This is a genomic window from Hydrogenophaga sp. 70-12, from assembly GCF_001897365.1.
GTDB classification, from domain to species: domain Bacteria; phylum Pseudomonadota; class Gammaproteobacteria; order Burkholderiales; family Burkholderiaceae_C; genus Hydrogenophaga; species Hydrogenophaga borbori.
Map to the genome: position 1 here is coordinate 1 of NZ_MKSS01000399.1, position 41,415 is coordinate 41,415.

Annotated in this window: 39 protein-coding genes; 37 read left to right on the forward strand and 2 right to left on the reverse strand. The window is 66.5% G+C overall.

What is annotated here, in order from left to right:
* From BGO22_RS20310 to BGO22_RS20485, 36 genes are all read left to right on the forward strand, one after another.
* A partial coding sequence (locus BGO22_RS20310) for a zinc-finger domain-containing protein (RefSeq protein ID WP_286852325.1) occupies positions 1-170 on the forward strand: 170 nt, incomplete at its 5' end.
* Between the two features lie 54 nt (positions 171-224).
* Positions 225-1,289 carry a dTDP-glucose 4,6-dehydratase gene (gene rfbB, locus BGO22_RS20315; protein ID WP_286852296.1) on the forward strand — a complete coding sequence of 355 codons (1,065 nt, stop codon included), beginning with the start codon at positions 225-227 and terminating at the stop codon, positions 1,287-1,289.
* Positions 1,286-2,188 (forward strand): dTDP-4-dehydrorhamnose reductase, encoded by a 903-nt coding sequence (gene rfbD, locus BGO22_RS20320; protein ID WP_204743882.1) that lies wholly within the window; start codon positions 1,286-1,288, stop codon positions 2,186-2,188. The genes rfbB and rfbD overlap by 4 nt, the downstream gene beginning before the upstream one ends.
* Entirely contained in the window at positions 2,185-3,090 is a 906-nt protein-coding gene (rfbA, locus tag BGO22_RS20325) for a glucose-1-phosphate thymidylyltransferase RfbA (RefSeq protein WP_286852297.1), read from the forward strand. Before rfbD ends, rfbA begins: the two co-directional genes overlap by 4 nt.
* Positions 3,087-3,659, forward strand: a complete 573-nt coding sequence (gene rfbC / locus BGO22_RS20330; protein WP_286852298.1) for a dTDP-4-dehydrorhamnose 3,5-epimerase — start codon at positions 3,087-3,089, stop codon at positions 3,657-3,659. Before rfbA ends, rfbC begins: the two co-directional genes overlap by 4 nt.
* Positions 3,656-4,954 carry a nucleotide sugar dehydrogenase gene (locus BGO22_RS20335; protein WP_204743879.1) on the forward strand — a complete coding sequence of 433 codons (1,299 nt, stop codon included), beginning with the start codon at positions 3,656-3,658 and terminating at the stop codon, positions 4,952-4,954. The genes rfbC and BGO22_RS20335 overlap by 4 nt, the downstream gene beginning before the upstream one ends.
* Positions 4,955-4,982: 28 nt before the next feature.
* Positions 4,983-5,933 carry a Gfo/Idh/MocA family oxidoreductase gene (locus BGO22_RS20340; RefSeq protein WP_204743878.1) on the forward strand — a complete coding sequence of 317 codons (951 nt, stop codon included), beginning with the start codon at positions 4,983-4,985 and terminating at the stop codon, positions 5,931-5,933.
* Between the two features lie 5 nt (positions 5,934-5,938).
* Positions 5,939-6,517, forward strand: a complete 579-nt coding sequence (locus tag BGO22_RS20345) for an acyltransferase (protein ID WP_204744976.1) — start codon at positions 5,939-5,941, stop codon at positions 6,515-6,517.
* A gap of 2 nt (positions 6,518-6,519) precedes the next feature.
* A complete protein-coding gene (locus BGO22_RS20350) occupies positions 6,520-7,632 on the forward strand; it encodes a DegT/DnrJ/EryC1/StrS family aminotransferase (protein WP_286852326.1) in 1,113 nt (370 codons plus the stop codon).
* 17 nt (positions 7,633-7,649) lie between these two features.
* Positions 7,650-8,651, forward strand: a complete 1,002-nt coding sequence (locus tag BGO22_RS20355; RefSeq protein ID WP_070400238.1) for an NAD-dependent epimerase/dehydratase family protein — start codon at positions 7,650-7,652, stop codon at positions 8,649-8,651.
* 16 nt (positions 8,652-8,667) lie between these two features.
* On the forward strand, positions 8,668-9,855 hold the full coding sequence (locus BGO22_RS20360; RefSeq protein WP_286852299.1) for a DegT/DnrJ/EryC1/StrS family aminotransferase: 1,188 nt from the start codon (positions 8,668-8,670) through the stop codon (positions 9,853-9,855).
* A complete protein-coding gene (asnB, locus tag BGO22_RS20365; RefSeq protein WP_286852300.1) occupies positions 9,855-11,735 on the forward strand; it encodes an asparagine synthase (glutamine-hydrolyzing) in 1,881 nt (626 codons plus the stop codon). The genes BGO22_RS20360 and asnB overlap by 1 nt, the downstream gene beginning before the upstream one ends.
* Complete coding sequence (locus BGO22_RS20370) at positions 11,732-12,799, forward strand: GNAT family N-acetyltransferase (protein WP_286852301.1); 1,068 nt, start codon at positions 11,732-11,734, stop codon at positions 12,797-12,799. Before asnB ends, BGO22_RS20370 begins: the two co-directional genes overlap by 4 nt.
* Positions 12,796-13,455, forward strand: a complete 660-nt coding sequence (locus BGO22_RS20375) for an acetyltransferase (protein WP_070400234.1) — start codon at positions 12,796-12,798, stop codon at positions 13,453-13,455. Before BGO22_RS20370 ends, BGO22_RS20375 begins: the two co-directional genes overlap by 4 nt.
* On the forward strand, positions 13,456-14,082 hold the full coding sequence (locus BGO22_RS20380; RefSeq protein WP_286852303.1) for a class I SAM-dependent methyltransferase: 627 nt from the start codon (positions 13,456-13,458) through the stop codon (positions 14,080-14,082).
* A 4-nt stretch (positions 14,083-14,086) separates the two neighbouring features.
* Positions 14,087-15,007: a glycoside hydrolase family protein gene (locus BGO22_RS20385; protein ID WP_286852304.1), complete on the forward strand. Its 921-nt coding sequence runs from the start codon at positions 14,087-14,089 to the stop codon at positions 15,005-15,007.
* The gene (locus BGO22_RS20390) at positions 15,004-16,341 is read left to right on the forward strand and encodes a glycosyltransferase (RefSeq protein WP_286852305.1); all 1,338 of its coding nucleotides are present in this window, start codon (positions 15,004-15,006) and stop codon (positions 16,339-16,341) included. The genes BGO22_RS20385 and BGO22_RS20390 overlap by 4 nt, the downstream gene beginning before the upstream one ends.
* Before the next feature lie 10 nt (positions 16,342-16,351).
* Positions 16,352-17,812, forward strand: a complete 1,461-nt coding sequence (locus tag BGO22_RS20395) for an oligosaccharide flippase family protein (RefSeq protein WP_286852307.1) — start codon at positions 16,352-16,354, stop codon at positions 17,810-17,812.
* 10 nt (positions 17,813-17,822) lie between these two features.
* Positions 17,823-18,782: an NAD-dependent epimerase/dehydratase family protein gene (locus tag BGO22_RS20400; protein WP_070400225.1), complete on the forward strand. Its 960-nt coding sequence runs from the start codon at positions 17,823-17,825 to the stop codon at positions 18,780-18,782.
* A complete protein-coding gene (locus tag BGO22_RS20405) occupies positions 18,772-19,434 on the forward strand; it encodes an LbetaH domain-containing protein (protein ID WP_204743868.1) in 663 nt (220 codons plus the stop codon). Before BGO22_RS20400 ends, BGO22_RS20405 begins: the two co-directional genes overlap by 11 nt.
* The gene (locus BGO22_RS20410) at positions 19,431-20,609 is read left to right on the forward strand and encodes a glycosyltransferase family 4 protein (protein WP_286852308.1); all 1,179 of its coding nucleotides are present in this window, start codon (positions 19,431-19,433) and stop codon (positions 20,607-20,609) included. Before BGO22_RS20405 ends, BGO22_RS20410 begins: the two co-directional genes overlap by 4 nt.
* 26 nt (positions 20,610-20,635) lie before the next feature.
* The gene (locus BGO22_RS20415) at positions 20,636-21,634 is read left to right on the forward strand and encodes a lysylphosphatidylglycerol synthase transmembrane domain-containing protein (RefSeq protein WP_070400223.1); all 999 of its coding nucleotides are present in this window, start codon (positions 20,636-20,638) and stop codon (positions 21,632-21,634) included.
* Positions 21,631-23,586: a hypothetical protein gene (locus tag BGO22_RS20420; protein WP_286852310.1), complete on the forward strand. Its 1,956-nt coding sequence runs from the start codon at positions 21,631-21,633 to the stop codon at positions 23,584-23,586. The genes BGO22_RS20415 and BGO22_RS20420 overlap by 4 nt, the downstream gene beginning before the upstream one ends.
* Positions 23,583-24,527 (forward strand): glycosyltransferase, encoded by a 945-nt coding sequence (locus BGO22_RS20425; RefSeq protein ID WP_286852312.1) that lies wholly within the window; start codon positions 23,583-23,585, stop codon positions 24,525-24,527. Before BGO22_RS20420 ends, BGO22_RS20425 begins: the two co-directional genes overlap by 4 nt.
* Positions 24,524-25,246: a class I SAM-dependent methyltransferase gene (locus tag BGO22_RS20430; RefSeq protein ID WP_286852314.1), complete on the forward strand. Its 723-nt coding sequence runs from the start codon at positions 24,524-24,526 to the stop codon at positions 25,244-25,246. Before BGO22_RS20425 ends, BGO22_RS20430 begins: the two co-directional genes overlap by 4 nt.
* Complete coding sequence (locus BGO22_RS20435) at positions 25,243-26,292, forward strand: glycosyltransferase (protein ID WP_286852316.1); 1,050 nt, start codon at positions 25,243-25,245, stop codon at positions 26,290-26,292. Before BGO22_RS20430 ends, BGO22_RS20435 begins: the two co-directional genes overlap by 4 nt.
* An 88-nt stretch (positions 26,293-26,380) precedes the next feature.
* Positions 26,381-27,835 carry a hypothetical protein gene (locus BGO22_RS20440; RefSeq protein ID WP_286852317.1) on the forward strand — a complete coding sequence of 485 codons (1,455 nt, stop codon included), beginning with the start codon at positions 26,381-26,383 and terminating at the stop codon, positions 27,833-27,835.
* Between the two features lie 12 nt (positions 27,836-27,847).
* Complete coding sequence (locus BGO22_RS20445) at positions 27,848-30,319, forward strand: hypothetical protein (protein WP_286852318.1); 2,472 nt, start codon at positions 27,848-27,850, stop codon at positions 30,317-30,319.
* Complete coding sequence (locus BGO22_RS20450; protein WP_239478228.1) at positions 30,247-31,572, forward strand: glycosyltransferase family 4 protein; 1,326 nt, start codon at positions 30,247-30,249, stop codon at positions 31,570-31,572. The genes BGO22_RS20445 and BGO22_RS20450 overlap by 73 nt, the downstream gene beginning before the upstream one ends.
* Entirely contained in the window at positions 31,569-32,435 is an 867-nt protein-coding gene (locus BGO22_RS20455) for a dTDP-4-dehydrorhamnose reductase family protein (RefSeq protein ID WP_286852319.1), read from the forward strand. Before BGO22_RS20450 ends, BGO22_RS20455 begins: the two co-directional genes overlap by 4 nt.
* Positions 32,436-32,441: 6 nt before the next feature.
* Complete coding sequence (locus BGO22_RS20460) at positions 32,442-33,452, forward strand: polysaccharide biosynthesis protein (RefSeq protein ID WP_070400214.1); 1,011 nt, start codon at positions 32,442-32,444, stop codon at positions 33,450-33,452.
* On the forward strand, positions 33,445-34,572 hold the full coding sequence (wecB, locus tag BGO22_RS20465; RefSeq protein WP_070400213.1) for a non-hydrolyzing UDP-N-acetylglucosamine 2-epimerase: 1,128 nt from the start codon (positions 33,445-33,447) through the stop codon (positions 34,570-34,572). The genes BGO22_RS20460 and wecB overlap by 8 nt, the downstream gene beginning before the upstream one ends.
* Entirely contained in the window at positions 34,569-35,528 is a 960-nt protein-coding gene (locus BGO22_RS20470) for a UDP-glucose 4-epimerase family protein (RefSeq protein ID WP_286852320.1), read from the forward strand. The genes wecB and BGO22_RS20470 overlap by 4 nt, the downstream gene beginning before the upstream one ends.
* Positions 35,525-36,088 (forward strand): sugar transferase, encoded by a 564-nt coding sequence (locus BGO22_RS20475; protein ID WP_204743861.1) that lies wholly within the window; start codon positions 35,525-35,527, stop codon positions 36,086-36,088. The genes BGO22_RS20470 and BGO22_RS20475 overlap by 4 nt, the downstream gene beginning before the upstream one ends.
* A 30-nt stretch (positions 36,089-36,118) precedes the next feature.
* On the forward strand, positions 36,119-36,700 hold the full coding sequence (locus tag BGO22_RS20480) for a PglD-related sugar-binding protein (protein ID WP_286852322.1): 582 nt from the start codon (positions 36,119-36,121) through the stop codon (positions 36,698-36,700).
* A complete protein-coding gene (locus BGO22_RS20485; protein ID WP_204743859.1) occupies positions 36,697-38,667 on the forward strand; it encodes a polysaccharide biosynthesis protein in 1,971 nt (656 codons plus the stop codon). Before BGO22_RS20480 ends, BGO22_RS20485 begins: the two co-directional genes overlap by 4 nt.
* Positions 38,668-38,894: 227 nt before the next feature.
* Here BGO22_RS20485 and BGO22_RS20490 read toward each other — a convergent pair whose 3' ends face one another.
* The gene (locus BGO22_RS20490; RefSeq protein ID WP_070400208.1) at positions 38,895-40,139 is read right to left on the reverse strand and encodes an ATP-binding protein; all 1,245 of its coding nucleotides are present in this window, start codon (positions 40,137-40,139) and stop codon (positions 38,895-38,897) included.
* A gap of 5 nt (positions 40,140-40,144) precedes the next feature.
* Complete coding sequence (locus tag BGO22_RS20495) at positions 40,145-40,864, reverse strand: response regulator (RefSeq protein WP_070400207.1); 720 nt, start codon at positions 40,862-40,864, stop codon at positions 40,145-40,147.
* A 137-nt stretch (positions 40,865-41,001) separates the two neighbouring features.
* Between BGO22_RS20495 and BGO22_RS20500 the strand changes: the two genes are divergently transcribed.
* The coding region (locus BGO22_RS20500) for an AMP-binding protein (RefSeq protein WP_286852324.1) at positions 41,002-41,415 on the forward strand (414 nt) is incomplete at its 3' end.

A 41,415-nucleotide genomic window follows, 5' to 3' on the forward strand; every position in this document is an offset into this window, starting at 1 on the left:
TCAACGCGCACGGTGGGGTGTTCTGCCCCAGCCCGCTGGCCGACATGAAGCTGTGGAACAGCCACCCCAAGGTCTACCTGGACGTGGCCACCACCGGCGAGGCCATGTGCCCTTACTGCGGCACGGTCTACAGGCTCGCCGCGGGCGAGCATGTGGCGCACGGCCACTGAACACGCGGCAGGGCGGGCGGTGATGACCCGGCACCGCACAGGGAGGCGATTCGAATGATCCTGGTCACCGGCGGCGCCGGTTTCATCGGCAGCAACTTCGTCCTGGACTGGCTCGCACGCAGCGACGAGCCGGTGCTCAACCTCGACAAGCTCACCTACGCCGGCAACCGGCACAACCTCGCCAGCCTCGATGGCGATGCGCGCCACGTGTTCGTGCGCGGCGACATCGGCGATGCGGCCCTGGTGGCGCGCCTGCTGGACGAGCACCGGCCGCGCGCGGTCATCAACTTCGCGGCCGAAAGCCACGTGGACCGCTCCATCCACGGCGCCGAGGACTTCGTCCAGACCAACGTGGTGGGCACCTTCCGGCTGCTGGAGGCCGTGCGCGCGCACTGGCTCGCGCGGCCCGAGGCCGAGCGCGGGGCCTTCCGCTTCCTGCACGTGAGCACCGACGAGGTCTACGGCAGCCTGGCGCCCGACGCGCCCGCCTTCACCGAGCGGCACCCCTACGAACCCAACAGCCCCTACAGCGCCAGCAAGGCCGCCAGCGACCACCTGGTGCGCGCCTGGCACCACACGCACGGCCTGCCGGTGCTCACCACCAACTGCAGCAACAACTACGGCCCGTTCCACTTCCCCGAGAAGCTGATCCCCCTGATGATCGTCAATGCCTTGGCGGGCAAGCCGCTGCCCGTGTACGGCGACGGCCTGCAGGTGCGCGACTGGCTCTACGTCGGCGACCACTGCAGCGCCATCCGCCGCGTGCTCGAGGCCGGCCGCGTGGGCGAGACCTACAACGTGGGCGGTTGGAACGAGCAGCCCAACATCGCCATCGTGAAGACCATCTGCGCCCTGCTCGACCAGCTGCGCCCACGGGCCGACGGGCAGTCCTACGGCACGCAGATCACCCACGTGAAAGACCGCCCCGGCCACGACCGGCGCTACGCCATCGACGCGCGCAAGATCGAGTCCGAACTGGGCTGGCGCCCGGCCGAAACCTTCGACAGCGGCATCCGCAAGACCGTGCGCTGGTTCCTGGACCACCCCGAATGGGTGGCCGAGGTGCAGAGCGGCGCCTACCGCGACTGGGTGCAGGCGCAGTACCAGGGGGCCGCGTGAGGATCCTGCTGCTGGGCGCCAACGGCCAGGTGGGCTGGGAGCTGCGCCGCAGCCTCGCGCCGCTGGGCGAGGTGTTCGCTTTCGACCGCGACCCGAGCGATGCCGGCGCGGTGGACCTGGCCCGCCCCGACAGCCTGGGCGCCCTGGTCGAACGCGTGGCGCCCGACGCGATCGTGAACGCGGCCGCCCACACGGCGGTGGACAAGGCCGAGGCCGAGCCCGCGCTGGCGCACACCATCAACGCCGAGGCGCCCGCCGCCCTGGCGCGCGCCGCCGCCGCGCGCGGCGCCTGGCTGCTGCACTACTCCACCGACTACGTTTTCGACGGCAGCGGCGATGCGCCGCGCGACGAGGGCGCCGCCACCGCGCCGCTGAGCGTCTATGGCCGCACCAAGCTCGCGGGCGAAGAAGCCGTGCGCGCGAGCGGCGCGCGCCACCTGATCCTGCGCACCAGCTGGGTCTACGCGGCGCGCGGCGCCAACTTCCCGCGCACCATGCTGCGGCTCGCGCAGGAGCGCGAGCAACTGCGCGTGGTGGCCGACCAGGTGGGCGCGCCCACCGGCGCCGAACTGCTGGCCGACGTGAGCGCGCACGCCCTGCGCTCGCTGCTCGCGAAGCCTACCCTGGCGGGCACCTACCACGTGGCCGCGGCCGGCGAGACGAGCTGGCACGGGCTGGCGCGCTACGCCATCGAACAAGGCCGTGCGCTGCGGCCCGAGCTGCCGTGGAAGGTCCGCGACATCGAGGCCATCGCCACCGCCGACTACCCGACGCCCGCCCGACGCCCGCTCAACTCGCGCCTGGACACGCGCCGCCTGCGCGAGGCCTTCGGGCTGAGCCTGCCCGCCTGGGAGGCGGGCGTGCGGCGTATGCTCGTGGAGCACCTGGGGACGGCATGAACCACACGCGACGCAAGGGCATCATCCTCGCCGGCGGCTCGGGCACCCGCCTGCACCCGGCCACGTTGGCCATCAGCAAGCAACTGCTGCCGGTGTACGACAAGCCCATGGTCTATTACCCGCTGAGCACGCTCATGCTGGCCGGCATTCGCGAGGTGCTGATCATCAGCACGCCGCAGGACACGCCGCGCTTCCAGCAGCTGCTGGGCGACGGCAGCGCCTGGGGCATGAGCCTGCAGTACGCGGTGCAACCCAGCCCCGACGGCCTGGCCCAGGCCTTCATCATCGGCGCCGACTTCGTGGGCGATGGCCCGAGCGCGCTGGTGCTGGGCGACAACATCTACTACGGACACGACCTGGCGAACCTGCTGCGCGGCGCGGACGCCCAGGCCAGCGGCGCCACCGTGTTCGCGTACCACGTCACCGACCCCGAGCGCTACGGGGTGGTGGCCTTCGACGAACAGGGCAAGGCCCTGAGCATCGAAGAAAAGCCCGCCAAACCCAAGAGCAGCTATGCCGTCACCGGGCTGTACTTCTACGACGCCCAGGTGGTCGACATCGCACGCTCGGTGAAGCCCAGCGCGCGCGGCGAGCTGGAAATCACCGCCGTGAACCAGGCCTACCTGGAGCGCGGCCAACTCAACGTGCGCATCCTGCAGCGCGGCTACGCCTGGCTGGACACCGGCACTCACGACAGCCTGCTCGACGCGGGGCAGTTCATCGCCACGCTGGAGCACCGTCAGGGCTTGAAGATCGCCTGCCCGGAAGAAATCGCCTGGCGCCACGGGTGGATCGATGCGGCGCAGCTGCGGCGGCTGGCGGAGCCTTTGAGCAAGAACGGCTATGGGCAGTACCTGATGCGGTTGCTGGAGGATCGCGTGTACGGAGGTTCGCCGGCATGAGCGCCTCGCTCAAGGTCACCCCCACCGCCATCCCCGGCGTGCTCATTCTGGAGCCCCGGGTGTTCGGCGATTCGCGCGGCTTCTTTCTGGAGAGCTTCAACCAGGAGGCCTTCAACGAGGCCACGGGCCTGGACGTGCGCTTCGTTCAGGACAACCATTCGCGCTCGGCCCAGGGCGTGCTGCGCGGCCTGCACTACCAGGTGGCCCCGCATGCGCAAGGCAAGCTGGTGCGCGTGGTGCGCGGCAGCGTGTTCGATGTGGCGGTGGATACCCGGCTGGAATCACCGACCTATGGTCAGTGGGTGGGACTCGAGCTCAGCGAGGACAATCACCGGCAGCTGTGGATCCCCCCGGGACTCGCGCACGGCTTTCTCGTGACCAGCGAGAGCGCGGACTTCCTCTACAAGACCAGCGACTACTACACACCCGAGGCGGAGCGCAGCATCCGTTGGAATGACCCGACCCTCGGCATCGCGTGGCCACTGGATGGCCCGCCGATCCTGTCGGCCAAGGACGCCGCAGCCCCCGGCCTGGATCAGGCAGAACACCCTCTCGCCCCATCAGCATGAATCTGGACAACAAGCTCATCGCCGTCATCGGACTGGGATACGTCGGCCTGCCCCTCGCGGTGGAATTTGGTCGCTCGCGTCCGGTGCTCGGCTTCGACATCAACGAGCACCGCGTCGCCGAGTTGCGAGCCGGTCGCGACCACACACGCGAGTGCAGCGAGGAACAGCTGCGCGACGCCCACCAGCTGCGCTACAGCTGTGACCCTGCGGAACTGGAACAGGCCGGCGTGTTCATCGTCACCGTGCCCACGCCGGTGGACAAAGCCAACCGTCCCGACATGACGCCGCTGATCAAGGCCAGCGAAACCGTGGGCAAGGCCTTGCGGCCTGGTGCCCTGGTCATCTACGAATCCACGGTCTACCCGGGTTGCACCGAAGAGGTCTGCGTGCCCGTGCTCGAACGCCTGTCGGGCCTGCGCTTCAACCAGGATTTCTTTTGCGGCTACAGCCCGGAGCGCATCAACCCGGGCGACAAGGTCAACACCTTGACCAGGATCCGCAAGATCACCAGCGGCTCCACGCCTGCCGCCGCCGCCGCGGTCGATGCGCTCTACCGCTCCATCATCACGGCCGGCACCTTCCCCGCCACCAGCCTCAAGGTTGCCGAGGCGGCCAAGGTAATTGAGAACACCCAGCGCGACCTCAACATCGCCCTGGTCAACGAACTCTCCGTCATCTTCGAGCGCTTGGGCATCGACACCCTGGAGGTGCTCGAGGCTGCCGGCAGCAAGTGGAACTTCCTGCCTTTTCGACCGGGCATGGTCGGCGGCCACTGCATCGGTGTCGATCCCTACTACCTGACGCACAAGGCCGAAGAGGTGGGCTACAACCCGCAGGTCATCCTGGCCGGGCGTCGCATCAACGACAACATGGCGCGCTACGCCGCGCGCAACGTCATCAAGCGCATGCTGCGCAACGGCATCGACGTGCCGCGCAGCACCGTGGGCGTGATGGGTATCACTTTCAAGGAAAACTGTCCCGACATCCGCAATAGCAAGGTCGCCGACCTGGTGCGCGAACTGCAGGGCTGGAACGTCAAGGTGGTCGTCACCGACCCGTGGGCCGACGCGCGGGAGGTGCGCGACGAGTACGGTATCGAGCTCGGCGAACTGCGGGCGCAGGAACCCGTGGACAGCCTTATCGTGGCCGTGGGTCATCGCGAGTTCCGTGAGATGACCCCGACGCAGCTGGCCCACCTGTGTCGCCCGGACGCGCAGCCCGTGCTGGGCGACCTCAAGAGTCTGTACGACCGGCACGAAGCGGCGCGAGCCGGCTTCAGTGTCTTCCGACTGTGAGCCCCGCGCCAACCACAGCCCCCACTCCATGAAAAACTTTGCCCTCATCGGTGCCGCCGGCTACATCGCCCCGCGGCACATGCGCGCCATCAAGGACCTTGGTCACCGCCTGTCTGTCGCGTACGACATCAACGATTCGGTCGGCATCATCGACAGCATTTCGCCCCAGAGCGAGTTCTTCACCGACTTCGAGCGCTTCCTGGAGCACGCCTACCGCCTGCGGCGCGACCCGGCCACCGCCCTGCACTATGTGAGCGTCTGTTCGCCCAATCACCTGCACCACGCCCACATCGCGGCTGGACTGCGGCTGGGTTGTGACGTGATCTGCGAGAAGCCCCTGGTGCCGACGCCGGCCCTGATCGACGAGCTGGCCGAGGTTGAGCGGGAGACCGGCCGTCGTGTCTACAACATCCTGCAGTTGCGCCACCACGACGCCATCCTGAAGCTGCGCGAAAAAGTGGCGGCTGCGCCCCGCGACAACAAGTTCGACGTCGAGCTGACCTACATCACCTCGCGCGGCAAGTGGTACATGGAAAGTTGGAAAGGCGACCCGCGCAAGTCCTTCGGCGTGGCCACCAACATTGGTGTGCATTTCTACGACATGCTGCAGTTCGTCTTCGGTCCTGCGCTGCGCAACGAGGTGCATCTCAACGCCGAGGCCAAGGCCGCGGGCTACCTGGAGTACGAGCGCGCTCGGGTGCGCTGGTTCCTGTCCATCGACGCCGATGACCTCCCGGCCGAGGTGAAAGGCAAGAAGACCACCTTCCGCAACATCGACATCAGCGGTGAGCAGCTCGAGTTTTCCGAGGGCTTCACCGACCTGCACACCACCAGCTACCGCGAGGTGCTGGCGGGCCGGGGCTACGGCCTGGCCGACGCCCGTCCCTGCATCGAAGTGGTGGACACCATCCGCAACAGCCCCCCCACGGCAGCGCGCGCCGGTGAAGGCCACCCCTTCCTGAAAGGGCGGTCCGCTTGAACGGCGTGAGCGTCCACCCGAGCGCGGTCGTCGACGAAGGCGCGACGATCGGCGACGGCTCGCGCGTGTGGCACTTCGTGCACGTGTGCGCGGGCGCGCGCATCGGCCGCGGCGTCTCGCTCGGCCAGAACGTCTTCGTGGGCAACCGGGTCGAGATCGGCGACCGCTGCAAGATCCAGAACAACGTGAGCGTGTACGACAACGTCACCCTGGAAGAAGGGGTGTTCTGCGGACCCAGCATGGTGTTCACCAATGTGCACAACCCGCGCGCGCTGGTCGAGCGCAAGCACGAGTACCGCCCCACCCTTGTGCGCCGCGGCGCCACGCTCGGCGCCAACTGCACCGTGGTGTGCGGAACCACGATCGGCGAGTTCGCCTTCGTGGGTGCGGGCGCGGTCGTCACGCGCGACGTTCCCGCCTACGCCCTCATGGTAGGCGTGCCGGCCCGCCAGGTGGGCTGGATGAGCGAGCACGGCGAACCGATTCCGCTGCCCCTGCAGGGCAGCGGCCACCACACCTGCCCGCACACGGGCACGCAATACCGCCTCAGCGGGCGGCAACTCAGCCGGGAACCCTCGCCATGAGCATTCCTTTCATTGACCTCAAGACCCAGTACCGCGCGCTGCAGCCGCAGATCCAGGCGCGCATCAACGCCGTGCTGGAACACGGCCAGTACATCATGGGGCCGGAGGTTCGCGAGCTGGAGGAAAAACTGGCCGAGCGCACGGGCGCGCGGCACTGCATCACCGTCTCCAGCGGCACCGAGGCCTTGCTGATGGGCCTGATGGCCCTGGGCATCGGGCGCGGCGACGAGGTGATCACCACGCCTTTCACCTTCGCCGCCACGGCCGAGATGATCGTCCTGGCGGGCGCCACCCCCGTGTTCGTGGACATCGAGCCGGATACCTGCAACCTCGACGCCACCCAGATCGAGGCCCGCATCACCAGCCGCACCAAAGCCATCATGCCCGTGAGCCTGTATGGACAGACCGCGGACATGGACGCCATCAACGCCGTGGCGGCCCGCCACGGCAACATCGCCGTGATCGAGGACGCCGCGCAAAGCTTTGGCGCCACCTACCGTGGCCGCCCCAGCGGCAACCTCTCCACTCTGGGCTGCACCAGTTTTTTCCCCAGCAAACCCCTCGGCTGCTACGGTGATGGCGGGGCGATCTTCACCAACGACGACGGCCTGGCCCAGGCCCTGCGCGAGATCCGCGTGCACGGCCAATCGCGCCGCTACGTGCACACGCGCATCGGCGTGGGCGGGCGCATGGACACGCTGCAGTGCGCCATCGTGCTGGCCAAGCTCGAGCGATTCGACTGGGAGATCGAACGGCGCCTCGCCCTTGGCGAGCGCTGGGGCCAGGTGCTGCGCGCCAGCGGCCTGCCCATCGGTCTGCTCGGCCGCCCCGCCGACCGAAGCTGCGTCTGGGCGCAGTACACCGTGTTCGTGGAGCAGCGCGCTGCGCTTCAAAAAGAACTGGAACAGCGTGGCGTGCCCACGGCGGTGCACTACCCGATGCCATTGAACCGCCAGCCGGCCTATGCCGGCCTGTGCCCGCCCCACCCCACACCGGCCAGCGACTTCGCGGCGGATCGCGTCATGAGCCTGCCCATGTCCGCCGATCTGAGCGAAGCCGTGCAGGACCGCGTGATCGAAGCCCTTCAGGACGCCTGCGCGTCCACCCAACCCTGAACTTCAAGAAACCCATCATGGACATCCAAGGCAAGAAACTCGTGGTGGTCGGCGGTGCCGGCCTGATCGGCTCCCACACGGTCGACCACCTACTGCGCGAAGACGTCAAGGAAATCGTGATCTACGACAACTTCGTGCGTGGTCGCGCCGAGAACCTGGCAGAGGCACTCAAGGACCCGCGCGTGCGCATCTACGAGGCCGGTGGCGACATCATGCAAACGGACATCCTGCAGTCGGCGTTCGACGGCGCCGACGGCGTGTTCCACTTGGCCGCGCTGTGGCTGCTGCAGTGCCACGAGTACCCGCGCACCGCCTTCGACGTGAACGTGCGCGGCACCTTCAATGTGATGGAAGCCTGCGTGGCCAAGGGCATCAAGCGCCTGGTGTGGTCCTCGTCGGCATCGGTCTACGGCGACGCCATCGAAGAGCCCATGACCGAAGACCATCCGTTCAACAACCAGAACTTCTACGGCGCCACCAAAATCGCGGGCGAGGCCATGATGCGCTCGTTCCACCACCGCTACGGCCTGAACTTCGTGGGCCTGCGCTACATGAACGTCTATGGTCCGCGCCAGGATTACCACGGCGCCTACATCGCCGTGATCATGAAGATGCTGGACGCCATCGACAAAGGCGAAAGCCCCACCATCATGGGCGACGGCTCCGAGGCCTTCGATTTCGTGGCGGTCGAGGACTGTGGTCTGGCCAACCTTTGCGCCATGAAGGCCGAGGCGGTCGACAGCTTCTACAACGTTGGCACGGGGCAGCGCACCTCGCTCAAAGAGCTCGCCGAGATGCTGATCGAGCTCACCGGCTGCAAGCAGCCCATCCGCTATGCGCCCCGCAGTCAGGCCACGCTGGTGCGCAACCGCATCGGCTCGCCCGTGAAGGCCACGCGCGAAATCGGCTTCACTGCGCGCATCGAGCTGCGCGAAGGCCTGCGCAAACTCATCGAATGGCGCGCCGCCCACAAGGCAGAAGTCGCCGCCCGGCGCGCCGCCGTCGGACTGCCCGCCTGACCCACAAGAGGACCCCATGAACACCACCACCGCCGCCATGCAGGTGCCCATCGCGCGCACCCAACTCACCGAGGAAGAAATCCAGAGCGTGCTCGGGCCGCTGCGCAGCGGCTGGCTCGTGCAGGGTCCCAAGGTGCGGGAATTCGAGGAGAAATGGAGCGCCTTTACTGGCGCCAAGCACTCCATCGCCGTGACCTCCTGCACCACAGGCTTGCACCTGGCGCTGGCGGCCCTGGGCTTCGGCCCGGGTGACGAGGCCATTGTCCCGGCGTTCACCTGGATCGCCACGGCCAACGTGGTCGAGCACCTGGGCGGCAAAGTGGTGTTCTGCGACATCGACCTGGAGACCTTCAACCTGGACCTGGCCGACCTCGAGGCCAAGATCACGCCACGCACCCGGGCCATCCTGCCAGTGCACCTGTTCGGGCTGCCGGCCGACATGGACGGGGTGAACCGCCTGGCGCGCGCGCACCAGCTGTGGGTGGTGGAAGACGCGGCCTGCGGCTTCGGCAGCCGCATCGGCGAGCGCCACGTCGGCACTTTCGGCCACGCCGCAGCCTTCAGCTTCCACCCTCGCAAGGCCATCACCACCGGTGAAGGCGGCATGGTCACCACCGACGACGACGAGCTGGCCGTGACACTGCGCCGTCTGCGCGACCATGGTGCGGCCATGAGCGACCTGCAGCGCCACCTGGGCCCACGCCCCTACCTGCTGGCCGATCACCCGGACGCCGGCTACAACCAGCGCATGACCGATATCCAGGCCGCTCTTGGCTCGGCCCAGATGGACCGCGCCGCGGCCATCGTGGCCGAGCGCCAACGGCTGGCGCGGGTCTACGACGAGGCCTTTGCGGACCTGTCCTGGCTGCGCACGCCGGCCCATGTGCAGAACATGACGCACGGCTACCAAAGCTACCCCTGCCTGTTTCAGCCGGAGCCGGTCACGCGCGAGTCCATCCCCCGGGTCAACGCACGCCGCAACGACTGGATGGACCGGTTGCTCAAGGCGGGCATCTCCACCCGCCCGGCCACCCATGCGGTGCACATGCTGCAGTTCTACCGCGAGAAGTACCAGCTCTCGCCGGCGGACTTTCCCCAGGCCTGGGCCGCCAACGACTGCAGCATCTCCTTGCCCCTGTTCCACGGCATGAGCGAAGCCGAGCAGGCTTACGTGATCGACCAGGTCCGGAGCTCGAATCCCTGATGTGTGGCATTGCGGGTCTCATCGAACTTTCCGGTGACGCGGTGTCTCCGGTCATCCTGCAACGGATGACGGATGCCATTGCCCATCGCGGACCTGATGGTGAAGGCCATTGGATAGAAGGACCGGTAGGCTTCGGGCATCGGCGCCTGGCCATCATCGACCTGTCGCCCGGCGGGCACCAGCCGATGATCAGCGCCGACCACCGCTACGTCATCACCTACAACGGCGAGATCTACAACTTCCGCGAGCTGCGCGCCGAGCTTCAGGCGGCGGGCTACTGGTTTCGCTCGCAGTCCGACACCGAGGTACTGCTGCACGCCCTGGCCCATTGGGGGCCCGAGGGCCTGGTCCGGCTCAACGGCATGTTCGCGCTCGCCCTGTGGGACCGCAAGGAACGCCGGCTGCTGCTGGCGCGCGATCGCTACGGCATCAAGCCGCTGTATGTGGCGCAGCAGAATGGACGGCTGCTGTTTGCCTCGGAGCAGAAGGCGATCCTGGCCCATCCCGCCTTCCAGCGCCAACTGGACAAGCCAGCGCTGCTGGAATACCTGACCTTCCAGAACATCTTCACCGACCGCACCCTGCTGCAGGACGTACAGCTGCTGCCCGCGGGCCACTATGCCACGCTGGACCTGCGCCAGCCGAACGCGTCGCTGGAGCGCACGCGCTACTGGGACTACCGCTTTCGCGAGCCCGACCGTCCGGGCCGGCGCGAGGAATACCTGGAAGAACTCGATCGCCTGTTCCGTCAGGCCGTCAACCGCCAGCTCGTGAGCGACGTCGAACTGGGCGCCTACCTGTCGGGCGGCATGGACAGCGGCTCGATCACCGCGGTCGCCGCCCAGTCCTTCGCCAACCTCAAGACCTTCACCTGCGGCTTCGACCTCAGTTCGGCCTCGGGCATCGAGCTGGCCTTCGACGAGCGCGTCAAGGCCGAGGCCATGTCGGCGCGCTTCAAGACCGAGCACTACGAGATGGTGCTCAAGGCTGGCGACATGGAGCGGTGCCTGCCACGGCTGGCCTGGCACCTGGAAGAGCCCCGCGTGGGGCAGAGCTACCCCAACTTCTATGCCGCCCAACTGGCCAGCAAATTCGTGAAGGTGGTGCTGTCTGGTGGCGGTGGCGACGAGCTCTTCGGCGGCTATCCATGGCGCTACTACCGCGCGGTGGTCAACCAGGACTTCGAGCACTACATCGACCAGTACTACGTGTTCTGGCACCGGCTCATTCCCAATACGGTCCTCTCCAAGGTGTTCGCGCCGATCTGGAGCGACGTGAAGCACGTCTGGACGCGCGACATCTTCCGCGACGTCTTCCTCACACACGACAACGAACTCGACCGGCCCGAGGACTACATCAACCACTCGCTGTACTTCGAGGCCAAGACCTTCCTGCACGGTCTTTTCGTTGTGGAAGACAAGCTGAGCATGGCGCATGGGCTCGAGGCGCGCGTGCCCTTCATGGACAACGATCTGGTCGATTTCGCCATGCAATGCCCGGTCAACCTCAAGCTCAACAACCTGGCGGAGGTGGTGCGCATCAATGAGAACGAGCCGGGCGGCAAGGCGGTCAAGTACTTCGAGAAGACCCGCGACGGCAAGCAGATCCTGCGCGACGTGATGGCGCGCCACATTCCACCCAGCGTCACACAAGCCGAGAAGCAGGGGTTTTCTTCTCCCGATGCCAGCTGGTTCAAAGGCGAAAGCATCGACTTCGTGCGCCGCAAGCTGCTGGGAGGGCACTCCCGCCTGTACGACCTGCTCGATCGCGAGACGGTGGCGAGTCTCGTGAACGAGCACCTCGAAGGACGACAGAATCGGCGCCTGCTGATCTGGTCGCTGCTCAACGTCGAGCAGTGGCTCGCCACGACCCTGCCATGAGCGCCCTTCACACCCAGCTGATCGAAGGCCCGGGCAACGACGCCATCGAGTCCTTCGTCTACCGCGATCCGCGCACGCTGATCTACGCCAGCCCAGGCTACATCGGCCTGGTAGCGGCAGAAACACAATCCATCCCCTACTGGCTGACCGCGCAGGATGCCTCGGGCCTGCGCGCGGCTTTGCCTTTGCTGGTCAAGCACGGCGCCTTGGGCCCTGTGGTCAACTCGCTTGCCTTTTACGGCAGCAACGGCGGCGCCATCGTCCCCGATGGCGATCAGCAGGCCTGGCTGGCCGTGGTGCGCGCCTTCGACGCCTTCGGTGAGAACATGGGCGCCGTGGCTTCCACCCTGATCACCAACCCACTGGTCGCCGACCATGCGCTCTATGAGGCCCATCTGCCGCACGAACTGCGAGACGAACGCATCGGGCAGTTCACGGTCTTCCCCGAGGACCGGCAGCCGGCAAGCCTGATGGCCTTGTTCGACGACCCGCGCCCGCGCAACATCCGCAAGGCCCAGCGCAGCGGTTTGACGGTCTCGAAGTCCCATTCGGACGAAGCCATTGCGTTCCTGCACGCCACCCATGACCAGAACATCCGCTCGATCGGCGGACTGCCCAAGCGACTCGGCTTCTTCCAGCAGATTCCCCAGTGGCTGCCACGCGACGCGTGGACCATTTACCTGGCCGAACTCGATGGCGAGCGCGTGGCCGCGTTGCTGCTGCTCTACGGCAATCAGACGGTGGAGTACTTCACGCCCTGCGTGGTTGAGCAACACCGGTCCTCCCAAGCCCTGCCCCTTCTGATCCACGACGCCATGGTGGACGCCATGGCGGCAGGCTATCGCCAGTGGAACTGGGGCGGCACCTGGTTGACGCAGGACGGCGTGTATGCCTTCAAGAAGAAGTGGGGCACCCAGGACATCCGCTACCACTACTTCACCCGGCTGCGCTCGGCCGGGCTACGAAACGCCACGCGCGAGACCTTGTTGCGCGAGTACCCCGGCTTCTACGTTTTGCCGTTTTCCGCCCTGGCGTCTGCCGGAGCGAACCAGGAGACAACATGAAAGACATGGTCGTCGTGGGCACCGCGCTGTTCGCCGAGGTGGTGCGCGACTATTTCCACGAGTACACCGACTACCGCGTGCGCGCTTTCGCCTGCCACGCGCAATACAAGAACCAAGACACGTTCGGCGGACTGCCCATCGTGACGGTCGAGGAGCTCGATCGTCACCACCCACCGGGTGCGGTCGACGTCTTCGTGGCCATCGGCTACCGCAAGATGAACAAGCTCAGGCAGGCGACCTATGAGGAACTGAAGGCCCGGGGCTATTCCTTCGCCTCCTTCATCGCCCCCAACGTCAAAACCTGGAGCAGCAACCGCTTCGGCGAGAACGTGTTCATCTTCGAGAACAACGTCATTCAGCCCCACGTGCAGATCGGCAACAACACCATTCTCTGGAGCGGCAACCACATCGGTCACCACTCGAGCATCGGCAACCACTGCTTTATCTCGTCGCATGTGGTGGTGTCTGGCTCCTGCAAGATCGGTGACAACAGCTTTCTCGGCGTCAACTCGACGCTGCATGACAGCCTGAGCATCGGCGCCGAAAACCTCATCGGCGCGGGTGCCGTTATTGCTCGCGATACCCGCGAACGCGAGGTGTTCGTGCCCAGTGCCACCAAGGCCTTCCCCAAGACGAGCGACCAACTGGAGTTCTGAGTGGATCTGTCCAAGCCCCTGTCTCGCATCAGCGAGCTCTACAGCGACAACCTCGAGCGCAACGGCCCCGTCTCCACGGCCGTGGGCTGGAACACGCCCGAGTCGCAGCGCCTGCGGTTTGAAAAACTGACTTCGGTCGTCGACGCCAGCGCCCAGCCTTTCAGCGTGAACGACTATGGCTGCGGCTATGGCGCGCACCTCGACCATCTGCTGGAGCGGGGCATGAAGGTCAGCGCCTACCACGGCTACGACCTCAGCGAGAAGATGCTCGACACCGCTCGCGCCCGTCTCGGCGGGTTCCAGGGCGAACTGGACCTGCGCCAGAGCACCACCCTCGAGACCGAGGCCGACTACACATTTGTCTCGGGCACCTTCAACGTGCGCTTCGAAGCCAGCGAAGACGAGTGGAAGCGGTTCGTCCTGGGCAAGCTCGACGAAATGCACCGCCATTCGCGCAAGGGCTTCGCCTTCAATCTGCTGTCGACCTACGTGGACTGGCAAGAGCCCCACCTGTTCTACGGCGACCCCTTGTTCTGGTTCGACCACTGCAAGCGCAACTACTCGCGCCAGGTGGCGCTGCTGCACGACTATCCGCTGTATGAGTGGACGATCGTCGTGAGGGCCTAGCGCCATGTGGGAATTCAAGCGCTTCGTCGCACTTGACTCGTTTCGCCGGGCTTGGATGCATAGCCACGCGCAATTGCCGACGCCCATGGTGATCGACGGCCAGACGGTGCGGGTGTTCTTTGCCTCACGAGACAAGCGCCAGTATTCGAGCATCGGATTCGTTGACCTCCGGCTCGAAGGCGACTCCGTAGCTGTTGCTCGCACAAGCGAACACCCAGTCATGTCACCGGGCCCCCTGGGCTACTTCGACGAACATGGTGTCTTCCCTTCTTGCATCGTCCGGAATGGGGATCGATGGCTGATGTACTTTATTGGCTGGAACAAGGGATTCGAGTCACCGATGTTCTACGCGTCCATCGGTGTCGCCAGCAGCCAAGACGGAGAGGTGTTTCAGCGGCTGAGCGACGCCCCGCTGCTGAGCCGCAGCAGTTGCGACCCCTGCTTGGTTACCTCGCCCAATGTCATTCAACACAACGGACGTTGGTTGATGACCTACGTCTCAGGCATCGGGTGGTTCCGAGATGGTGACGGCCGTCTTCTATCGCGCTACCACATCAAGTTGGCAGAAGGATCCAGTCCGCTCGACTGGGAGCGAAAGGGACATATCGCGATAGACCTGCGGGATGGCGAAACGAACACGGCCCGGTCTTCCGTAATGGAGGTTCGAAAAGGGGTCTTGGGCATGTGGTTTTCCTATGTTCACACCACCATCGGTCGCTACCGGATCGGTTACGCGGAATCCAAGGATGGGCTGCATTGGCATCGAGAGGATGCTGCCAGCGGCATCAACGGCTTGCCAGACTTCGGGAATGAAATGCTCTGCTACCCGGCGGTCTTCGAACTCGGCGGGCAGCGCTGGATGCTTGTCAACGGCAATGGATTCGGCGCTCACGGGTTCGGCGTCGCTCGCTGGAAGAATGATTGAGCGGCCTGCAAATGCGAATTTTTATCGGGCTAACAGAGGTCTCCGGCTACTACGCCCGCTTGCATCGGGGGCTCTTGGAATTGGGCGCGGAGGCGGAGTTTTTCCCACTTCAGGACCATAGATTCGGCTATGGGCCCTCCACCCGCCACTGGATTCCAAGATTCGCGCAATGGTGCGTCGCAAGGCGCGTTGGAGCACTGGAAACATCGTCTCTGCGCCGACTCTTCTGGCTCTCGATGGTGACTCTGAGTCGGGCTGTGTTTCTGGCCTGGGCCCTGATTCGTTTCGATGTATTCCTGATGGGTGGTGGATCGTCGTTTTTCCGGTTCCGGGAGTTGCGTCTCATGCGACTGTTAGGACGGCGCATCGTTTACACGTTTCATGGCACCGATTCGCGTCCGGCATGGATGGACGGCTTTTGCCAGGGGACCTCGCGCATGTCCGGGCAGCCCTCATCGGGGGCTTTCCCCACCGACAGCGATATGGCCACCTACCATCGCGTCAATGAGGAGCGCAGGGAAACGGTGCGCCGCATCGAACGCCACGCCAATGTGGTAATCAATGCGCCACCACAGGCACAACTGCAGACCAAGCCATACGTCATCGGCTTAGCGGTCGGCATCCCTGTTGACGCCGTCGCGCTGAACGATCCCGGCGAACCCCGAGCACGAGCCACAGTGGTTCGCGTGTTGCACAGTCCTTCTTTCCATATCGGTAAGGGCACGACCGAGATACGCGCTGCGATGCGACGGCTTCAGCAGTCAGGCATCGATTTGGAGTACACCGAGATCTCTAATCGCCCGCACATGGAGGTAAGACAGGCAATCGCAGCATGCGACTTTGTCGTGGATCAGGTTTACTCAGACTCGCCAATGGCCGGATTCGCCGCAGAAGCAGCCCTTGCCGGAAAACCTGCCGTGGTGTGCGGCTACTACAGCGCCCACCATGAAGCGGACCTCGCGCCCTACATGAGGCCGCCCAGCCTGTATTGCCATCCAGAACGACTAGAGGAAGCGATTCGCTCGCTGGCCGTGGACAGCACTCGCCGAGAACAACTGGGCGCCCAAGCGAAGGAATTTGTGGAAAAGAACTGGTCTCCGCGAGCGGTTGCAGGTCGCTATCTCATGCTTGCGGCAGGAGAACCGATCCCGCCGGAATGGATGTACTACCCCGAGCAGAACCGGTACTTTTTAGGCATGGGAATTGACGATCGCAGTTTGCAAAAGGTACTGCGGCAATACCTGGACCGGTTTGGTGATTCGGCCCTGGGCATCGACGCCGCCCCCGAGCTCAAGCGCCGCGTTCTTGCGTTCGCATCGCAAGGCACTCTCTGAACGGACCACGATGGGCCTGCAGCGACTCGGCCGGGACACCCTCCTCTACGGCCTCTCGACCCTGCTTGTCCGGGGGCTCCAGATCTTTCTGATCCCTGTGTACTCGCGGGCGCTGGGCTCGGGCGAGTACGGGGTCGTGGAAACCGTCGCCATCGCGGGCGCGCTGGTGAACCTGACGATCGCGCTCGAGATATCGCAAGGCATGGCGCGCTACATCGCCGACGCGCCCGATGAGTCCGCCCGGCGCGCACTGGCCAGCACGGCGGTCGCTTTTGCCGCGTTGGCCTATGCCGTTTTCGCGCTGGCTGTCACCGCCTTCGCCGACGGACTGGCCCAGTGGCTGCTCGCGGGGCAGGCTCCGCCTCAGACCCTTGTACTGGCCGCCTGCGCGATCGCCGTCAACGGCGTGTTCGTGATCGTGCAGGACCTGTTGCGTTGGCAGTTTCGGCCCGGCTCCTATGTCGCCGCCGCCATGGCCTATGCGCTGGGCAGCGCGCTGGTGGGCATCTGGCTGGTGACGGTGCAGGACCTGGGCGTTGCCGGCGTGTTCTGGGGACAGTTGGCCGGCGCACTGCTGGGGGCGGGGGTGTCGCTATCGCGCGCAGGCGGCCTGCTGTCACGCGTGTTCGACGTGCATCGGCTGCGCACCATGCTGCGCTACTCGCTGCCCCTGGTGTTGTCGGGCGCGGCGGTGTTCGGCAATCTGTTCATCGATCGCATCGTGGTGCGCGAACTGCTGGGGCTGGAGGCCCTGGGCGTCTACGGGGTCACGGCGCGCTTCGCCTCGGTCGTGTCGATCCTGGCCGTGGGCCTGCAGGCCGCTCTGTCGCCATTGGTGTTTCGCCACTGGCGCGAACCCGGCACGGCGGTCACGCTCGGACGCATCTGCCGCTGGTATCTGGTGGCCATGGTGGCACTTGTGGGCGGCATCGCCCTGCTGTCAGGGCCGATCATGGGCACGCTGACCGGTCCAGCCTTTCATGGAGGCAGCGCGGTGCTGCCTCTGTTGACGCTGGGCGCCATGTTCTCGACGCTCTACGTCTTCGCACCCGGCCTGTTCCTGGGAGAGCGCACCGGCCGCGTGGCCTTCTTGAACGTGGCAGGCGCGCTGGTCAACCTGGCCGCCGCGCTGCTGCTCACGCACTGGTTCGGGCTGCTCGGCGCAGCCCTCGCTGCTACGATCGCGCCCGCTTTCGTTTTTGCAGGTTACCTGGTCTTGGGTCGTCCCTGGTTCACCGTGCCTTACCGGACGCCCAGAATCGCCTTCTCGCTGGCACTGGTTGTGGCACTGGTGCTCATGGGCATGGCCTGGCCGGCCACCCCCACGCTGTGGGACCCGGTCGCACTGGCCAGCAAGGGCGCCCTGTGGTGCCTGTGTCTGGGCCTGGCCGTGGCGCTGGGCACGGACGCTGCCGATCGCCACCAAGTTTCACAAATCATGCGGGCCCTGGCCCGCCAACGCTCGCTTTAGAAAGACCAGCATGGCCATCGAGGGAAAACACATCGTCATCACCGGCGGCGCCGGCTTCATCGGCTCCACCCTGGCCGGCCGCCTGGCCGACCGCAACCGCGTGACGCTGTTCGACAACCTGGCGCGCAACACGATCCAGCACACCGGTGGCGCACAGCACCCCAACGTGTCGCTGGTGCAGGGCGACATCCTCGACCCCGCGTCGGTGAAGCGGGTGGTCACGGGTGCCGACATCGTGGTGCACGCGGCCGCCATCGCCGGCATCGACACCGTGATCAAGTCGCCCGTGAAGACCATGGAAGTGAACATGATCGGCACCGCCAACGTGCTGCGCGCGGCGCAGGAAGCGGGCGTGAAGGACCGTGTGATCGAGTTTTCGACCTCCGAGGTCTTCGGCAGCATGGCCTACCGCGTGACGGAAGAGAACCACGCCGTCGCCGGCTCGGCCGGCGAGGCGCGCTGGGTGTATGCGGTCAGCAAGCTCGCCGGCGAGCACCTGGCGCACGCCTACTTCCGCGAGCACGGCATGCCCGTGGTCACGCTGCGGCCCTTCAACATCTATGGCCCGGGCCAGACCGGGGAGGGCGCGATCCAGATCTTCATTCGCAAGGCGCTGCGCAACGAGCCTATCTCCATCTACGGTGACGGCTCTCAGATCCGCGCCTGGTGTTTCGTCGACGACATGGTCGATGCCCTGATGCTCGCGCTGGAGCGGCCCGAGGCCATCGGTGAATCCTTCAACGTCGGCAATGCGCGCGCCGTGACCACCATCTTCGGCCTCGCGGAGGCCGTCTGCCGCGTGCTCGGCTCGCGGTCCGAGATCGTGTTCAAGCCCCCGCTGTCGGCCGACATCGAACTGCGCATCCCCGAGACCCGCAAGGCCGCGGAGCTGCTGGGCTTCAAGGCCAAGGTCGACCTGGAGGAAGGCATTCGCCGGACGGCCGACTGGTACCGCAGCAATGCCATCTGATGACCTGATCGACCTCGTGCTGGTGGGCGGCGGCGGCACCAGTGCCGACGTGCTCGCCATCGTCGACGACATCAACCGCGAAGCCCCGCGCTACCGCGTGCGCGGCCTGCTCGACGACGCCCTGGCGCGCGGCTCGTCGCGCTTCGGCGTACCAGTGCTCGGCGGCCTGGGCGACGCACCGCAGTTGCTGGGCAACGGTCGCCTGGTCGATTGCCTGGGTAGCCCGCGCAGCAACACGCGTCGCGAGGCACTGCTGCAAGCCAAGGGACTGGCGGACCTGCCCTTTGCCAGCCTGGTGCACCCACGCGCTGTCGTGGCCGGCAGCGCCGAGATCGGAGAAGCTTGCATCGTCTACCCGAACGTGGTGCTCCTGGCTCACGTACGACTTGGCCGCCACGTGACGGTGTTGGCCAACTGCGTGCTCAACCACGGCGTGTGCGTCGAAGACTTCGGCATCCTGGCCAGCGGCGTCAACCTCTCCGGCCGTGTGCACGTGGGACGGGCCGCCTACCTGGGCTGCGGCTGCAATGTGCGCGAAGACATCCGCATCGGCGAAGCTGCGCTCGTGGGATTGGGCAGCGCGGTGGTGCGCGACGTGCCAGCCGGGGCCGTGGTCGCCGGCGTGCCCGCGCGGGAAAGACCCGCGGCATGAGGATCCTCGTGGTGGGCGGCATGTATCCGCCGATGCGCACCGGCACCGCTTTCTACACGCAGAACCTGGCCACCGAACTGCAGCGCCAGGGGCATGCGGTGGAGATCGTCACGCTGGGCGCCTCGCCGTCGCACGCCGTCGAGGACGGGCTGTCCGTGCATCGCCTGCCGGCCTGGCGCCTGCCGCTGGCCGGCTTCTTCAAGCACTACCAGCTGTGTGCCCCCAACCCGCTCAACTGGTGGCGGCTGGCGCGCATCGCCCGCCGCTTCCAGGCCGATGCGGTGCTGCTGGTGAACCACTACCTGGACATCGCATTTCCCGCCGCATTCGCCGCCTGGCGTGTGCGCGCACCACTGGTTTGCTCGGTCGGCACGCAGCTGCAGTCGCTCAACCCGCGCCGCGACCGCCTGCTCAACCGCCTCGACCGGCTCATCTGCGGGCGGGGCGTGTTTCCGTTCTGCGACGCGGTGGTGGCCTGGGACACGCAGATCCGCCAGTACCTGTCGGACGTGCAGGGCGAGCGCGTGCTGCGCAAGACGCACATCGTCAACTACGGCGTGGCGGGCGACAGCGCGGCGCTGGCGCGGTATTCCAATGACCACGCGTACCGAGGCCTCATACTCGGTGTGGGCGCGGTCAGCGAACAGCGCAGCTTCGTGCCCCTGGTCAAGGCCTTCGCCGAACTGGCGCCCGAGTTCCCCACGCTGAAGCTGCGCATCGTGGGCCACGTCTACTACGACGAGGCGCCGCGCCTGGCGGACAGCCTGGGATTGGGCGAGCGCGTCGAGTTCCTGGGCGAGCGATCACACGACGAGGTGCTCACGCACATGCAGGCCGCCGACCTGCTGTTCTCCTCGCTCACCGGGCGCTACGTGGGCATGGGCACGGCCACCATCGAGGCCATGCTGCTGGCCGTGCCGACGGTGGTCAATACGCCGCTCGATCTGCTGGGTACCGCCACCCTGGTCGACGGCGAGCACCTGGTGCAATGCACCGACCCCGCCCCATCCGCCATCGCTCAGCGTCTGCGCGCCTTGCTGGGCGACGAGTCCCTGCGCCGCCGCGTGGGCACCGGCGGACGCCGCTTCGTGCAGGAGCAGATGAACTGGCCCAAGGTCGCCCGCGACATGGCGTCCTTGCTCAAGGGACTGGTCCAGCGGCAAGGCAGGTCATGAGAGGCTGGAGACAACATGCCCTGACCATGGCCGGCCTGGCGGTGAGCCTGGTCGCGATCATCTGGTTGATGCGCAACTTCGACCTGGGGGCGGTGGTCCGCACGCTCGCGCACGCGAACGCCTGGGTGCTCGCGCCCCTGCCACTGCTGCTGATCGCGTCTTTCGCGCTGCGCGCCCAGCGCTGGCGGCTGGTGGTCGAGCATGATCCGCCGGTGCGCTGGTGGCCAGGGTTTCGCGCCTTGATGATCGGTTACTTGCTCAACAACGTGCTGCCGGCGCGCGCTGGCGACCTGGCCCGCGCGCTGGAGCTCGGCCGCACCGAGCGGATGTCGCGAACCAAGGTGTTTGCCACCCTGGTCGTTGAACGCACCGTCGACCTGGCGTTCATGCTGGCGCTGCTGTCGCTGGTTTTGCTGTCCTACCCCGCGATCCCGGCCTGGCTCAAGCAGGCCGGCGTGGTGGTGGCCGCGATCACCGCCACGGCCATCGCCGCACTCACGGCCGCTCACACCATGGGCGAACGCTTCCTGCCTTGGTTGCACGCGCGGCTGCTGCGGCGCCTGCCCGACCGCGCCGCGGGGCGCGCCCGCGAGATCCTGCAATCCGCGCTGGCGGGCATCGCGGGCGGCTTTCGCCCAGGGCGCTTCGTTGGCTTCCTGCTGCTCACACTGGCCATCTGGACCCTGGAGGTCTCCCTGGTGTGGCTTACCGCGCGCGCGCTGGGTCTCGACCTGGCACCCGGCAACGCCTTGTTCGTGCTGCTGCTGATCGCCATTGGCACCATGGTGCCGGCGTCCCCCGGCTTCGTGGGCACCTACGAGTTCTTTGGCGTGGCGGCCTTGGGGATGCTGCAGGTGCACGGCCCCCAGGCTTTGGCTTTCGTCGTGCTGCTGCACCTGGTGACCTTGCTCGGGTCTTCGCTGATCGGCGCGCTGTGCTTCCTGGCGCGACCGGCCGTGGCGTCGCCGCGCGACGTCGAAGCGCCGGACCTTGCGTCCGAGCGCCTCCCCGAGGACAAACCATGAGCGCCCACCCCACCGTCACCCTGGCCACGCTGCTGCTGGCGGTGCCGGTCACCACCGCGCACGCCCTGGCCTGCGTAGGGGCGGGTCGGGCCGTGCAATGGGCCTTGGGCCGGCTTGGTCCCGCACGGCCAGCGACCCAAACCTCGGACGCGTGGGTGGACCTGGCCACGCAGTTCCTGGCGGGTTTGATGGCCTTCAATGCGGTGTTCACCGTGCTGGGTCTCATGGGCCAGTTGCGACCCGTGCCGGTCGGTGTCGCGCTGGCCCTGGGCTGGCTGGCCTTGTTCCTCAGCCGCCCGCGCCTCGCACCAGCCCAAGCGATGCTGCGCGAGGCCTGGGACAGCGTCTGGCGCCTCAACTGGCCGATGCGCGGCCTGGCCGCGGTGGTGGTGCTGTTCTTCTTGTGCCTGGCACTGGCGGCACTCACCATGCCGCCCACGGGCGACGCCGAGGCCTTCTACCTCGCCTACGCGCAGATCATGGCCAGCAGCGGCGTGCTCGAACCCATGCGCGGCACCTACGAGCCCTTCTCCAGCATCGGCCTGCCAGCAGAGTTGCACTATGCCGTGCTGATGCGTTGGCAAGGCACGGCCGCCGCCAAGTTCTTCGTCTGGCCGGTGGCGCTGGCCTGCGGGGTGTTCCTCTCGGGCATCGTGCGCCGCTGCGGCGGTGGCCTGGTGGCGCGCTGGATGGCCTGGACCATCCTGATTTCCTCGTCAAGCTTCACGCTGTACGTGTTCGACGGCAAGGTGGATCTGTTCGGTGCTGCCTTCGGCCTGGCTGCCCTGTACTGGCTGCTGAGCGACACACCGGCGAATGGGCGCACAGGCGCCCTGGCCTGGGCCGGTTTGATGGCCGGCAGCGCGACCGTCGCCAAGTTCTCGTACGTGCTGAGCTTGGGTGTGGCCATGCTGGTGCTGCTGATGTGGCAGCACCGCGGGCAGGAACGGGCCTATGACACCCGCGGCCTCTTGCGCACCGACCTCGTGCTGGGTGCCTGGGCGGCGCTGGCCTGGCTGCCCCAATGCCTCAAGAACGGGGTGTTGTACGGCGCACCCCTGGCGCCCTTCCTGGGCATGGGCGAAGCAGGCGCTTGGTTGAATCAGGTGTGGCATAGCCCCGAGGTCACTCGAGAAATCCTGCTGACCTATCCCTACGCGCTGGTGTTCGGCGACTACCCCATGCAGGGCGGAGGCGTCTCCCTGCTGTTGTTGGGCCTGCCCGCACTGACCTGGTTCGTGCGCCGGCGCCGCGCCAGCGATGAGCCATTGCTCGACAGCCCCGTGATCGCCGTGACCCTGGCCGCCCTGCTGTCCACCCTGGCCTGGGCGCTCATACGGCCCTCGGTGCTCGCGCCGCGCTACATACTCGCCACGCTCCTGTTGTTCGCGCCCCTGGCGTCGCTGACTGCGGAGGCGGCGCTGGCCGATCGGCGTTGGTGGCTGCGCCTGGGCGCCTTGGGCCTGCTGGCGTTGGCACTCTATTTCACCGTCAGCAAGGTCCGCTCGGGCCCGCACAATCTTTACCTGCTGCTGACCCACCGAGCCGAGCGCTGCCTCAAAGCCAGCGAGTCCTGCAAACCCTTATCCGCCCTGGCCACCGAGGGCCAGCCCGGCGAGCGTGTGTTCTTGGCCGCCTACTACGGCTACTGGCTGCGTCCAGACCAGCTGCAATGCCAGGCCAGCCGGGCCGAAAAGGAGGGCGTGCGCAAGGCCAACGACGTGCTGGCGGCCCTGCAGGCGGGCGGCTTTCGATACATCGTGGTGGAGCGCGACTCCCACGGCGAGTTGCTCGGCCGCCTGCTGCAAGCGCAGGCCCCCGTGCACCACGTCGTCGAATACGGCAATGTCGTGGTGTATCGCTTGCCGCCGGCCGTGACGGCACAGCCGCCACAATGCGTCGAAACCCGTCCTGGCGAATGGAAGGTCTTGCCACACGGAGCCCCGAAGTGAGTCAGTCCGCCCCATTGGTATCCATCGTCATCCCTGCCTACAACCACGGCAACTACCTGGCCGAGGCGATCCGCAGCGTGCTGGCGCAGGATCACGCGCCGCTGGAGTTGATCGTGCTGGATGACGGATCGACCGACCATACGCCAGAGGTGCTGGCGCGCATGGACGGCGACTTCGTGCGCGAACGGCACGCCAACATGGGGCAGGCGCGCACGCTGGAAAAGGGCTGGGCCATGGCCAAAGGCTCCATCCTCGGCTACCTGAGCGCCGACGACACGCTGGCCCCGGGCGCGGTGAGCGCCGCGGTGGCCGCCTTGCAGGCCGACCCGCAGGCCGTGGCGACCTACTGCGACTACCACCTGCTCGACCCGCAGTCGCGCCCCGTGCGGCAGGTGAAGGCACCTCCCTACGACTACCGTGCCATGTTCGTCGACGTGGTATGCCCGCCCGGACCGGGCGCCTTCTTCCGCCGGGATGCCTATGAGGCGACCGGCCCGTGGAATCCCGCCCTGCGGCAGATGCCCGACTACGATTTCTGGCTGCGCCTGGGGCTGCGGGGGCGCTTCGTTCACGTCGAGCGGCCGCTGGCTGGCTTCCGGGTGCATGACCATTCCCAGTCGTTCGCGCCCACCACGCCACAACGCGCCGCCGAGCCCGTCGCCATCATCGAGAGCCTGCTGCGCACGCCGGGCGTAGCGCCAGACATCGTGGCCCAGGGAGCGCAAGCGCTGGCCCATGCGCACCTCATCAGCGCGCAACTGCATTTGCGAGCGGGCCGCTGGGGCGCGGCGGCCCGCTCCGTGCGTGCGGCATGGTCCCAGTCCTGGTCGCGCGTGCTGTCCGTGCGGGCGCTGCGCCTGCTAAGCAATGCCTTGTTCAATCGCGCAGGTCACCGATTGTTGTGGGTCCTGCGCTCCGGCCTCTCCGCCCGAAACCCATGAGCCACGACCCCGTCACCCGCCGCTACACCGAAGGCGACTACGCGCAGCAGAACCCCGACTGGGACAGCGCCGATTCGCCCTGGAAGGCCCAGCAGGTCCTCGCCTTGCTGGCGCGCCACGGCCTGGCGCCGGCCAGCGTGGTCGAGGTGGGCTGCGGCGCGGGCGGCGTGCTGTCTGCGCTGCGCGCCCAACTGCCGCAGGCCGATCTGCAGGGTTTCGACATCGCCCCCGGTTTGCCCGCGCTGTGGGAGCAGCGCCGAGCCGATGGCATCCGCTTCACCCTGGGTGACTACCTGTCCAGCGACGGCCCTACGCCCGAACTGACGTTGATGCTCGACGTGCTCGAGCACCTGGGAGATCCCTTCGCCTTTCTCGCGGGCCTGCGCGAGCGAACTGCGTGGACCGTGTTCCACATCCCGCTTGACCTCTCGGCCATCAGCGTGCTGCGCGAGCGCCCCCTGTTGCACGTGCGCCGCAAAGTCGGTCACCTGCACTACTTCACGCGCGGGCTGGCCCTGGCCATGCTCGAGGAATGCGGCTACGAAGTCGTGGAGGCCCGCTACACCGGCGCTTCGCTCAATGCCCCCCGCCGATCGTTCAAAACCCGGCTCGCGGGCCTGCTGCGTCGGGCGGTCTACGCCATCAATCACGACCTGGGCGCGCGCCTGATGGGGGGGGAAACCCTGCTGGTCCTTGCCAGGCCCAAGGAGACCGCGTGACGCTGATCGTTCACGCGCCCAACGTTCATCATGGCGGCGGACGCACCTTGCTGCTGTCCGTGCTGAACGCCGCCGCCGCGCAGGACAGCATTGCGTTGCTTGATGCGCGGCTAGACACCTCGAGCCTGCCGCCGAATCTCGTCCTCGAGCGCTTTCGGCCCACTTTGCTGGGGCGATGGAACGCCGAAAGGCGCGTCCGGCGGCTCAGTCAGCCCGGCGACACGGTGCTGTGTTTTGGCAACCTGCCCCCCTTGTTTTGCAATAAGGGGCGGGTGGTCGTGTTTCTGCAGAACCGCTACCTCTTTGGACAACGGGACTTGCGCGCATTTGCTTGGCGGGATCGCTGGCGCATCAGGCTGGAGAGATACTGGTTTTCTCAGCGCCTGGACACAGCAGCGATGCAGGTCTACGTACAGACCGCGTCCATGGCGGATGAACTCCAGCGTGAAACCGGCGTTGTGGCTCGCGTGTTCCCGTTCATCCCGACCGAAACCCCATCGACGCCCGACCCCGGCCGGGTCGAGCCGCCTGAATTTGACTTCATCTATGTGGCCTCTGGCGAGCCTCACAAGAACCACCGTCAGTTAATTGATGCGTGGACCTTGCTTGGAACACAGGGCGCGTTCCCCTCTCTGTGCCTGACGCTGGACCCCAAAAAACACACGGCGCTGCTCCACCATCTGCAACAAGCGCAAGAGCGCCATGGCCTGAGGATCACCAACCTCGGCACAGTGGCCCCCGCCGACATGGCGCGTTGTTACCAGCGATCGCGCGCATTGATCTACCCATCGACGCTGGAATCGTTCGGGCTTCCGCTCATTGAAGCGGCGCAACGGGGTCTGCCCATCCTCGCATCCGAGAAAGACTACGTGCGCGACGTAGTCACACCCGCCGAGTCGTTCGACCCCAACTCACCTTTGTCCATCGCGCGCGCCGTGAGCCGCTTTTTGCGGCAGAACCAGGCGCCGCGGCCCGTGTTGTCCGGCGCGGCCTTCTTGAGCGAGGTCATAGGCGCAACCACGCCGCCGCAGTCCGCCAGCAAGTGACCCCCCACGTAAAATCCGTCCTCATCTCGGCCGAAGACAGCGCCAGGGAGCGCATTTGCGCTGCACCGTGTCGGGAGCCTGAATACCCATGATCCGAATTTTTGCCTCGTTGTTCGCCCTGGCCTGCCTGGGGCTGGCTCTTGTGGCAGGTACCCACTACGAGGGCCACTGGATCGTCTACGCGGTGTTCACGCTGACAGCAAACGCGCTGCTATTCATCGGGTTTCGTCGCCAGGCCATCTATTTCGACACCTTCATCGGCATCTTCCTGTGGCTGGGCTTTTGGCTGAAGCTGTCGCTGCGCGTGGCTTTCACCGCGGGTCAGTTTCATGAATCGGTCGGCGCCTTTGACGGTTCGGGCGCCGCATTTGATCATGCCCTGACGGTGGCCTCGTGGGGTTTTGGTGGTCTGCTGTTGGCCAGCTTCGTCAGGCAGCGGTTCTTTCATTACCCCGCGACACCACTTTCATGCACTGGTCAGGGGCTGTTCGAACTCTACCGGACCTACCGAAAGACTTGCATTGCGCTGTTCGTGGTACTGGTGCTCGGCGTTGGTGTCAGCAACATCGTGCTGGGCATCTACCAGAGGGGTATGGTGACGCAAACGGTGCTGCCGTTTGGTTTAAACGGCATCTACAAGTGGTTGCTGCAATTCGGCTTGTCCTCGATGGCGGCGCTGATCATCCGGTTTGAGATTGAACTTCAGCGAAACGTGTCCATGGTGGCGATCTTCCCGCCTTTGATGGAGTGCTTTACGTCCAATGTCTCTCTGCTCAGCCGCGGCATGGTCCTCAATTCCGCCGCCCTAGGGCTCGGCGGCCTGCGCACCGTGCTGGGCATGAACCTGCGCCTGCCGCTGCGCACCGTGGCCGTGGCGTCGATCACATTCGCGGCCTTGTTTGCGGCGTCCGTGCTCAGCGTCAACTACCTGCGCGCCAGCAGCGTGTTGGGGGAAATTTACGAGCTTCCCACGGCGAAGTCCTCAACGCCCACGCTCGCCTACGACGCCAAGGACTTTGCCGAAAGCGCGAAGAAGATGACAGGGCCTCTGTTCATTGATCGGTGGGTTGGCATTGAGGGCGTGATGGCCGTGTCCTCTTCCCAGCGACTGGGCTGGTCCCTATGGAAGGAAGCATGGCAAGAAAAATTTCAAGAGGGCCAGCTCAGTCTCTTCGACCGCTACTTCATCGATTCACCCTATAACGAGCCGGCGATCGACAAGACCAAGCACCATTTCGTATCCCTTCCCGGCGTCATCGCGTTCTTTTACTACCCCGGCTCGATGGCCTTCTTGTTCGCCGGGCTTTTTCTGCTCGGACTGGTGGCTGCGCTGTTCGAGTTCCTGTCGTATCGGTTGGCTGGTCAAAACTGGGTGCTGTGCTCCTTGCTGGCCCAGGTCGTGGCCTTTCGGTACGCGAGTTTTGGCTATGTTCCAAGTCAATCCCACCTGCTCTTTGGCACGGTATTGCTGAACGTGCTGCTTATTGCCGTGGCGGACTGGATGGCGCGGCGTTGGATGCAACCGCCTCACGTCTCTCGCTAACCAATCAACACGATGGAGTCTGCTGGTAAACCCACCGCTGGCAACGCACCGCGACGTGCGCTGCTCATCTTTCCGATGGCCGCCTTGCTGAATTCGTTTTCGATGACGGCACTGCTCCTGGTGTTCGGCGTCGCCGGCCACTCGGAGATCGCTGCCAACATCGGCCTTGTCCAAGGCGCCACGCTTGCGCTCTTCTATGCGTTTTCCGCCAACGCGCGCAACCTGATTCTTGCCGATGGTTCCGGGTCGGCAGCGGCGCGCTTGCTAAGAACGCGTCTGTGGCTGCTTGTGCCTCTGTCCGCCACAGCCTATGTGCTCAGCGTTGGGGTCGGCGATGCAAGCGCTGCACTGGCCGTCGTGCTCATCCTTCGGCGGGCATCGGAGTGGTTCGGCGAGATCGGCCTGGCACGCCACGAGCAGAAGCATCGGTTCGCCATCCCCGGCCAAACCATCATGGCGGAGTCCGGCGCGTTCATGCTGTGCCTGCTGCCACTCGTTCTTGACTGGAGCCTCGCGCTCTGCGCATTGCCTTGGGCCCTTGCTCCGCTCCTCGCGACACGCCAGGCGCAGCTGTCCCTCAGCAAAGACGGGGAGCGCTTCTCGCTGAAGACTCTGCTGCCCCACTTTGGCTCCACGGCCATCATCGGCACCAGCGTCTATGTCTTTCGTATCTCGATCGTGTTGCTCGCCGGCAAGGCGGCGGCGGGCGACCTCTTCACCGCCTTCGCCATCGGTGGCCTGATTCCGACCATCTACGGGCAGGCCTTGGCACCCACCCTGGCCCATCGCTATGGCAGCAACAAGCTGCCCAAGTGGCTGCTGCTGGTTCCGACCACCATGCTGCTGGCGGGCCTGGGTTTGAGCACAGTCGCGTGGATGCAACCTGCGTGGTTGAACGCCATGGGCCGTGCGCCCCTGTTCTGGATCACCGTGGGCCTATCGATCGCGGGTGGGGCACTCATGAGCGTGGCAGCGGCCATTCGGACCCGCCTCATCCAGCAAGCTGGCGGCGATGACGTCTTCGGCCCCGACCTGCTGGCCAATGTGCTGATCGCCACTTGCGTCCCGTTCCTCTTCTACGTCCTGGGACCCGGTGCGCTCGCGGGCTTGTATGGATTGAGCGGATGCCTCAGCCTGGCGTTCCTTGCTGGCGTGGGCTTGCGGCAGCGAAGCGCCTCCTTGACGCAATCGCGCATCGTCCCATGGTGTATTGCGTTCCTGCTGCTCGTCCCCGTCTTCGTTCAGATCAAAGGCGGCTTGTTCCGGGACCCGGCGTTCGTGTTCGATGCCGGCGGAAGCATCCTCAAACTGCCGCTGCCCTTGTCAATCCTGGCCCTGTTTTCGGGCATCGCGCTGCTGGGCAAGTACACCGCCGCACGCACCAGCATGGCCGTGCTGTTCTTTACGGCACTGCTTTTCGTGACCACCTCCCTCACGGTCGCGCAAGGCAATCCCGCGCAACAGGGGGCCAAGCTGATTCTGCTGGCCCAGTTTCTCCTGCCGATGTTTGGCCTGGTCCTCGGTCAGATGTTTGGCGCCTGTACACCGGCCACCGTGTTTGAACGCACCGCGCTGTGGGTGTTGCTGCTGATCCTGCCCGCCCAACTGCTTGCCACCTGGCTTCAGGGCTACACGCTGCTGCACCCGAAGGTGTTTTTCTTCAGCATTTACCAGCACCTTCAGTACGTCCCCATGGTCATCATCGCGCTGTTGATGATGACAAGCCAATCTTTGTGGGGTGCCAGCCTCAAGTACCGTGTCGGGTTGGCGATCTTGCTGCCCGTAGCGATGGTCTATGTCGTGGCTTCGCTTTCCTGGGGCGCGGTGCTAGGCACCGCGGTTTGCCTGTTGTGTTTTGCGCTAACGCACCTACGGCGGGTTCGCATCGGCCGCCGCGCTGGCGTAGCCATGGGCCTTGCCGCAGTGGTCGCAGTGGCTTACATCGCTTTGTCCGAAACGGGCGTGCTGTCGCGGTCGTTGAGCGACGAAAACGGGCCTCGGGATACCCTGCAATGGCACAACAAGTTGGCGCCGTACCTTGAAAGAGCGGAGACGACATCGCCCGCGGCTGGCGCAACCCGCATGACGCACTGGCGTTTCTATGCGGCGGGCATCGTTGAAACACCGAGGGCGTTTCTGCTGGGGCATGCGACGCCGCCCGACCGTGTGCTACACCCGAGCGCGCACAACTACTGGCTCGACGCGTTGTACAACTTCGGCTTCATCGCCATGCTGCCCTTGATTGTGCTGCTGCTCGGGACACTCGGCTGGTTATGGCGACAACGGAGCGCGGTGTGGGACTCCCCCGTGCTGCTGGGCACCGCGATGGCGGCTCTTTACCTTTTGCTTTTCGAGAACATGCTAAAGGTTGGCATGCGCCAGCCGTATCCCGGCATCATCACGTTCTTTATTTGGGGCTTGCTGATCTCGCGCCTGAAACACCCTGTTGTGGACCCAAAGAAGCCAATGGCGACACAGGCATGAGGTTGCTTATCTTCAGCCAGTACGCTTGGCCCGAGGTGTTTGGCATCAATGCGCTGGCGCAGTCGCTGGCCCAACGGGGTGTGAAGGTGACCGTCTTGACGGGCCAGCCCAACTACCCCGAGGGCCGCGTCTTCGCGGGCTATCGGGCCACCCGGCTGACACGCGAAAAGTGGGGTGATGTCGAGATACTGCGCGTGCCGCTGGCGCCACGCGGAAGAGGCGCCGCGCGTCTGGCCCTGAACTACCTGTCATTCATTCTCTCGGCCGGCCTGTTGGGCCCCTGGGCCTTGCGTGGCCGGTCGTTCGACGCGGTGCTGGTGTATGCGCCCTCGCCGCTGCTGCAGGCCCTGCCGGCCATAGCCATCGCCTGGCTGAAGCGGGCGCCACTGGCGGTGTGGGTGCAGGATCTCTGGCCCGAAAGCCTGTCCGCCACGGGCTTCATTCGCAATCAGCGCGTGCTGTCGGCCATACGCCAGGTCGTGCGCTTCATTTACCGGCACACCGACAGCATCCTCATCCCCTCGGAAGCATTCCGCGAACCGATCGCTGCCATCGCGCCAGAGCCTGCACGCATCCACTACTACCCGAACGCCTGGACCGGGGAAGGCCTCGAGGCCCAGGCCAGCGAAGCGGCGCGCCAGCTGGCCAGCGAGATGGCCCAGGGCTTCTCCATCGCCTTCGCCGGCAACCTGGGCACCGCGCAGGCGCTGGATACCGTCGTGGACGCGGCACGCCGGCTGCAGGCCGCCGGCTCCCCGGTGCGCCTCTACCTGATCGGCAGCGGCAGCCTGTCCGATTGGCTGGCGCAACAGATGCATGAACACGGCCTGCGCAACCTGGTGCTGCCGGGGCGCTTCGCGCCAGCCGACATGCCCATCCTGTTGGCGGCCGCCTCGGCGGTGCTGCTGACCCTGCGCGACGAACCCATCTTCGCCTACACCGTGCCGAGCAAGCTGCAGGCCTACCTGGCCGCTGGCCGCCCCATCATCGCGGCCATCAACGGCGAAGGTGCGCGTCTGGTGCGCGAGGCCGATGCCGGTCTTGACTGCCCGGCCGGCGACGCCGCGGCACTGGCCGAGGCCGTGCAGACCATGCACGCGCTGGATGACAGGCGCCGTGCGGCAATGGGAGACAATGCCAGCCGTTACGCGGCCGCGCATTTCAGCCTGCCGACACTCACGGACAAGCTGATCGAGCACCTGAAACAACTGACCATGCAACACACCGCCCCCCCGCAGGAGACCTCCCGGTGAACGTACTGATCCTGGGCGGCACGGGCATGCTCGGCCATGCCATGTTCCACCTGCTGTCACAGACCGCCGGCCTGCAAACCTGGGCCACCGTGCGCTCGAGCGGGGCTCGGCGGCACTTTCCGCCCGCGCTGGCCGATCGCCTGGTCAGTGGAGTGGACGTGGAGAACGCCGACACGCTGAGCCAGATTTTCGCGCGCGTGCGTCCGGACGTGGTCATCAATTGCATCGGCCTCATCAAGCAATTGGCGGCGGCCAATGATCCGCTGGCCGCGCTGCCCATCAACGCTCTGCTGCCGCACCGGCTCGCCCGCCTGTGCGACGTCGCCAAGGCTCGGCTGATCCACGTCAGCACCGACTGCGTCTTCTCCGGCCAGCGCGGCCACTATGTGGAGACCGACACGGCCGACGCTACCGATCTGTACGGGCGCTCGAAGCATCTGGGCGAGGTCGACTACCCCCACACCATCACTTTGCGCACCTCCATCATTGGCGAGGAGCTGGAGGGTGGCGCCAACGGGCTGGTCGGCTGGTTCCTGTCCCAGTCGGGCAGCGTCAAGGGCTTCACCCGTGCCATCTTCTCGGGCCTGCCCACCGTGGAGCTGGCGCGCGTCGTGCGCGACCACGTGCTGCCGCGCCCCGACCTGCACGGGCTCTACCACGTGGCCACGCGGGCCATCGCCAAGGCCGACCTTCTGGCGCTCGTAGCGTCCGCCTATGGCCGCCAGATCGAGATCGTGCCCGACGCCTCGCTGGTGATCGACCGCTCACTCGACGCGTCGAAGTTCCAGATGGCCACCGGCTACGTTGCACCCGACTGGCCGGCGTTGATCGCCGGCATGCGCCAATTCCACTCTCATACCTGATTCGACATGTTCTCCAATGGCGTCCTGATGATCACCGGTGGCACCGGTTCCTTTGGCAACGCGGTGCTGCAACGATTCCTCGACACCGATGTGCGCGAGATCCGCATCTTCAGCCGCGATGAGAAGAAGCAGGAAGACATGCGCATCGCGCTGTCGCACCCCAAGCTGAAGTTCTATATCGGCGACGTGCGCGACTACGACAGCGTGCACCAGGCCATGCATGGCGTGGACTTCGTCTTCCACGCGGCCGCGCTGAAGCAGGTGCCGTCCTGCGAGTTCTATCCCATGGAAGCGGTGCGCACCAACGTGCTGGGTGCCGAGAACGTCATGAACGCCGCCATCGCGGCCGGGGTACGCCGCGTCGTCGTGCTGAGCACCGACAAGGCCGTGTACCCCATCAACGCCATGGGCATCTCCAAGGCCATGATGGAAAAACTGATGGTGGCCAAGTCGCGCATGCGCGGCCCCGACGAAACCGTGCTCTGCGCCACGCGCTACGGCAACGTCATGGCCTCGCGCGGGTCGGTGATTCCCCTGTTCATCGACCAAATCAAGGCCGGCCAAGACCTCACCGTCACCGATCCCGCCATGACGCGCTTCCTGATGTCGCTGGAGGATTCTGTCGACCTGGTGCTGCACGCGTTCCAGCACGGCAGCCAAGGCGACATCTTTGTTCAGAAGGCCCCAGCGTCCACGGTGGGCGACCTGGCCCAGGCGCTGCTCGAACTGTTCAAGAGCCCGGCGGCTGTGCGAATCATCGGCACCCGTCACGGCGAAAAACTCTATGAGTCGCTGCTGTCGCGCGAGGAAATGGGCAAGGCGCAAGACATGGGTCGCTACTACCGCGTTCCCTCGGACGACCGCGATCTCAACTACAACAAGTACTTCGTCGAGGGCGAAACCCGTGTGTCCGCACTGGAAGACTACACCTCGCACAACGCGGAGCGGCTCGATATCCCCGGCGTCAAACAACTGCTGATGAAGCTGAACTACATCCAGGAGCGGCTGCGTGCTTAAGGTCATGACCATCGTGGGCACGCGCCCCGAGCTGATCAAGATGTCGCGCGTCATCGCCGCTTTTGACGCGCACACCCGGCATGTGCTGGTGCACACCGGACAGAACTTCGACTACGAGCTCAACCAGGTCTTCTTCGACGACCTCGGCATTCGCAAGCCGGACCACTTCCTCGACGCCGCTGGCGAGAACGCCGCCCAGACCATCGCCCGAGTGATCGAGCGCGCAGATGCCGTCATGGCGCAGGAACAGCCCGATGCCGTGCTGCTGTATGGCGACACCAATTCCTGCCTCTCGGTGATCTCGGCCAAGCGGCGAAAAATCCCCGTGTTCCACATGGAAGCGGGCAACCGCTGCTTTGATCAGCGCGTGCCCGAAGAGTTGAACCGCAAGGTTCTGGACCACCTGAGCGACATCAACCTGGTCCTGACCGAGCACGCGCGCCGCTACCTGATCGCCGAGGGCATTCGGCCGGAAACCATCATCAAGACGGGCTCCCACATGCGCGAGGTGCTGGACCACTACCGCGACGGCATCGAACGATCCACCGTGCTCGAGCGCTTGAACCTGGAAGCCGGCCAGTACTTCATTGTCAGCACCCACCGCGAGGAAAACGTCGACAGCGAGGCCAACCTGGATGACCTGCTTGACACACTGAACGGCATTGCCGACAGCTTCGGCCTGCCGGTGGTGGTGTCGGTGCACCCCCGAACGCGCAAACGTCTGGATGCGATGGGCACGCGCCAACACCATCCGAAGATCCAGTTCCTCAAACCCTTCGGTTTCAACGACTACATCCACCTGCAGACGCGAGCACGCTGCACCATCTCTGACAGCGGCACCATCACCGAAGAGAGCGCTCTGCTGGGCTTTCCGGCCATCACCATCCGCAACGCGCACGAGCGACCCGAGGGCATGGACGCCGGCGTGTTGATCATGTCCGGGCTCAAGCGCGAGCGCGTCCTGGACGCCATCCGGGTCGTGACCAGCGACCCCGCCGGACCAGCGCGCCCGGTCAGCGACTACGAAACGCCGGCCGTGTCCACCCAGGTGCTGCGGGTCGTGCTCAGCTACGTGGACTACGTGAACCGAACCGTTTGGTCCAAGCCCGCGCTCCCATGAACACCGCCCCGGGTGACATTCTGCTGACTGGAGCGACCGGATTTGTTGGACAGACGCTGGACGCACGACTGCGGCACGATGGCCATCGGGTGCTGGGTACAGCGCGTCGATCTGGCCAGCTCGCGTCGGGCACGCCCATCGCAGCCATGGAGTTGACGCCCGACCAGGACTGGTCCGGCTGCCTGGTCCACAAGCGCGCCGTCGTTCATTTGGCTGCGCGCGTGCATGTGATGGACGAACAGGCCGCCGATCCTCTGGCGGCCTTTCGCCTGGCCAACACCGCCGGCACCCTGAACTTGGCCCGCCAAGCGGCGGCCGTCGGCGTACGGCGCTTCGTCTTTGTCAGCAGCATCAAAGTCAATGGTGAACAGACGCCCCCGGGAGGCGCCTTCCGATTCGACGATGTGCCGGCCCCGCTCGATCCTTACGGCGTATCCAAGCGCGAGGCAGAAGACGGCTTGCGCGAACTGGGTGCCTCCAGCGGCATGGAAATCGTGATAGTTCGACCACCCCTGGTGTATGGCCCTGGCGTAAAGGCCAATTTCGCGGCCCTCATGCGCGCTGTGCGAAGCGGCTGGCCGCTGCCGCTGGGCGACGTGACGGCGAACCGCCGAAGCTTGGTCGCGCTGGACAATCTGGTGGACCTGCTGGCGCATTGCATCCACCATCCCGCAGCGGCCGGCCAGACCTTCCTGGCCAGCGATGGCGAGGATCTGTCCACGGCCGAGCTGCTCAAGCGCATGGGCCAGGCCCTGGGTCGCCCCGCACGCCTGCTGCCGGTGCCGGTCTCGCTGCTGGGAATCGGCGCAGCGCTCGTGGGCCGACGCGCCGTGGCCCAGCGGCTGCTGGGCAGCCTGCAGGTCGACATCGCGCACACCCGCAACACCCTGGGGTGGGCGCCTCCCGTATCGGTAGACGAGGGCCTTCGCCGCGCCGCAATGGGGCTGCCAACATGAGCAAGCGATTGTTCGACCTTGCGCTGGGCGTACCGGCGGCGCTGCTGCTGCTGCTGCCCGTCGCGTTCATCGCGCTCGCGGTGCGCCTCACCTCCCCCGGCCCCGCGCTCTACTGGAGCGACCGCGTGGGCCGACGCAACCGCCTCTTTCGCATGCCCAAGTTCCGCAGCATGCGCACCGACACCCCTGCGGTGGCCACCCATCTGCTCGACGACCCGGCGCGCTGGCTGACGCCCATCGGCCCCTTCCTGCGCAAGACCAGCCTGGACGAGCTGCCGCAACTCTGGAGCATCCTCAAGGGCGACATGAGCTTTGTCGGCCCGCGGCCAGCGCTGTTCAACCAGGACGACCTGATTGCCCTGCGCACCGAAGCGGGCGTGCACGAACTCGTTCCCGGGCTCACCGGGTGGGCGCAAATCAATGGCCGCGACGAGCTGCCCATTCCACAGAAGGTCGCCCTGGATATCGAGTATCTTCGGCGCCGGAGCTTGGTCTTCGATCTGCGCATCCTCTGGCTCACGGCCGTGAAGGTGCTGCGGCGCGAGGGCGTGCAGCACTGACCCATCGGACACCCAGGGAGACAAGGTCGAATGAGCCAGCCGATGCCGCTCGTCATCGTTGGAGCCGGCGGCCATGGCCGCAGCGTGCTCGAGCTCGTGCGCCTGGACGGCCGCTACGACGTCCAGGCCTTCCTCGATGACCAACAGCCCGCCGGCACGGACGTGATGGGCGTACCCGTCTGGGGCCCGACGGCCCTGCTCGAGCAATTGCCCGCCCGCGGCGTCCCCTCGGTGCATGTGGCCATCGGCCACAACCGCACCCGCCAGACGCTCTGCGCGTGCGCGCGCGCGGCCGGGCTCGAACTGGCCACGCTCGTGCACCCCCGCGCCTTCGCCTCGCCCAGCGCCGTGTTGGGCGCCGGAACGGCGCTCATGGCCTGCGCCGTGCTCGGCACGCAGGCCCGACTGGGCGAAGGCGCCATCGTGAACGTCGGCGCCGTGGTCGACCACCACGCGCAGGTCGCGAATTTCGGCCACCTCGGCGCCAATGCCACCATGGCCGGCGGCAGCACCATCGGCGAGCGCGCCTGGCTGCAAGCCGGCGCCGCCCTCGGCTATGGGGTGCACCTGCCCGACGACACCATCGTCGCCCCGGGCGAGGGCCGTTCATGAACGACGTGCAACCCCGATCGAGCGGCCACGCCGACGAGGGCCTGGCCGGCGCCTTGCTGCACATGCCGCGGATGCTGAAGCGGGCGTTCGCGGTGGCCGTCGACGTGGCCTTGTGCGTGCTCGCCGTCTGGGTCGCCCTGTACCTGCGGCTGGAGGTCTGGCTGCGCCTGGAGATGCCTTACCTCTGGGCCGTGATCGGCTCGGTGCCAATGGCCATCCCCCTCTTCGCCCGCTTCGGCCTGTACCGCGCCATCTTCCGCTACGCCGGCTGGAACGCCATGCTCAGCCTGGGCCAGGCCATGGCGCTCTATGGCCTGTTCTACGCCACGGTCTTCACCGCCATCGGCGTGCCCGGCGTGCCGCGCTCGGTGGGCGTGATCCAGCCCCTGCTGCTGTTCATCTTCATCGGCCTCAGCCGCCTGTTCGTGCGCGTCTGGCTGGGCGGCCTGTACCGCAAGGTGCTGATGCGCAAGGAGCTGCCCGGCGTGCTGATCTACGGTGCCGGCACCGCCGGCCGACAGCTGGCCGCCGCGCTGGCGCGCAGCCCCGAACACCGGCTGCTCGGCTTCATCGACGACGACCCGGCCCTGCAGGGCAACAGCCTGGACGGACGCAATGTCTACCGGCCGGACAAGCTGCGCGAACTGGTGACCACCATCGGCGCCACCGACGTGCTGCTGGCCCTGCCCTCGGCCTCGCAGAAGCGCCGGCGCGAGATCCTCGAATCGCTGCGACCCCTGCCCTTGCACGTGCGCACCCTGCCCGGCATGTCCGACCTCGCCTCGGGCCGCGTCAACCTCAGCGACCTGCGCGAGCTCGACATCGAGGACCTGCTGGGTCGCGAGCCCGTGACGCCCGACCCCGCCCTGCTGGACAAGCTGATCCGCGATCAGGTGGTCGCCGTCACGGGCGCGGGCGGCAGCATCGGCAGCGAGTTGTGCCGCCAGATCGCCTCGCTGCGGCCTCGCACCCTGCTGCTCATCGAACAGAGCGAATACGCCCTGTACGCCATCCACCAGGAACTCATGCAGCGGGTGGACACCGACGCCATGGAGGTCGTTCCGCTGCTGGCTTCCGTCCAGGACGAGGACCGCATGGGCCAGATCCTCAAGGCCTGGCAGCCGCACACGCTCTACCACGCCGCCGCCTACAAGCACGTGCCGCTGGTGGAGCACAACGCGGTGCAGGGCCTGCGCAACAACGTCTGGGGCACCTGGGTCACGGCCCAGGCCGCGCTGGAGGCCGGCGTGCGCCACATGGTGCTCATCAGCACCGACAAGGCCGTGCGCCCCACCAACATCATGGGCGCCAGCAAGCGCCTGGCCGAGCTGGTGCTGCAGGCCTTGGCCGAGCGGCACGCCGCCCGCACCGTGTTCAGCATGGTGCGCTTCGGCAATGTGCTGGGCTCCAGCGGGTCGGTGGTGCCGCTGTTTCGCGGGCAGATCGCCGCCGGCGGGCCCGTCACGGTCACGCACCCCGACATCACGCGCTTCTTCATGACCATCCCCGAGGCGGCGCAGCTCGTCATCCAGGCCGGCGCCATGGCCGAGGGCGGCGACGTCTTCGTGCTCGACATGGGCGAGCCGGTGCGCATCGTCGACCTCGCCCACCGCATGGTCGAACTCTCCGGCCTGCAAGTGAAAAACGAGCAGCAGCCCTGGGGCCAGATCGAGATCCAGATCACCGGCCTGCGGCCTGGTGAGAAGCTCTACGAGGAACTGTTGATCGGCGACAACCCGCTGCCCACACAACACCCGCGCATCCTGCGCGCCCAGGAAGCGCTGCTCCCCCCCGACACGCTGCTGGGCCTGCTGGAGGCCCTGGACACCGCCATGCGGTCCAACGACGTCAACGCCATTCGCGCGTTGCTGCAGCAGGCGGTGCAGGGCTACCAGCCGGCGGGCGAGGTGGTGGATTGGCTGCACACCGATCCACAGGCTCCGCTCGCACCCACCGGGTCGGCCTGAACAAAAAAAAGCCACCTTTCGGTGGCTTTGCCAAGTCCTCGAGAGGACGTCGTTGGGAGACCTGATCAATCCGGTGTCTCGGGCCTGGTCAGATATGCGGCACGCACATACCTTGGCTCTGAACGGGTGTCGTGACAGCAACTGCCGAATTCTCACGGGTCTCCCACGCCGATGGCATCCCCAATTTGGGGGAAGCAGGCGGCGTCACCCTGGAACCGAACGGCCGTTCAGGCCGGCAGCGTGACCACAAACCGTGCCCCGCCGCCCGGCCGGTCCTCGCAGCGCACCGCGCCCCCATGGCGTTCGACGATCGTTCGCACCAGCGCGAGGCCCAGGCCGACGCCGCCTTCGCGCTCGCTGGCGCCCGGCAGACGGTAGAAGGGCTCGAAGATGCGCTCGCGCAGCTCGGGCGGCACGCCCGGCCCGTGGTCGTCCACCGTCAGCACCGCCGTGCGCGACCGGCCGCTGTCGCGCACGCTCAGACCCAGCCGCACCTCGGCATCGGCCTTGCCGGCACCGCGGCCGTAGCGGCGCGCGTTCTCCAGCAGATTGCGCAGCACGCGGCGCAGCAGCTTGGCGTGGCCATGCACCACCACCCCGCCCGCGGCCGGCGCGGCCTCGAGTTCGGCCCCGGCGCGCGCGCACTCCTCGGCGGCCAGGCCCAGCAGGTCCACCTCTTCCTCCGGGCCCAGCGCGGCCGGGTCCGAGGGATCGCTCAGGTCGAGCCGGCTCGCCAGCAGGATCTCATCGATGAGCTGGTCCAGCTCGTCGATGCTGCGCGCGATCTCGGCGCGCTGGGCCTGCTGGCTGGGGTCGCTACCGATCAGCGCCAGCCCCATGCGGATGCGCGCCAACGGCGAGCGCAGCTCGTGCGAGGCATTGGCCAGCAGGCGTTTGTGCGACTGCAGCAGCGTCTGCACACGCTCGGCCGCCACGTTGAAGCGCTTGGCCAGGAAAGCCACCTCGTCCTGCCCATTCACCGACAGGCGCGTGGACAGGTCGCCCGCACCCCAGCGCTCCACGCCCTTCTGCAAAGTCTCCAGGCGCTTGGTGAGGCGGCGCACGATGGGATAGGCCCCCAGCGCCACCGCCAGGGCCACCAGGCCGAGCAGCCAGGCGAAGCCGGCGGGCGTGAGCAGCCAGGCCGGCGCCCGGCTGCCCGGGTTGGAGGGCGCGCCGCGGTTGGAGAACGGCAGCATCACGTAGAGCTTCTCGCCGTCCCGCATGATCACCTCGAAGCGCCAGCCCTCGCCGGGGATGCGCTCGGCCCGCGCGGGCGCATCGCCCAGCACGTCGCCCGCGGTGTTCTCCACGATGATGGTGCGCATCACGCGCGCTTCGCGCTCCTCGCGGTCACGCTCCAGGGTCTGCTGCCACAGCCAGCCCACCACCAGCGTGAGCACGGTCACGGCGGCCACCACCGCCAGCCAGATGCGCAGGTACAGGCGTTGGCCGAACAGCGACAGGCTCACCGGGCTCAGTCTTGCTGCTTGGCGAACACGTAGCCCACGCCGCGCACTGTGAGGATGCGCTTGGGGTTCTTGCTGTCCGCCTCGATGGCGCCGCGGATGCGCCCGATGTGCACGTCGATCGAGCGGTCGAAGGCCTCCAGCTCGCGGCCGCGCACGGCTTCCATGATCTGGTCGCGCGTGAGCACGCGTCCCGCTCGTTCGGCCATGGCCACGAGCAGATCGAACTGGTAGGACGTGAGCTCCGCCGGCTGGTCGGCCACGGTGACGGTGCGCGCGTCGCGGTCGATCTCCAGCGAACCGAAGCGCATGACCGGCGTGGCGCGGCTGCCGCCGTTGCCCCCGTTTTCGGCGCGGCGGCGCAGCACGGCGCGCACGCGCGCCAGCAGCTCGCGCGGCTCGAAGGGCTTGGGCAGGTAGTCGTCGGCCCCCAGCTCCAAGCCAATGACACGGTCCATCGGGTCGCCCTTGGCGGTGAGCATCAGCACCGGCACGCGCGCCTGCGCGGTGCTCAGCGAGCGGATGCGCCGGCACACCTCCAGGCCGTCGATGCCGGGCAGCATCAGATCGAGGATGACCAACTCGGGTTGCACCAGCGGCAATTGCTCCAGGCCACTTTCGCCGTCGGCGGCGTGGGCCACCGCGAAGCCCGATTGCCCCAGGTACTCCTGCACCATCTGGGCCAGCCGGGCGTCGTCCTCGATCATCAGCAGGTGGGCGGTCGTCATGCGGTTCAGTGTAGCGGTGGCTGCCGGAGCGGCCGATGCTGCACCCGCGGGATGAACCGGCCTTGCGCTGCACGTAAAGTTGGGTAAATCATGGTGCTCTCCATGTCCGCCGCCCGGTGACCATCCCCGCCCCCGCCATGCCCCTGTCCATGCCGACGACCGCCGCCGACACCCTGGACGCGCTGCTCGCGCAACGCGCCCAGATCCATCCCCGCCACCTCGCTCTGCGCTGGGACGGCGGCGATCCGCAGTGGCAGTCCCTCGATTACGCCACGCTGGCGCAGCGCGCCCGGGTGCTGGCGCAAGCCCTGCCGGTGGAGCGCGGCCTGCGCGTGGCCTGGCTGGGCTTCAACCACCCCGCACAGATCGCCCTGCTGTTCGCACTGGCCCGGCGCGGCGCCCTGCTGGTGCCGCTGAACCACCGCCTGGCGCCCGCCGAGTGGGCCGCCGTGCTGAACGACAGCGCCCCCGTGTTGCTGGTGCACGACGAGGCCTTTGCCGAACCGGCCCGCGCGCTGGCCGCCGCGCACGGCCTCGCGGCGATGCCCGTG

What these genes read in the sequence shown, in the direction of transcription:
- rfbB (WP_286852296.1), top strand. Translation starts at nt 225, where the DNA reads ATGATCCTGGTCACCGGCGGCGCCGGTTTCATCGGCAGCAACTTCGTC.
- rfbA (WP_286852297.1), top strand. Translation starts at nt 2,185, where the DNA reads ATGAACCACACGCGACGCAAGGGCATCATCCTCGCCGGCGGCTCGGGC.
- rfbC (WP_286852298.1), top strand. Translation starts at nt 3,087, where the DNA reads ATGAGCGCCTCGCTCAAGGTCACCCCCACCGCCATCCCCGGCGTGCTC.
- BGO22_RS20335 (WP_204743879.1), top strand. Translation starts at nt 3,656, where the DNA reads ATGAATCTGGACAACAAGCTCATCGCCGTCATCGGACTGGGATACGTC.
- BGO22_RS20340 (WP_204743878.1), top strand. Translation starts at nt 4,983, where the DNA reads ATGAAAAACTTTGCCCTCATCGGTGCCGCCGGCTACATCGCCCCGCGG.
- BGO22_RS20355 (WP_070400238.1), top strand. Translation starts at nt 7,650, where the DNA reads ATGGACATCCAAGGCAAGAAACTCGTGGTGGTCGGCGGTGCCGGCCTG.
- BGO22_RS20360 (WP_286852299.1), top strand. Translation starts at nt 8,668, where the DNA reads ATGAACACCACCACCGCCGCCATGCAGGTGCCCATCGCGCGCACCCAA.
- asnB (WP_286852300.1), top strand. Translation starts at nt 9,855, where the DNA reads ATGTGTGGCATTGCGGGTCTCATCGAACTTTCCGGTGACGCGGTGTCT.
- BGO22_RS20370 (WP_286852301.1), top strand. Translation starts at nt 11,732, where the DNA reads ATGAGCGCCCTTCACACCCAGCTGATCGAAGGCCCGGGCAACGACGCC.
- BGO22_RS20375 (WP_070400234.1), top strand. Translation starts at nt 12,796, where the DNA reads ATGAAAGACATGGTCGTCGTGGGCACCGCGCTGTTCGCCGAGGTGGTG.
- BGO22_RS20385 (WP_286852304.1), top strand. Translation starts at nt 14,087, where the DNA reads ATGTGGGAATTCAAGCGCTTCGTCGCACTTGACTCGTTTCGCCGGGCT.
- BGO22_RS20395 (WP_286852307.1), top strand. Translation starts at nt 16,352, where the DNA reads ATGGGCCTGCAGCGACTCGGCCGGGACACCCTCCTCTACGGCCTCTCG.
- BGO22_RS20400 (WP_070400225.1), top strand. Translation starts at nt 17,823, where the DNA reads ATGGCCATCGAGGGAAAACACATCGTCATCACCGGCGGCGCCGGCTTC.
- BGO22_RS20405 (WP_204743868.1), top strand. Translation starts at nt 18,772, where the DNA reads ATGCCATCTGATGACCTGATCGACCTCGTGCTGGTGGGCGGCGGCGGC.
- BGO22_RS20410 (WP_286852308.1), top strand. Translation starts at nt 19,431, where the DNA reads ATGAGGATCCTCGTGGTGGGCGGCATGTATCCGCCGATGCGCACCGGC.
- BGO22_RS20415 (WP_070400223.1), top strand. Translation starts at nt 20,636, where the DNA reads ATGGCCGGCCTGGCGGTGAGCCTGGTCGCGATCATCTGGTTGATGCGC.
- BGO22_RS20420 (WP_286852310.1), top strand. Translation starts at nt 21,631, where the DNA reads ATGAGCGCCCACCCCACCGTCACCCTGGCCACGCTGCTGCTGGCGGTG.
- BGO22_RS20430 (WP_286852314.1), top strand. Translation starts at nt 24,524, where the DNA reads ATGAGCCACGACCCCGTCACCCGCCGCTACACCGAAGGCGACTACGCG.
- BGO22_RS20440 (WP_286852317.1), top strand. Translation starts at nt 26,381, where the DNA reads ATGATCCGAATTTTTGCCTCGTTGTTCGCCCTGGCCTGCCTGGGGCTG.
- BGO22_RS20445 (WP_286852318.1), top strand. Translation starts at nt 27,848, where the DNA reads ATGGAGTCTGCTGGTAAACCCACCGCTGGCAACGCACCGCGACGTGCG.
- BGO22_RS20460 (WP_070400214.1), top strand. Translation starts at nt 32,442, where the DNA reads ATGTTCTCCAATGGCGTCCTGATGATCACCGGTGGCACCGGTTCCTTT.
- BGO22_RS20470 (WP_286852320.1), top strand. Translation starts at nt 34,569, where the DNA reads ATGAACACCGCCCCGGGTGACATTCTGCTGACTGGAGCGACCGGATTT.
- BGO22_RS20475 (WP_204743861.1), top strand. Translation starts at nt 35,525, where the DNA reads ATGAGCAAGCGATTGTTCGACCTTGCGCTGGGCGTACCGGCGGCGCTG.
- BGO22_RS20480 (WP_286852322.1), top strand. Translation starts at nt 36,119, where the DNA reads ATGAGCCAGCCGATGCCGCTCGTCATCGTTGGAGCCGGCGGCCATGGC.
- BGO22_RS20485 (WP_204743859.1), top strand. Translation starts at nt 36,697, where the DNA reads ATGAACGACGTGCAACCCCGATCGAGCGGCCACGCCGACGAGGGCCTG.
- BGO22_RS20495 (WP_070400207.1), bottom strand. Translation starts at nt 40,864, where the DNA reads ATGACGACCGCCCACCTGCTGATGATCGAGGACGACGCCCGGCTGGCC.